This is a genomic window from Streptomyces flavidovirens DSM 40150 (genome assembly GCF_000429085.1).
Taxonomy (GTDB): Bacteria; Actinomycetota; Actinomycetes; order Streptomycetales; family Streptomycetaceae; genus Streptomyces; species Streptomyces flavidovirens.
Genome location: NZ_AUBE01000003.1, coordinates 343,151 through 399,972 on the forward strand (window position 1 = coordinate 343,151; position 56,822 = coordinate 399,972).

The 56,822-nt window shown below is 71.3% G+C and carries 54 protein-coding genes and 1 riboswitch (2 of these 55 running past the window's edge); of the genes, 34 read left to right on the top strand and 20 right to left on the bottom strand.

The window, feature by feature from the left end; all coding sequences use genetic code 11:
• A protein-coding gene (locus G412_RS0106780; RefSeq protein WP_028811412.1) for an AMP-dependent synthetase/ligase crosses the window boundary here: on the bottom strand, positions 1-569 show its 5' end (the start). The gene continues 1,228 nt to the left of window position 1, outside the view; the window shows 569 of its 1,797 coding nt (coding positions 1-569); it begins with the start codon at positions 567-569; its stop codon lies off the left edge, out of view.
• A 278-nt stretch (positions 570-847) separates the two neighbouring features.
• On the opposite strand from G412_RS0106780, the gene G412_RS0106785 reads away from it, so the two are divergent.
• The 6 genes from G412_RS0106785 (at position 848) to G412_RS0106810 (ending at position 5,874) form a co-directional block, all read left to right on the top strand.
• Positions 848-1,609: a metallophosphoesterase family protein gene (locus tag G412_RS0106785; protein WP_078606830.1), complete on the top strand. Its 762-nt coding sequence runs from the start codon at positions 848-850 to the stop codon at positions 1,607-1,609.
• Positions 1,610-1,770: 161 nt separating this feature from the next.
• Positions 1,771-2,229, top strand: coding sequence for an SRPBCC family protein (locus tag G412_RS0106790; RefSeq protein ID WP_028811414.1), 459 nt, complete (start codon positions 1,771-1,773; stop codon positions 2,227-2,229).
• A gap of 8 nt (positions 2,230-2,237) precedes the next feature.
• The gene (locus G412_RS0106795) at positions 2,238-3,467 is read left to right on the top strand and encodes an ArsA family ATPase (protein ID WP_028811415.1); all 1,230 of its coding nucleotides are present in this window, start codon (positions 2,238-2,240) and stop codon (positions 3,465-3,467) included.
• 82 nt (positions 3,468-3,549) lie between these two features.
• Entirely contained in the window at positions 3,550-4,059 is a 510-nt protein-coding gene (locus G412_RS0106800) for a DUF5304 domain-containing protein (RefSeq protein WP_028811416.1), read from the top strand.
• Between the two features lie 56 nt (positions 4,060-4,115).
• The gene (locus G412_RS0106805) at positions 4,116-5,057 is read left to right on the top strand and encodes an ROK family glucokinase (RefSeq protein ID WP_028811417.1); all 942 of its coding nucleotides are present in this window, start codon (positions 4,116-4,118) and stop codon (positions 5,055-5,057) included.
• Between the two features lie 64 nt (positions 5,058-5,121).
• Complete coding sequence (locus tag G412_RS0106810) at positions 5,122-5,874, top strand: endonuclease/exonuclease/phosphatase family protein (RefSeq protein ID WP_028811418.1); 753 nt, start codon at positions 5,122-5,124, stop codon at positions 5,872-5,874.
• A gap of 63 nt (positions 5,875-5,937) precedes the next feature.
• Here G412_RS0106810 and G412_RS0106815 read toward each other — a convergent pair whose 3' ends face one another.
• On the bottom strand, positions 5,938-6,651 hold the full coding sequence (locus G412_RS0106815; protein ID WP_028811419.1) for a hypothetical protein: 714 nt from the start codon (positions 6,649-6,651) through the stop codon (positions 5,938-5,940).
• The gene (locus G412_RS0106820; protein ID WP_028811420.1) at positions 6,644-7,423 is read right to left on the bottom strand and encodes an alpha/beta hydrolase; all 780 of its coding nucleotides are present in this window, start codon (positions 7,421-7,423) and stop codon (positions 6,644-6,646) included. The genes G412_RS0106815 and G412_RS0106820 overlap by 8 nt, the downstream gene beginning before the upstream one ends.
• A gap of 176 nt (positions 7,424-7,599) precedes the next feature.
• Here G412_RS0106820 and G412_RS0106825 point away from each other — a divergent pair, with 176 nt between their 5' ends.
• From G412_RS0106825 to G412_RS0106840, 4 genes are all read left to right on the top strand, one after another.
• Positions 7,600-8,331 (top strand): lysophospholipid acyltransferase family protein, encoded by a 732-nt coding sequence (locus G412_RS0106825; RefSeq protein ID WP_028811421.1) that lies wholly within the window; start codon positions 7,600-7,602, stop codon positions 8,329-8,331.
• 25 nt (positions 8,332-8,356) lie between these two features.
• Entirely contained in the window at positions 8,357-9,592 is a 1,236-nt protein-coding gene (macS, locus tag G412_RS0106830) for a MacS family sensor histidine kinase (RefSeq protein WP_028811422.1), read from the top strand.
• Positions 9,589-10,269 (top strand): response regulator, encoded by a 681-nt coding sequence (locus tag G412_RS0106835; RefSeq protein WP_028811423.1) that lies wholly within the window; start codon positions 9,589-9,591, stop codon positions 10,267-10,269. Before macS ends, G412_RS0106835 begins: the two co-directional genes overlap by 4 nt.
• Positions 10,270-10,368: 99 nt before the next feature.
• Positions 10,369-11,397 (top strand): 6-phosphofructokinase, encoded by a 1,029-nt coding sequence (locus tag G412_RS0106840; RefSeq protein WP_028811424.1) that lies wholly within the window; start codon positions 10,369-10,371, stop codon positions 11,395-11,397.
• Positions 11,398-11,634: 237 nt separating this feature from the next.
• Here G412_RS0106840 and G412_RS0106845 read toward each other — a convergent pair whose 3' ends face one another.
• Entirely contained in the window at positions 11,635-13,509 is a 1,875-nt protein-coding gene (locus G412_RS0106845) for an anthranilate synthase family protein (RefSeq protein WP_028811425.1), read from the bottom strand.
• A 132-nt stretch (positions 13,510-13,641) separates the two neighbouring features.
• Positions 13,642-13,698 carry a trp operon leader peptide gene (locus G412_RS41695; protein ID WP_355716996.1) on the bottom strand — a complete coding sequence of 19 codons (57 nt, stop codon included), beginning with the start codon at positions 13,696-13,698 and terminating at the stop codon, positions 13,642-13,644.
• A 220-nt stretch (positions 13,699-13,918) separates the two neighbouring features.
• Between G412_RS41695 and G412_RS0106850 the strand changes: the two genes are divergently transcribed.
• Both G412_RS0106850 and G412_RS33545 read left to right on the top strand, forming a co-directional pair.
• Positions 13,919-15,271, top strand: coding sequence for a class II 3-deoxy-7-phosphoheptulonate synthase (locus G412_RS0106850; protein ID WP_078606831.1), 1,353 nt, complete (start codon positions 13,919-13,921; stop codon positions 15,269-15,271).
• Between the two features lie 155 nt (positions 15,272-15,426).
• Positions 15,427-15,702 (top strand): (2Fe-2S)-binding protein, encoded by a 276-nt coding sequence (locus tag G412_RS33545; RefSeq protein ID WP_051338178.1) that lies wholly within the window; start codon positions 15,427-15,429, stop codon positions 15,700-15,702.
• 67 nt (positions 15,703-15,769) lie between these two features.
• Here the strand turns inward: G412_RS33545 and bfr are convergent, their stop codons facing one another.
• Positions 15,770-16,249, bottom strand: a complete 480-nt coding sequence (gene bfr / locus G412_RS0106860; RefSeq protein ID WP_028811427.1) for a bacterioferritin — start codon at positions 16,247-16,249, stop codon at positions 15,770-15,772.
• Positions 16,250-16,404: 155 nt separating this feature from the next.
• On the opposite strand from bfr, the gene G412_RS0106865 reads away from it, so the two are divergent.
• On the top strand, positions 16,405-17,037 hold the full coding sequence (locus tag G412_RS0106865) for a sulfite oxidase-like oxidoreductase (RefSeq protein WP_028811428.1): 633 nt from the start codon (positions 16,405-16,407) through the stop codon (positions 17,035-17,037).
• Positions 17,038-17,078: 41 nt separating this feature from the next.
• On the opposite strand, the gene G412_RS0106870 is transcribed toward G412_RS0106865, so the two are convergent.
• From G412_RS0106870 to thiO, 6 genes are all read right to left on the bottom strand, one after another.
• Positions 17,079-17,624, bottom strand: coding sequence for a DUF4396 domain-containing protein (locus tag G412_RS0106870; RefSeq protein ID WP_028811429.1), 546 nt, complete (start codon positions 17,622-17,624; stop codon positions 17,079-17,081).
• A gap of 80 nt (positions 17,625-17,704) precedes the next feature.
• The gene (locus G412_RS0106875) at positions 17,705-18,580 is read right to left on the bottom strand and encodes a deoxyribonuclease IV (RefSeq protein WP_028811430.1); all 876 of its coding nucleotides are present in this window, start codon (positions 18,578-18,580) and stop codon (positions 17,705-17,707) included.
• A 75-nt stretch (positions 18,581-18,655) separates the two neighbouring features.
• Positions 18,656-20,602, bottom strand: coding sequence for a Stk1 family PASTA domain-containing Ser/Thr kinase (gene pknB / locus G412_RS0106880; RefSeq protein WP_028811431.1), 1,947 nt, complete (start codon positions 20,600-20,602; stop codon positions 18,656-18,658).
• A 435-nt stretch (positions 20,603-21,037) separates the two neighbouring features.
• The gene (locus tag G412_RS0106885) at positions 21,038-21,832 is read right to left on the bottom strand and encodes a thiazole synthase (protein ID WP_028811432.1); all 795 of its coding nucleotides are present in this window, start codon (positions 21,830-21,832) and stop codon (positions 21,038-21,040) included.
• A 3-nt stretch (positions 21,833-21,835) separates the two neighbouring features.
• Positions 21,836-22,036, bottom strand: coding sequence for a sulfur carrier protein ThiS (gene thiS, locus G412_RS0106890; protein WP_028811433.1), 201 nt, complete (start codon positions 22,034-22,036; stop codon positions 21,836-21,838).
• Positions 22,033-23,277, bottom strand: coding sequence for a glycine oxidase ThiO (gene thiO, locus G412_RS33550; RefSeq protein WP_051338179.1), 1,245 nt, complete (start codon positions 23,275-23,277; stop codon positions 22,033-22,035). Before thiO ends, thiS begins: the two co-directional genes overlap by 4 nt.
• Positions 23,274-23,387, bottom strand: a riboswitch (TPP riboswitch). It overlaps the preceding gene by 4 nt.
• A 94-nt stretch (positions 23,388-23,481) precedes the next feature.
• Here thiO and G412_RS0106900 point away from each other — a divergent pair.
• From G412_RS0106900 to G412_RS0106925, 6 genes are all read left to right on the top strand, one after another.
• The gene (locus G412_RS0106900) at positions 23,482-23,832 is read left to right on the top strand and encodes an avidin-fold protein (protein WP_028811434.1); all 351 of its coding nucleotides are present in this window, start codon (positions 23,482-23,484) and stop codon (positions 23,830-23,832) included.
• Positions 23,833-23,899: 67 nt separating this feature from the next.
• Entirely contained in the window at positions 23,900-25,117 is a 1,218-nt protein-coding gene (locus tag G412_RS0106905) for an NAD(P)/FAD-dependent oxidoreductase (RefSeq protein WP_028811435.1), read from the top strand.
• A gap of 68 nt (positions 25,118-25,185) precedes the next feature.
• Positions 25,186-25,551 carry an Rv2175c family DNA-binding protein gene (locus G412_RS0106910; RefSeq protein ID WP_028811436.1) on the top strand — a complete coding sequence of 122 codons (366 nt, stop codon included), beginning with the start codon at positions 25,186-25,188 and terminating at the stop codon, positions 25,549-25,551.
• A gap of 77 nt (positions 25,552-25,628) precedes the next feature.
• A complete protein-coding gene (thiE, locus tag G412_RS0106915) occupies positions 25,629-26,321 on the top strand; it encodes a thiamine phosphate synthase (RefSeq protein WP_037647992.1) in 693 nt (230 codons plus the stop codon).
• 110 nt (positions 26,322-26,431) lie between these two features.
• Positions 26,432-27,349, top strand: coding sequence for a methylenetetrahydrofolate reductase [NAD(P)H] (metF, locus tag G412_RS0106920; RefSeq protein WP_028811438.1), 918 nt, complete (start codon positions 26,432-26,434; stop codon positions 27,347-27,349).
• Positions 27,350-27,400: 51 nt separating this feature from the next.
• Positions 27,401-28,258, top strand: a complete 858-nt coding sequence (locus G412_RS0106925; RefSeq protein ID WP_028811439.1) for a hypothetical protein — start codon at positions 27,401-27,403, stop codon at positions 28,256-28,258.
• 61 nt (positions 28,259-28,319) lie between these two features.
• On the opposite strand, the gene G412_RS0106930 is transcribed toward G412_RS0106925, so the two are convergent.
• From G412_RS0106930 to G412_RS0106945, 4 genes are all read right to left on the bottom strand, one after another.
• Entirely contained in the window at positions 28,320-29,828 is a 1,509-nt protein-coding gene (locus G412_RS0106930) for a phytoene desaturase family protein (RefSeq protein ID WP_037647904.1), read from the bottom strand.
• 384 nt (positions 29,829-30,212) lie between these two features.
• Entirely contained in the window at positions 30,213-30,824 is a 612-nt protein-coding gene (locus G412_RS0106935; protein WP_028811441.1) for a TetR/AcrR family transcriptional regulator, read from the bottom strand.
• Between the two features lie 11 nt (positions 30,825-30,835).
• Complete coding sequence (locus G412_RS0106940; RefSeq protein ID WP_028811442.1) at positions 30,836-33,004, bottom strand: YhgE/Pip family protein; 2,169 nt, start codon at positions 33,002-33,004, stop codon at positions 30,836-30,838.
• Positions 32,976-33,773 (bottom strand): ATP-binding cassette domain-containing protein, encoded by a 798-nt coding sequence (locus G412_RS0106945; RefSeq protein ID WP_028811443.1) that lies wholly within the window; start codon positions 33,771-33,773, stop codon positions 32,976-32,978. The genes G412_RS0106940 and G412_RS0106945 overlap by 29 nt, the downstream gene beginning before the upstream one ends.
• Before the next feature lie 104 nt (positions 33,774-33,877).
• Here G412_RS0106945 and G412_RS0106950 point away from each other — a divergent pair, with 104 nt between their 5' ends.
• From G412_RS0106950 to G412_RS0106960, 3 genes are all read left to right on the top strand, one after another.
• Positions 33,878-34,402, top strand: coding sequence for an SAV_6107 family HEPN domain-containing protein (locus G412_RS0106950; protein ID WP_028811444.1), 525 nt, complete (start codon positions 33,878-33,880; stop codon positions 34,400-34,402).
• Positions 34,403-34,505: 103 nt separating this feature from the next.
• Positions 34,506-35,276: a class I SAM-dependent methyltransferase gene (locus tag G412_RS0106955; RefSeq protein WP_028811445.1), complete on the top strand. Its 771-nt coding sequence runs from the start codon at positions 34,506-34,508 to the stop codon at positions 35,274-35,276.
• A gap of 284 nt (positions 35,277-35,560) precedes the next feature.
• A complete protein-coding gene (locus tag G412_RS0106960; protein WP_028811446.1) occupies positions 35,561-35,968 on the top strand; it encodes a DUF3040 domain-containing protein in 408 nt (135 codons plus the stop codon).
• A gap of 138 nt (positions 35,969-36,106) precedes the next feature.
• Here the strand turns inward: G412_RS0106960 and G412_RS0106965 are convergent, their stop codons facing one another.
• From G412_RS0106965 to G412_RS0106980, 4 genes are all read right to left on the bottom strand, one after another.
• Entirely contained in the window at positions 36,107-38,650 is a 2,544-nt protein-coding gene (locus tag G412_RS0106965; protein WP_028811447.1) for a transglutaminase TgpA family protein, read from the bottom strand.
• Positions 38,647-40,080: a DUF58 domain-containing protein gene (locus G412_RS0106970; RefSeq protein WP_028811448.1), complete on the bottom strand. Its 1,434-nt coding sequence runs from the start codon at positions 40,078-40,080 to the stop codon at positions 38,647-38,649. The genes G412_RS0106965 and G412_RS0106970 overlap by 4 nt, the downstream gene beginning before the upstream one ends.
• On the bottom strand, positions 40,080-41,114 hold the full coding sequence (locus G412_RS0106975) for an AAA family ATPase (RefSeq protein WP_028811449.1): 1,035 nt from the start codon (positions 41,112-41,114) through the stop codon (positions 40,080-40,082). The genes G412_RS0106970 and G412_RS0106975 overlap by 1 nt, the downstream gene beginning before the upstream one ends.
• A gap of 210 nt (positions 41,115-41,324) precedes the next feature.
• The gene (locus tag G412_RS0106980) at positions 41,325-41,888 is read right to left on the bottom strand and encodes a beta-class carbonic anhydrase (RefSeq protein WP_028811450.1); all 564 of its coding nucleotides are present in this window, start codon (positions 41,886-41,888) and stop codon (positions 41,325-41,327) included.
• Positions 41,889-42,282: 394 nt separating this feature from the next.
• On the opposite strand from G412_RS0106980, the gene rsmH reads away from it, so the two are divergent.
• The 12 genes from rsmH to pgeF form a co-directional block, all read left to right on the top strand.
• Entirely contained in the window at positions 42,283-43,239 is a 957-nt protein-coding gene (gene rsmH, locus G412_RS0106985; RefSeq protein ID WP_028811451.1) for a 16S rRNA (cytosine(1402)-N(4))-methyltransferase RsmH, read from the top strand.
• On the top strand, positions 43,236-43,805 hold the full coding sequence (gene ftsL, locus G412_RS33555; RefSeq protein WP_037647907.1) for a cell division protein FtsL: 570 nt from the start codon (positions 43,236-43,238) through the stop codon (positions 43,803-43,805). Before rsmH ends, ftsL begins: the two co-directional genes overlap by 4 nt.
• A gap of 101 nt (positions 43,806-43,906) precedes the next feature.
• The gene (locus G412_RS0106995; protein ID WP_028811452.1) at positions 43,907-45,880 is read left to right on the top strand and encodes a peptidoglycan D,D-transpeptidase FtsI family protein; all 1,974 of its coding nucleotides are present in this window, start codon (positions 43,907-43,909) and stop codon (positions 45,878-45,880) included.
• Between the two features lie 13 nt (positions 45,881-45,893).
• Positions 45,894-47,594 carry a UDP-N-acetylmuramoyl-L-alanyl-D-glutamate--2,6-diaminopimelate ligase gene (locus G412_RS0107000; protein WP_037647908.1) on the top strand — a complete coding sequence of 567 codons (1,701 nt, stop codon included), beginning with the start codon at positions 45,894-45,896 and terminating at the stop codon, positions 47,592-47,594.
• Complete coding sequence (locus tag G412_RS0107005) at positions 47,591-49,006, top strand: UDP-N-acetylmuramoyl-tripeptide--D-alanyl-D-alanine ligase (RefSeq protein ID WP_028811454.1); 1,416 nt, start codon at positions 47,591-47,593, stop codon at positions 49,004-49,006. The genes G412_RS0107000 and G412_RS0107005 overlap by 4 nt, the downstream gene beginning before the upstream one ends.
• On the top strand, positions 49,003-50,073 hold the full coding sequence (gene mraY, locus G412_RS0107010; RefSeq protein WP_028811455.1) for a phospho-N-acetylmuramoyl-pentapeptide-transferase: 1,071 nt from the start codon (positions 49,003-49,005) through the stop codon (positions 50,071-50,073). Before G412_RS0107005 ends, mraY begins: the two co-directional genes overlap by 4 nt.
• Positions 50,070-51,488, top strand: coding sequence for a UDP-N-acetylmuramoyl-L-alanine--D-glutamate ligase (murD, locus tag G412_RS0107015; protein ID WP_028811456.1), 1,419 nt, complete (start codon positions 50,070-50,072; stop codon positions 51,486-51,488). Before mraY ends, murD begins: the two co-directional genes overlap by 4 nt.
• A 57-nt stretch (positions 51,489-51,545) precedes the next feature.
• Positions 51,546-52,931, top strand: coding sequence for a putative lipid II flippase FtsW (gene ftsW, locus G412_RS0107020; protein WP_244282869.1), 1,386 nt, complete (start codon positions 51,546-51,548; stop codon positions 52,929-52,931).
• A gap of 6 nt (positions 52,932-52,937) precedes the next feature.
• Positions 52,938-54,032, top strand: a complete 1,095-nt coding sequence (gene murG / locus G412_RS0107025; protein WP_028811458.1) for an undecaprenyldiphospho-muramoylpentapeptide beta-N-acetylglucosaminyltransferase — start codon at positions 52,938-52,940, stop codon at positions 54,030-54,032.
• Positions 54,033-54,069: 37 nt separating this feature from the next.
• Complete coding sequence (locus G412_RS0107030) at positions 54,070-54,885, top strand: cell division protein FtsQ/DivIB (RefSeq protein ID WP_028811459.1); 816 nt, start codon at positions 54,070-54,072, stop codon at positions 54,883-54,885.
• A gap of 272 nt (positions 54,886-55,157) precedes the next feature.
• Complete coding sequence (ftsZ, locus tag G412_RS0107035) at positions 55,158-56,381, top strand: cell division protein FtsZ (protein WP_028811460.1); 1,224 nt, start codon at positions 55,158-55,160, stop codon at positions 56,379-56,381.
• A gap of 23 nt (positions 56,382-56,404) precedes the next feature.
• Positions 56,405-56,822, top strand: the 5' portion of a protein-coding gene (pgeF, locus tag G412_RS0107040) for a peptidoglycan editing factor PgeF (RefSeq protein ID WP_051338191.1). Its footprint extends 332 nt past the window's final position; only the first 418 of its 750 coding nucleotides appear in the window; the start codon lies at positions 56,405-56,407; its stop codon lies beyond the right edge, outside the window.

Consider the following 56,822-nt stretch of genomic DNA (forward strand, 5'->3'; position numbering starts at 1 on the left):
GTCGTACCCGAGGTGTAGACGATCGTGGCCGGGTCGTCCGCCTTGGCGCTCGTGCTGCGCTCGTCGACCGTCTCTTCGGTGACCTCGGCGCCCGAGCCGCACAGCTGCTCCACGGCGCCCTGGTCGATCTGCCACACGTGCCGCAGGGCGGGCAGCCGGTCGCGTACGGACTCGACGGCGGCGGCGTGCGCGTCGCTCTCGACGATCACGGCGACCGCGCCGGAGTCGCCCAGGATCCACTGCGTCTGCTCGGCGGAGCTGGTCTCGTACACCGGCACGGTCACCGCGCCCGCGCTCCAGATCGCGAAGTCCATCTGCACCCACTCGTAACGGGTACGGGACATCAGGGCGACCCGGTCGCCCGGCTGCACGCCGGCGGCGATCAGGCCCTTGGCGGCGGCGCGGACCTCGGCGAGGAACTCGGTGGCGGTGACATCCGTCCAGGCACCCGCGACCTTGCGGCTCATGACCGCCACATCTGGGTGCTGCGTGGCGTTGCGGCGGATGAGATCTGTCAGGTTGCCGTCCGAGGGGACCTCGTACAGGGCCGGAAGGCTGAACTCGCGCAAGACTGCTGCTCCTCATCGGGCGCCGGCGCCACGTCGGTGTGCGCGTCGGTTGCGGTCCAAGACCGGGCAGGTGCTCAGTGGGGTGAGCACGGTTGGACTGCCCGGACGTTACCCACCAGTAGTCGGTTCCCGATAGGGGGTTCCGGCCAGATGTTCGCTGCGTCACACGCGGTGGCGGTGCTTCGCGCAGACTAGTGCAACTACGCCGAGACCGGGAAGTAACCGCAGGTCCGGCCCCCTCTACCCAGGCGGGACCGCGGCGTCCTAGGGTGATCGGCATGCGAGTGCATGTGGTCAGCGACGTACACGGGAACGCCAGGGATCTGGCCAGGGCGGGGGACGGCGCCGACGCGCTCGTGTGCCTCGGTGACCTGGTGCTCTTCCTCGACTACGCCGATCACTCGCGGGGCATCTTCCCCGAACTCTTCGGCACCGAGAACGCCGACCTCATCGTCGAGCTGCGCACCGCCCGCCGCTTCGAGGAGGCCAGGGAACTCGGCCGCAGGCTGTGGGCGGGCGTCGACCGCGCGGCCGCCACCGAAGCGGCGGTCCGCAAGCAGTACGCCGAGCTCTTCGCGGCGTTCCCCACCCCCACGTACGCCACGTACGGCAACGTCGACATGCCGCCGCTGTGGTCCGAGTACGCCCTGCCCGGCACCACCGTCCTCGACGGCGAGCGCGTCGAGATCGGCGGCCGCGTCTTCGGCTTCGTCGGCGGCGGGCTCAGGACACCGATGCGTACGCCCTACGAGATCGACGACGAGGAGTACGCCGCCAAGGTCGAGGCGCTGGGCGAGGTCGACGTGCTGTGCTCGCACATCCCGCCCGAGGTCCCCGAGCTCGTGTACGACACCGTCGCCCGCCGGTTCGAGCGCGGCAGCCGGGCCCTGCTGGACGCGATCCGCAAGACCCGCCCCCGATACGCCCTCTTCGGCCACGTCCACCAGCCGCAGGCCCAGCGCATGCGCGTCGGCGCCACGGAATGCGTGAACGTCGGCCACTTCGCCTCCACCGGCCGCCCCTGGGCCCTGGAGTGGTGAGCCCGGAGCGGTGAATTGCGGCCCGGCCGGTCGCGGTAGCCTTCACGCGGACATGCCCCCTGAGGCGAGGCGGTGCATGACCTTGAGTACATGCCCTGAGGCGGTACCCGACCCCTGAGTACGTGCCCCCTGACCGGAACCGCACTGGAGGAGCCACAGCGATGGCGGAACACACCAGCTCGAGCATCACGATCGAGGCGGCACCGGCCGACGTGATGGGCGTGATCGCCGACTTCGCCCGCTACCCCGAGTGGACCGGCGAGGTGAAGGAGGCCGAGGTCCTGGCCACCGACGCCCAGGGCCGCGCCGAGCAGGTACGACTGCTCCTGGACGCCGGCGCGATCAAGGACGACCACACGCTCGCGTACACCTGGACCGGCGACAACGAGGTGAGCTGGACCCTGGTCAAGTCGCAGATGCTGCGCGCCCTCGACGGCTCGTACAGCCTCGCCCCGGTGGGCGGCGGCGACCGTACCGAGGTCACCTACCGGCTGACCGTCGACGTCAAGATCCCGATGCTCGGCATGATCAAGCGCAAGGCCGAGAAGGTCATCATCGACCGCGCTCTGGCCGGTCTGAAGAAGCGCGTCGAGAGCAACCCGAGCCAGCCGAAGGGCTGATGCCGCGCATGCGTACGGTCCTCGTCACCGGCCCCGGCGGCGCGGGCCGCACCACCGTCGCCGCCGCGACCGCCCTGGCGGCCGCGCGGGGCGGGGAGCGCGTCCTGGTCCTGTCCACCGACCCGGCGGACACCCTCGGCGCGGCCCTGGGCACAGCCACGCCCCGCCCGCCCGGCTCCGCACCGGCCGAGGCCGCGCCCGGCCTGTGGGCCGCCAGGGTCGACTCCGGCGCCCACTTCCGCGCCGAACTCCTCTCCCTCCAGGAGCGCGCGGCCTCCGTACTCGACCTGCTCGGCGCGAACCGGCTGGCCGCCGAGGAACTGACCGAACTGCCGGGCAGCGAACAGTTCGCACTGCTCAGGGCGCTCCGGGCGTGCGGCGAGCCGCGGGGCACGGCTCAGGCGTACGACCTCGTCGTCGTCGACCTGCCGCCGCTGCACACGGCCCTCGCCGCCCTCGCCCTCCCCGGACAACTGCGCCGCTACCTGCGCCGGCTGCTGCCGCCCGAGCGCCAGGCGGCCCGCGCGCTGCGCCCCATGCTCGCCCAGCTCGCCGGCGTCCCGATGCCCGCGCAGTGGCTGTACGAGACGGCCGCCCGCTGGGACGGGGAACTGGCCGCCGTCGAGGCCCTGCTCGCGGACCCGGACACGACCGTACGGCTGGTCGCGGAGCCCGGACCCGCCGGAGCCGACGCCCTGCGCACCGCCCGTACCGGACTGGCCCTCTTCGGCCTCCGCGTCGAGACGGTGACGGCGAACCGGACACTGCCGCAGGACTCCCCGGACACCTGGCTCGCGACGCTCGCCGCCCAGCAGCAGAAGTGCCTGGCCGAGTGGGGCGAGTGGTACGGCGCCGGGCGGCCGGCGGCGCCGGTGCGCGAGGTGCGCCACCTCGGCGGCGATCCGCGCGGCCTCGACGACCTCGACGCACTGGCGGCGGGCGGGGCCCTGGCCGTGGAACCGGGGCACGAGAGCCCGGACGAGCCCTGGCCCGTGGAGGACCGGCTCGCCGACGACGGTGTCCTCGTCTGGCACGTGCCGCTGCCCGGGGACGTGAAGGAAGAACTCGGCCTGGTCCGCCGCGGCGACGAACTCGTCCTCGACGCGGGCCCGTTCCGCCGGATCCTGACCCTGCCCTCGGCCCTGCGCCGCTGCGACGTCTCGGGCGCCGGCCTGACCGGCGGCGTGCTGAAGATCCGGTTCACGCCGGACCCCCGGCTGTGGCCGGGGACGAAGTGAACCGGCTGCGGCCGTTCGGGTAACGTCGGTGGTACGAGGCGTACGCACCGTACGAACCGCCGCTCTCCCGCAGGAGTCCGCCATGAGCGATGCCACCCAGCGTCCCTCGCCCGAGCCCGCCGAGGCCCCCGACGCCGACGCGTGGGCGAAGGCATGCGCCGAGGACCTCGCTGCCGAGAAGGCCCGCCGTCGCACCGAGAACGACGGGGCGCAGCCGGGGTCGGCCGCCGAGGAACTGCGCAAGCTTGTCGACGCCGTCGCCGACAAGCTCGCCTCGCTCCAGTCGGCGCTGCCCGGCATGGCCGGGCAGGGCACGGTCAGCGAGCTCATCAACCAGGCGAAGTCCGCGGTCGAGCCCGTCATCGAGCGCAACCCGGAGGTCTTCGACCACCTGGCCGCGGCGGGCAACGAGCTGCTCGCCGCCTACCGCTCGGCGGTCCAGGGCCAGGAGGGCCGCTGGACCCGTGGGCCCGCGCAGCCGGCCGGCCGTAAGAACGACGGAGACGTCGGAGACGTCGGAAACCACGACGGAGACAGCGGTGACGACGGCCCCGAGGGCCCGTCGTCGGGCAAGCGCATCGACCTGGACTGAGCCGCTCCTCGGGTACGGTTGCCCTTAGCGGGGCTCGACCGAAAACTGAGGGACACATGGGACTCACCATCGGCGTCGACATCGGCGGCACGAAGATCGCGGCAGGCGTGGTCGACGAAGAGGGCACCATTCTCGATACCCACAAGGTGCCCACGCCGCCGACCGCCGAAGGCATCGTGGACGCGATCTGTGCGGCCGTCTCAGAGGCGGGCAGGGGGCACCAGATCGAGGCGGTCGGCATCGGCGCCGCCGGTTACGTCGACGACAAGCGCGCCACCGTCCTGTTCGCGCCCAACATCCACTGGCGGCACGAGCCGCTGAAGGACAAGGTCGAGCAGCGCGTCGGGCTGCCGGTCGTCGTGGAGAACGACGCGAACGCCGCGGCCTGGGGCGAGTACAAGTTCGGTGCGGGCAAGGGCCACGAAGACGTCATCTGCATCACCCTCGGCACCGGCCTCGGCGGCGGCATCATCATCGGCAACAAGCTGCGCCGCGGACGCTTCGGCGTGGCCGCCGAGTTCGGCCACATCCGGGTCGTCCCCGACGGCCTGCTGTGCGGCTGCGGAAGCCAGGGCTGCTGGGAGCAGTACGCGTCCGGGCGGGCCCTCGTCAGGTACGCCAAGCAGCGCGCCAACGCAACGCCCGAGAACGCCCAGATCCTCCTCGCCCTGGGCGACGGTACGGTCGACGGCATCGAGGGCAAGCACGTCAGCGCCGCCGCCCGCCAGGGCTGCCCGGTGGCCGTCGACTCCTTCCGCGAGCTGGCCCGCTGGGCCGGCGCAGGCCTGGCCGACCTGGCGTCGCTCTTCGACCCGTCGGCGTTCATCGTCGGCGGCGGCGTATCGGACGAGGGCGAGCTGGTCCTCGACCCGATCCGCAAGTCGTTCCGGCGCTGGCTGATCGGCGGCCAGTGGCGTCCGCACGCGCAGGTGCTCGCGGCGCAGCTGGGCGGCAAGGCCGGCCTGGTCGGCGCGGCGGACCTGGCCCGCCAGGGCTGACGCCGTCGCCTGTGCCCGCCGTGCCCTCTTGGGGTGCGGCGGGCATTTCCGTATCTTGATCCGCATGGCGACGAGTACGACGAGCACGCTGCCCGAGTCCCGTACCGAGCCTGACGGTTCGGCCGTGATCCGTGTCCTCAGCTACAACATCCGCTCGATGCGTGACGACCGCGAGGCGCTGGCCCGGGTCGTCACCGCCTGCGAGCCCGACCTCGTCCTGGTGCAGGAGGCGCCGCGGTTCTTCCGCTGGCGAAAGCGCGCGGCGTGGCTCGCCGCCCACAGCGGCCTGGTGACGCTCGGCGGCGGGGCGACCGCTTCGGGCCCGCTGCTGCTGTGTTCGCTGCGGGTGCGGGTGGAGCGTACGGAGGACGTGCTGCTGCCGCGCACGCCGGGGCTGCACCGGCGGGGGTTCGCGACGGCGGTGGTGCGGATCGGGGGCGCGAGGCTCGGCGTACTGAGCTGCCACCTCAGCCTGCAGCGGGAAGAGCGGTACGCGCAGGGCGGGATGCTCCTGGACCGCCTGAAGGAGATGGACGTACCGCACGCGGTGGCGGGCGGCGACCTCAACGAACGGCCGGACGGCCGGACTTTCCGCCGGCTTGCGGGGGAGCTCCAGGACTGCTGGGCGGTGAAGCCGTGGGGCGGCGAGTACACGTCGACCCCGGACGACCCCCATCAGCGTATCGACGCGGTCTTCGCGACGCCGGGGGTCGAAGTCCTGGGCTGCGGCGTCCCGTTGGGCCTCCCGGAGGCCGACCTCAAGGCCGCCACGGATCACCTTCCGGTGCTGGCGGCCCTGCGCGTACCGGCGTCGTAGGGGCGGGGGCGGGGACAGGGGCGGGGGCTCATCTTTCCCCGCCCCTATGCCACCGGATAGCTTCTAGACCACCGCGCCGCGGCCCGGATCGTCGTCGTCCTCGTCGTCGCCGTGTGTCATCCGCGCCACCAGCGTGGCGAACCCGCCCAGGAAGCCGCCTACGCCCAGCGTCGTCAGCCACCACGTCATGTCCCACTGGAGCAGCACCGCGACGAGCAGCAGCACCGGGCCGCCGATGACCGCGAGCCAGGCGAACCTGGCCGTGGTGTCGGCGGGCGGCAGCGGCGGCGGCTCGGGCGGCACGAAGTGGCCCTCGTCGCTCTCGTCGAGGTCGTCGTCGCCCGGCTCCGCGAGCGAGTAGTTGCGCGGGCCGTCGACGCCGGGGGCGAAGACGACGGAGCTGCCGAGCGGTCTGTCCCGGTCCGCAGGGCCCGCGTCCGGGTCCGGGCCCGTCTCGGGGTGCGTGTCCGGTTCCGTCGCGTCCTGCTCGGCCGCCGCCCCGGCGTCCTTCCCCGGCGACTTCTTCGGCCGGTCGCCGCCGGCGCTGTTGACATCCCCCTCCGGCAGGAGGAGGTCCTCGATCGGCTTGAAGGGCTTCGCGCCCGGCGGGTCCGGCGGCTCCTCGCCGTACGCCGCGACGATCGCGGCGAACGCCGCTTCCTCGTCGACGGACTTCCCGGCGGACTCGCCGGAGGCGGCAGCCTCGGACGCACCCGCCGTCCCGTCCGGCTCCCGCTCCTCCTCGCGGCCCGCAGGCTCCGCGTCGTGCTCAGCCACCGGTCGTACTCCCCTTCTTCCCGACACTCGGAGCGAGGCGGCCGATGAACGCGTAACTCTCGTCGAAGATCCGCTCCGCGTCATGGTCCAACGTCGCGACGTGGTAGCTCTGTTCCAGCAGGATCTCGGTGACGTCGGTCGACGACACCCGGCCCAGGATGCGGGCCGAGTCCGCCGCCGGAACCACATGGTCCTGCGGGCTGTGCAGCAGCAGCATCGGCTGCGTCACCTGGGGCAGCTCCGCGTCGACGAGCCGGAAGAAGTTCCGCACGGAGTGCGCCGCGTGCAGTGGGACACGGTCGTAACCGACCTCCTCGGCGCCCGCCTTCGCGATGTCACTGCGCAGACCCTTTGTCGTACGTACGAGATGGCGGGCGACCGGCAGCGCGTACGCCGACAGGCCGTGCACCTTGTTCGCCGGATTGACCAGGGCGATCCCGCTGACCGCGTCCCCGTGCTTCGCGGCCAGGCGCAGCGTCAGCGCCCCGCCCATCGAGAGCCCGAACACGAAGACCTGGGCGCACTGCTCGCGAAGTACGCGCAGCTCGCGGTCCACCTCCGCGTACCAGTCCTGCCAGCCCGTGAGCTGCATGTCCTCCCAGCGCGTGCCGTGGCCGGGCAGCAGCGGGAGGGAGACGGTCAGCCCGCGCTCGGCCAGATGGTCCGCCCAGGGACGCAGCGACTGCGGGGAACCGGTGAAGCCGTGACAGAGGAGGACGCCGACCTCTCCGCCCTCGTGGCGGAACGGCTCGGCTCCAGGAAGGACCGGCACCGGGGTCTCCTGTTCATGAGTGCGATGAGGGTGTCGCGAGATGCCCTTCACCGTACGCGACCGGACCGACACCGACCAGGTCCGTCGGGCCGCCTTGTCGGTAGGGAGCGCGGGCCGGGCACGGGTTATGGTCAGTTCGACAGACAAGGGAAGGCACTCGGTTGATCTACGGCGCAATGAAGTTCTCCATCGGAGGGTCACTGAAGGTCGCCTTCAGGCCCTGGGTGGAGGGCCTGGAGAACATTCCCGCCGAGGGCCCCGCGATCCTCGCGAGCAATCACCTGTCGTTCTCGGACTCCTTCTTCCTCCCCGCGGTCCTCGACCGCAAGGTCACCTTCATCGCCAAGGCGGAGTACTTCACCTCGCCCGGTGTGAAGGGGAAGCTCACCGCCGCGTTCTTCAAGGGCGTCGGCCAGCTCCCCGTGGACCGCTCGGGCGCGCGTGGCGCGGGCGAGGCGGCGATCAAGGCCGGTATCGACGTCATCAAGGGCGGTGGCCTCTTCGGCATCTACCCCGAGGGCACCCGCTCGCCGGACGGCCGTCTGTACCGCGGCAAGCCGGGCGGTCTCGCGCGCGTGGCGCTGGCCACCGGCGCGCCCGTGATCCCGGTCGCGATGATCGACACCGAGAAGATCCAGCCGCCCGGCAAGGTCGTACCCAAGCTGATGCGCCCGGGGATCAAGATCGGCAAGCCGCTGGACTTCAGCCGCTATCACGGCATGGACAGCGACCGGTTCATCCTCCGGTCGGTGACCGACGAGGTCATGTACGAGATCATGAAGCTTTCCGGCCAGGAGTACGTCGACATCTACGCGACGGCGGCGAAGCGGCAGATCGCCGATGCGGAGAAGGCCGCCAAGGCGGAGAAGGCCGCCAAGGCCGAAAAGGCGGAACGGGCCGGCGCGTAACGGCGTCCGTCCAGGGGTGGGGATGATGGTGGCCAGGACGCAGCGCGAACGTGTCGTGCGCATGTCGGTCGAGCAGCCGCTGTGGCATGCGCTCACCGCCTACCGCGTCCTGACGATGCTCTACGCGGTGCTCCTGTTCGTGTTCACGCGGCAGAAGTTCGAGCGCCCGTGGGTGGCCGTCGCGTTCCTCGTGGTGATGTCCGTCTGGACGCTGGTCACGCTCCCCAAGGTGGCCAACGCGGCCAGTTGCACCAAGCGATTCCTCGTCGCCGACCTCACCATCGCCCTCACCGGCATCATGCTCACCCCGCTCGCCGACTTCCAGGCGCAGCAGATCGACGGCCCCACCCTCCCGTCGATATGGACCGCGGGTTCCGTCCTCGCGTTCGCCATCAAGGGCGGCTGGCGCTGGGCGGCCTTCGCCTCCTCCTTCGTCGCCGCCGCCAACATCGTCGAGCGCGGCCACCCCAGCCGGGACACAGTCCACAACATCCTGCTGGTGTGGGTCGCCTCCATCGCGATCGGTTACGTCGTCGAGGTCGCCCGCGCCTCCGAGCGCACCCTCGCCCGCGCCCTGGAGATCGAGGCCGCCACGCGTGAGCGCGAGCGCCTCGCCCGCGACATCCACGACAGCGTGCTCCAGGTGCTCGCCATGGTGCAGCGGCGCGGCACCTCGCTCGGCGGCGAGGCGGCCGAACTGGGCCGGATGGCCGGGGAACAGGAAGTCGCCCTGCGCACCCTGGTGTCCAGCGGCCTCGTACCGGCGACGCGGGCCTCCGAGGATGCCGCGCAGGGCGCGGTGGTCCGTACGGTCGAGGCGGACGACGACGAGTACGACGGTGCGTACGGCGCGCGGCCCTGCGATCTGCGCTCCCTCCTCGCCCCGCACGCCGGGTCGAAGGTCAGCTTCGCCGAGCCCGGCGCCCCGGTACTGCTCGAACCGGCGGCAGCCATGGAGCTCGCGGCGGCTGTCAGTGCCGCACTGGACAATGTGCGCAGGCATGCCGGGGAAGACGCCCAGGCGTGGATTCTGGTCGAGGACTGGCCGGAAGAAGTGATCGTGACGGTACGGGACGACGGCCCCGGCATTCCGGAGGGCAGGCTCGCGCAGGCCGAGGGGGAAGGGCGCCTCGGCGTCGCCCTGTCGATCCGCGGGCGGCTGCGGCACATCGGCGGCACCGCCGAGCTGATCTCCGTTCCGGGCCAGGGCACTGAAGTCGAATTGAAAGTTCCACGGGGGAAGGCGGGACAGGCGCGATGAGCGACGAACAACAGCAGACGATCAGGGTGATGGTCGTCGACGATCACCCGATGTGGCGGGACGCGGTCGCCCGCGACCTCGCCGCGGCGGGCTTCGACGTGGTGGCCACGGCAGGCGACGGGCCGCAGGCGGTGCGCCGCGCGCAGGCCGTCTCGCCCCAGGTCCTCGTCCTCGACCTCAACCTCCCCGGCATGCCCGGAGTCCAGGTCTGCAAGGAACTCGTCGGCGCCGACCCGGCGCTGCGCGTCCTCGTGCTGTCCGCGAGCGGTGAGCACGCCGACGTACTGGAAGCGGTGAAGTCCGGCGCGACCGGCTATCTGCTGAAGTCCGCGGGGCCTGAAGAGCTCATCGACGCGGTACGGCGCACGGCCGCGGGGGACCCGGTCTTCACACCGGGTCTCGCGGGCCTGGTCCTCGGTGAGTACCGCCGGCTGGCCTCCGCCCCGTTGCCCGCCGCCTCCTCCAACGAACCGAAGGCGCCGCAGCTCACCGAGCGCGAGACCGAGGTTCTGCGGCTGGTCGCGAAGGGGCTGTCGTACAAGCAGATCGCGGAGCGCCTGGTGATCTCGCACCGCACCGTCCAGAACCACGTGCAGAACACACTGGGCAAGCTCCAGCTGCACAACCGCGTGGAGCTCGTCCGGTACGCGATCGAACGCGGCCTCGACGACGCCTAGTACGACGCGGAATTGCCCGACGCCCCATGTCGCTGTGACCTGAGTCACCACTAGCGTGGCGCCACACGGCACTGCTGAATGTGGCGAAGGGACAACTCAATGCGGGTCGGAGTACTGACCGGGGGAGGCGACTGCCCCGGGCTCAACGCGGTCATCCGCGCCGTCGTCCGCAAGGGCGTGCAGGAATACGGCTACGACTTCACCGGATTCAGGGACGGGTGGCGCGGGCCGCTCGAAGGCGACACCGTACGGCTCGACATCCCCGCCGTACGCGGCATCCTGCCCCGCGGCGGCACCATCCTCGGCTCCTCGCGCACCAACCCGCTCCAGAGCGAGAACGGCATCCACCGGGTCAAGGAGAACCTCGCCAAGTGCGAGGTCGACGCGCTCATCGTGATAGGCGGTGAGGACACGCTGGGCGTCGCCACCCGCCTGTCCGACGAGTACGGCGTCAAATGTGTCGGCGTACCCAAGACCATCGACAACGACCTGTCCGCCACCGACTACACCTTCGGTTTCAACACCGCCGTCGGCATCGCGACCGAGGCGATCGACCGCCTCCACACGACCGCCGAATCACACATGCGCGTGCTCGTCGTCGAGGTCATGGGGCGGCACGCGGGGTGGATCGCCCTGCACTCGGGCCTGGCCGGCGGTGCGAACGTCATCCTCATCCCGGAGCAGCGCTTCGACATCGAGCGCGTCTGCGGCTGGATCACCTCCCGCTTCAAGGCGTCGTACGCGCCGATCGTCGTCGTCGCCGAGGGTGCGATGCCCAAGGACGGCGAGATGGTCCTCAAGGACGGCACGCTCGACTCGTTCGGGCATGTGCGGCTGTCGGGCGTCGGCGAGTGGCTCGCCAAGGAGATCGAGAAGCGGACGGGGAAGGAAGCGCGCACCACCGTCCTCGGGCATGTGCAGCGCGGCGGTACGCCGAGCGCCTTCGACCGGTGGCTCGCGACGCGGTTCGGGCTGCACGCGATCGAGGCGGTACGGGACGGCGACTTCGGCAAGATGGTCGCGCTCCAGGGAACGCACATCGTGCGGGTGCCGATGGGGGAGGCTACGGCGCGGCTGAAGACGGTGGATCCGGAGCTGTACACGGAGGTCGGCGTCTTCTTCGGCTGAGCGGTCCGGGGGCGCCGGGTGAGCGGGTCCGGGGGGCCGGCCTTGCCGGGCACTCGGCCCCGCCCGTCACCATCCATCCCCTTCCCGGCCGTGACCTTCGCGGCTCCGCCGTGTGGGGGCAAGCCCCAGCCCCGCCCGGCACCATCCAGCCCCTCCGGCGTTTGAGGAGCGGGGTCCGGGGCAGCGCCCCGGTTCGGGAAGGGGCGGGGTGGGGAACAAGCCCCGCAGGGCACACCCCTACCCGCGGCCGAGCAGCGCCGGCATCAGCAGCTCCGTGATCACAGCCGTGCCCCGCAGCGTCAGCACCGACTCCGGATGGAACTGCACCCCCGCGAACCCCGGCCCGCGCAGAGCATGCACCTCGCCCGTGACCGGATCGCGGCTGACCTCGACGCCGTGCGCCGCCAGCTCCGCCGCCTGCTCCCCGTCGCAGCGAGCGACAAAGCTGTTGTAGAAGCCGACGGTCTCGGGCCGCCCGAAGAGATCGATCCGGGTCTGCGCCCCCTGATACGGCACCCGCTTACGCACGATCTGCAGCCCCAGCTCGGCCGCCAGCAGCTCATGCCCCAGGCAGACCCCCAGCAGTCCGTGCCGGTGCTCGCGCACCAGCTCCGCCGTGAGTCCCCGCAGGAACCGCATCTTCGCGTCACCCGCGTCGGAGGGGTCGCCGGGCCCGGGGCCGAGCACCACAGGGCCCTCGTGCGCGAGCGCGGCCTCCCGCAGGCCCGGCTCGTCGTACCGCCGTACGGTCACGTCGAGTCCCGACGAGCGCAGCAGGTGCGCGAGCATCGCCGTGAACGTGTCCTCCGCGTCGATCACCAGCGCGTGCCCGGCCAGGGACGACGAGCGTTCCTGCATCCGCAGCCAGAAGGGGGCGAGGGACGCCCGCCGCGAGTCCAGCGCCTCCCGTACGCGCGGATCGTCCGCCAGCTTCGGCCGTACGCCCTCGTGCTCGGGCCTGCCGGGACGCACACCCAGCGCCGCCAGCACCCCCGCCGCCTTGGCGTGCGTCTCGGCGACCTCGCTGTACGGGTCCGAGTCGCGCACCAGCGTCGCGCCCACCGGCACCCGCAGCCGGCCGTCCGGCGCGATGTCGGCGGTACGGATGAGGATGGGCGAGTCCAGGGTCTGGGCCCCGCCCGCGTCACGGCCGATGAGGGCCAGGGCGCCCGCGTAGTAGCCGCGGCCACCGGGCTCGTACCGCTCGATGACGCGGCACGCGTTCTGCACCGGCGATCCGGTGACGGTCGCCGCGAACATCGTCTCCTTCAGTACCTCGCGCACGTCGAGGGAGGAGCGGCCCCGCAATTCGTACTCGGTGTGGGCGAGATGGGACATCTCCTTGAGCCGCGGGCCGACGACGACCCCACCCCGGTCACCGACGGTGCACATCATCTTGAGCTCTTCGTCGACGACCATCGAGAGCTCGGCGGTCTCCTTGCCGTCGTCGAGGAAGTCCAGCAGACCCTCGGCGCTCGGCCCGTCCGAGGGGTAGCGGTACGTACCGCTGATGGGGTTCATCACGACGGTCCCGCCGCTCATCCGGACGTGCACTTCGGGGCTCGCGCCGACCAGCGTGCGTTCCCCGGTGTGCACGACGAACGTCCAGTACGCGCCCCGCTCACCGGCGAGCAGCCGCCGGAAGAGCGCCAGTGCGTCCGCTCGCGAGAATCCGGGGATTTCGCCCCCGAAGGTGCGGCGGATGACGAAGTTCGCCCCCTCGCCGCGCCCGATCTCGTCCGCGATGACCCGCCGCACGATCCCGGCGTACTCCTCGTCCTCGACGTCGAAGGCCCCACCCCTCACGCGGACGGCGTGCGCGGGAAGCTGCGCGAGGACGTCGTCCAGCGGCAGCGCGTACGTTTCGTCCGCGACCAGCACACTCAGGGGCGTCCCGTCGTCGCGTACGTCGAACCCGCGCTCCCTGATCTGCCGGAACGGCACCAGCGCGAGCACGGGCAGGTCGTCGGCGCCGGCCGGGATGTCGGCCAGGCGCGCGGCCTCGTGCACGTCTCCGATGAGCAGCTCGACGGTGTCGTGGTCGTGGCCGGGGGTCCGCCTGCGCAGGAGTGCGAAGGGGCGGGTGTCGTCGAGGAGGGTGCTGATGAGCATCTGTGGTGTTCCTTCCGGGGGACCATGTGATCCGAATGGATCCGGGTGGATCCGGTGGAGAGGAACAGCCCCTGGGAAACACCAAAGGCCGCCCCTCGGGCGGCCTTCGCGATTCGGTGTTGCGCGCGATTGTCAGTGGGCCGCCGGATGAGCGGTCCACCACCAGGTCTGAGTCGTCTGCGCGAACATGCTCCGCACCCTAGCGGACCGGATCGCCGGCGTCACGCATGTCGCAGCGCCGGGTCAGCGCCGGGTCAGCGCCGGGTCAGCGCCGGATCAGCACCGGATCAGCGCCGGGCCGTTCGGGATCCCCGCTGTCTCCCCTGTGTCCTCCGCGCCCGCTGTATCCTCCGTCTCATCTGGTGGGCCAGGCCATGGCCCGGCGAGCTGACCCCGTAGTGTTGTCAAGGTGACCGTGAACGCTAAGACCACCCCTGACGGTGGCAACACCTGGCGAGACCTTCCCGCGGCGCAGCAGCCTGAGTACCCCGATGCCGAGGCTCTGCGCGATGTGATCGCGGACCTCGAGTCGTATCCGCCGCTCGTCTTCGCGGGCGAGTGCGACCAGCTGCGCGCCCGACTGGGAGCCGTCGCCAAGGGCGAGGCGTTCCTGTTGCAGGGCGGCGACTGCGCCGAGGCCTTCGACGCTGTATCCGCCGACCACATCCGAAACAAGCTCAAGACCCTTCTGCAGATGGGCGCGGTCCTGACGTACGCCGCCTCCGTGCCCGTCGTGAAGGTGGGCCGGATCGCCGGCCAGTACTCCAAGCCCCGCTCCAAGTCGACCGAGACCCGCGACGGCATCACCCTGCCGACCTACCGCGGCGACTCCGTCAACGGCTTCGAGTTCACCGAGAAGGCCCGTATCCCGGACCCCGAGCGGCTGAAGCGGATGTACCACGCGTCCGCCTCGACGCTGAACCTGGTACGCGCCTTCACCACCGGTGGTTACGCGGACCTGCGCCAGGTGCACGCCTGGAACCAGGACTTCGTGAAGTCGTCGCCCTCCGGGCAGCGTTACGAGCAGCTCGCCCGTGAGATCGACAACGCGCTGAACTTCATGAAGGCAGCGGGGACCGACCCGGCGGAGTTCCGCACGGTCGAGTTCTACGCCTCGCACGAGGCGCTGCTCATGGACTACGAAAGTGCCCTGACCAGGGTCGATTCGCGTACGGGCCACCTGTACGACGTATCGGGCCACATGCTGTGGATCGGTGAGCGCACCCGCCAGCTCGACGGCGCGCACATCGAGTTCGCCTCAAAGATCCGCAACCCGATCGGCGTGAAGCTCGGCCCGACGACCACGGTCGACGAGGCGCTGAGCTACGTCGACAAGCTCGACCCGGACCGCGAGCCCGGCCGGCTGACCTTCGTCGTCCGCATGGGCGCCGACAAGGTCCGTGACAAGCTCCCCGAGCTGGTCGAGAAGGTCACGGCATCCGGTGCGGCCGTGGCGTGGGTGACCGACCCGATGCACGGCAACACCTACGAGGCCGCCTCCGGCCACAAGACGCGTCGCTTCGACGACGTACTTGACGAGGTCAAGGGCTTCTTCGAGGTGCACAAGGGCCTCGGCACGCACCCGGGCGGCATCCACGTCGAGCTGACCGGCGACGACGTCACGGAGTGCGTGGGCGGCGGCGACGAGATCTTCGTCGACGACCTGCACCAGCGCTACGAGACGGCCTGCGACCCGCGTCTCAACCGCAGCCAGTCCCTGGACCTGGCGTTCCTGGTCGCCGAGATGTACCGCGATCAGTAGGCGGTAGAAGCACCGAACGGCTGTGGGGCGCGGATCGAATGTGATCCGCGCCCCACAGCCGTATCCGGGGCTTTTGTTGTGCGGGGGACGGCGGGTAAGGTTAGGTTCACCTTATCGATTGGTCGTCCCCCCGCCCGTGTCAGGAGGTGTGCCGCGTGTTCGTCTGTTCCTGCTTCGGCGTAACGGATCAGCAGATCAAGGAGCACGCTGCCGCCGGTGTCTGCACACCGCGCCAGATAGCGTCGGTCAGCAAGGCGGGAACGGACTGCGGCTCCTGCGTACGCACGATCCAGGGGCTGCTCGGCCGTGGCGCGTGCCCGCGCCGCGCACTGATCGAGAAGGGCGAGACTGCCCTCGCCGAGACGGCCCTGGCCGAGACCGCCCTCGTCGAGACCGGCCTCGTCGAGACGTCCCTCTCCGAAGCGGCCTGACGACACGCGGGGGAGGCCCCCGAGGCCTGCTCCCGATCAGCTCCTGGTCAGGCCCTGTCAGGCCTGGTCAGCTCTCCGGCTGCTCGATCAGCTGGGCGATGTAGAGCGACTCACCGAGCTTGTTGACCAGCTCCAGCTGGGTGTCGAGATAGTCGATGTGGTGCTCTTCGTCCTTGAGGATGTCCTCGAAGATGTTCGCCGACGTGATGTCGCCCTTGGCGCGCATCACCTCAATGCCGCGCTTGAGGCGGTCGATCGCCTCGACCTCGATCTGCCGGTCCGCCTGGAACATCTCGGTGACGGTCTGGCCGACCCGCACATGGAAGAGCCGCTGGTAATTCGGCAGGCCGTCCAGGAAGAGAATCCGGTCGGTGAGTGTCTCCGCGTGCCTCATCTCGTCGAACGACTCGGCACGGGTGTACTTCGCGAGCTTCGTCCAGCCGAAGTTGTCCTGCATCTTGGCGTGCAGGAAGTACTGGTTGATGGCGGTCAGCTCGGCGGTCAGCTGCTCGTTGAGGAATTCGATGACCTCGGGGTCGCCCTGCATCGCAGAGGCTCCTTCCAGGCGTTGTACTGGGCAGGTTTCGCGCATCCTTGCATCGCGGGTGAGGGGCGTCCAGTAAGTGCAGGCTTATCAGGAGTTGCCCCGAATAGGGTCAGACCTGGTCATGACCACCCTTCGCCGTCTGTCACCATGGAGTCATGGGTCAGCCGGAAAGCCGGGAACATCACGAATCAGCGCAGCCCGAGCTTCCGCCGGGGCAGCGGTTGCAGCGTGGCTGGCCCGTCACCCACTACGGTCCTGTACCCAAATTCAAGCCGGATCGCTGGGAGTTCCGCATATTCGGTGCGACGGCGGACGGCGACAAGCACTGCTGGAACCACGAGCAGTTCTCGGCGCTCCCGTTCTCCACGGTCGAGGCCGATCTGCACTGCGTCACGAAATTCAGCATGCTTGGGGCCGAATGGGGTGGCGTACTCGCTCGTACACTCGTCGAACTCGCGCCCCCCGCGCCGGGCGTCACCCATGTCATGGTCTGGGCCGAGTACGGCTTCAGCGCGAATCTGCGGCTCGCGGACTTCACTTCCGAGCGGACCATCTTCGCCACCCACAAGGGCGGTGAGCTCCTCACCGCCGAGCACGGTTTCCCGCTGCGCCTGGTCGTACCGCATCTGTACGCCTGGAAGGGGCCCAAGTGGGTCCGGGGTGTCGAGTACATGACGGCGGATCGCCGCGGCTTCTGGGAGGAGCGCGGCTACCACAACGTCGGCGACCCCTGGCGTGAGCAGCGGTACTCGTACCAGGAGGAGCCGGGGGACGGCCCCGAGCTGTAGAGCGGCCGGAGCCGTCCGTCCCGCCCCCGCCGCCCCGCGTCTCAGTGGTGGTACTGGTGGACCACCGCGTGGCCCTTGCCGCGGCCGATCATCCACTTGTTGACGGGTGTGGTGATGAGGAAGGCGGCGAAGAGCGCGAAGGCCAGCACGCCCCAGAACATCGCGTCCGCGAGGTGCGCGTCCATCGCGCCCGGCCACAGGGCGAGTACGCCGTTGTCGATCAGCTCCATCACGGTGATGGAGAGGGTGTCGGCGGCGAGGGCGACCCGGAAGGCGGTCCTGAAGCCGACGCCGGCCTTGAGGACGCCGCGCAGGGTGAAGGCGTAACCGAAGAAGAAGGCCAGGACGATCGCCAGGATCATCGTCTGCACATTGCCCCAGCCGAGCGCGGTGCCGATGACCATGCCGAGCACCTCGCCGATGGCACAGCCGGTGAGGCAGTGGAGGGTTGCCTGGGCGGCCATGGACCAGCTGACCTTGCCGGGGCCGGTGTGGCCGGTGTGAGCGCCATGGGCGTCGTGCCCTTCGTGCCCGTCGTGCCCCTCATGTCCGTGGTGCATGTCGTGCGCATGTGCGTCGTGCTGCATGGTGCGCCCCCAGTGCCGGTTAGCGGTTCCTGTCGACAAACAGAACCCTATACCCCCGTAGGGTATTCCGCGCACGGTCCTCAGAATTCACGCAGCTCCTTCAGCCGCGCCACATCGGCCGCATGGCCCTCTTTGCCACCGGGCGTCTCGATCGTCAGCGGTACGCCCTCGGTCGCCGGATGCGAGAACAGCTCCCGGAACGGTTCCTCACCGATGTGGCCGGAGCCGATGTTCTCGTGGCGGTCCTTGTGGGCGCCGACGCCTTCCTTGGAGTCGTTGGCGTGGATCAGCTTGAGCCGGCCCTCGCCGACCGTGTCCACCAGCAGATCCAGCGTCTGCTTCATCCCGCCGGGCCCCGCGAGGTCGTGCCCCGCCGCGTAGATGTGGCACGTGTCGAGGCAGACGCCGAGCTTGGGGTGCGCGTCGAGCGCCTCGAAGTACGGGCCGAAGTCCCAGGTGCGCGAGCACAGCGACGCGCCCTGTCCCGCCGTCGATTCGAGCAGCAGGAACGGGTCGTCGTCGTGCGTCAGCTCGTCGAGGAGCGGCAGCAGGTAGGTGCGTACCTGCGCGAGTGCCTCGGAGCGCGGCCGGCCGCCGGTCGCGGAGCCGGTGTGCACCACCACGCCCAGCGCGCCGATCTCGCGGCCTCGGCGCAGTGAGTGCCGCAGCGACACCACGGACCGCTCGACGGTCGCCTCGGTGTGCGAGCCGAAGTTGATCAGGTACGGGGCATGGACGTACGCCGGTATCCGTTCGGCGGCGCAGGCCGCGCGGAACAGTTCGTCCTGCGCCGGATTTCCGGTGGGTGTCGCCCAGCCGCGCGGGTTGGCGACGAAGACCTGCACGGCCTCGGCGCCCATTTCACGGGCGTACGCGAGACCGTTCGTAGCGAGGCCACCGGCCACGGGCACATGGCCGCCGACGGGGTTTCGGGAGGGGAAAGGTGCGTTGCTCATCGCCGTCAAGGATGCCAGGGCAACAGGAGGCTCCCGCCTCCCGCCTTCTGGCCTCCCACCTTCCCGTCTGCTCGCCTACAGGCCGCCCTTGGTCCTGATGGTGATCGTGCTGCCCTCCGGGGCCTCGTCGCCCTCCTTGACCGACTGGCTCGCGATCTCGTCGCTGAAGGAGAGGAAGGGACGGTCCACCTCGACCTCGAAGCCCGCCGCCTTGAGCGTGCTCTTCGCGGCGTCGACCTTCTCACCGACGACGTCGGGCACGGGGATCATGCGCGGCCCCTTGGAGACGGTGAGCGTGATGGTGTCGCCCTTGGCGAGCCGCGCGCCCTCGGCCGCGGACTGCCTGGCGACGGTCCCGGCCTCCTCCTGAGAGGTGACCCGCCCGGACGCGACCTTCACGGTGAACCCGGCGTCCTCCAGCTCCGACGTGGCGTCCTCCACGCTCTCGCCGGTCACGTCGGGCACCTCCACGGGGGAGCCCTTGCTGACGACCATGGCGACAGCGGAGTCCGGGTGCCGCTCGGTGCCGGCGCGCGGGTCCGTACTCACGACGGAGCCCTGTGGTACGTCCTCGCTGAACGCCCTGGTGACGATGCCGGGCGCCAGACCTGCCTTCTTGAGCTCACCCCTGGCCTCGGCGAGCGGCAGCCCCTCCACGTCGGGGACCTTCACCGTCTCCGGTCCGCGCGAGACGACCAGCGTGACGGAGCCGTTGTCGCGGATGCGGGCGCGGGAGGCCGGGTCGCTGTTCATGACGGTGCCGCGTTCGTACGTCTCGCTGTACTGGCGCCGCACCTCCTTCACGTCGAGACCGGCGGCGGACAACCGCTTGGCGGCCTCCTTCTCCGACTGGCCGAGGAGGGAGGGGACGCGGGTGAACTGCCCGGAGTTGATGTACCAGACACCGGCGCCGGTTCCGAGGACCAGCAGGACGGCGGCGACGATCGCGAGCAGGCCGCGTCTCGGCGCGAAAGCGCGCCTTGGGGGTGTGGGCCGTGGCGGGGGCATCTGGAGGAGGCTGGTGCGGTTGAGGGGCTCAGCGGTGTCGCTGCCGCTGCCGTTCCCATCGCCGTTCCCCTGCCCCCCGATGGCCCTCGGGATGACGCTCGTACGGTCCTCGGCGCCGTTGTGCGTCACCTCCGCGCGGGCCTGCGGAGGTGACGCGTCGAGCTGCTCGTCGCTGAGCGCGGCGCGCGCCTGCCTGGTCTGCGCGAGGAGGGCCACGGCGTCGTACGGACGGATCTCCGGGTTGCGTGCGGTGGCGCCCGCGACCAGCTCGTCCAGCTCGACGGAGAGTCCCGGCACGGCGGCGGACGGGGCGGGCACGTCCTCGTTCAGGTGCTGGTAGAGCACCTGGGCGGCGGTGCCGCCGGTGTGCGGCTTGGCCCCGGTCAGCATCTCGTACAGCACGACACCGCAGGCGTAGACGTCCGCGCGGGTGTCGGCGGTGCCGTGCTCAATCTGTTCGGGCGCGAGATACGAGACGGTGCCGAGGACGGAACCGGTGGTGCTGGTGATGGTGTCGACGGCCCGTACGAGACCGAAGTCGGCGACCTTGACGCGCCCGTCGTCCCCGATCAGGACGTTCTCGGGCTTCATGTCCCGGTGCACGAACCCGGCGCGGTGTGCCGCGCCGAGCGCGGCGAGCACGGGCTCCAGGATGTCCAGGGCGGCACGGGGCTGGAGGGCGCCGCGCTCACGCAGTACGTCGCGCAGGGTGCAGCCGGCGACGTACTCCATCGCGAGGTAGACGTACGAACCGTCCGTCCCCTGGTCGAAGACGCCGACCACATTCGGGTGCGCGAGCCGGGCCACCGACTTGGCCTCCCGGATGAACCGGTCCACGAAGGAGGCGTCATCGGCGAGGGCGGGGTGCATCACCTTGAGGGCGAGCACGCGGTCGAGGCGGGTGTCGACGGCCCGGTAGACCGTGGCCATGCCACCGACGGCGATGCGCGCATCGACGCGGTAGCGGCCGTCGAGCACGTGCCCGACGAGCGGGTCCTGAAGGGTCGTATCCACGGGGGCGAGTCTACGAGCCGGCGCTGACATGTCCTGCGGGGGCGGGTGCCGGGGGCGGCATTGCAGCGGAGCTGTGACGCGGGGCGGCGCGTGTACGGGGGAGCGCACGGGGGGCGCCTGCGGCGGGCTTTCCCCGACCCGCCCCTTCCCGCCGCGACATTGTGCGGCTCCGCCGAGTGAGGGGCGCTGCCCCAGCCCCCGGTCCTCAAACGCCGGATGGGCTGAGTGCGCCAGGGGTGCTGCCGGGGCTCCGCCCCAGACCCCGCCCCTCCGGGCGTCGGGGACGCCGTCGGGCTGAGGATCGCCGCTGCGCCGCATACCCAGCCCGTCCGGCGTTTGAGGACACGCCCGCAGGGCGTCCGGGGTCCGGGGGCCTGCCCCCGGTTCGGGAAGGGGCGGGGTGGGGAAAGGCCCCGCGCAGCGGTCGGCCGCGGGTCAGAACGCCGGGCGTTCCGGGTCCAGCGCCGCGCGCCCCGCCGCAGGCGACGACGCCTCGGCGAAGTGCCGCCGAGGGATCCGCCCCGCCCGGTACGCCAGCCGCCCCGCCTCCACCCCGTGCCGCATCGCCTCAGCCATCAGCACCGGTTCCTGCGCCCGCGTCACCGCCGACGCCAGCATCACCGCCGCGCACCCCAGCTCCATCGCCAGCGTCGCGTCCGACGCCGTGCCCGCACCCGCGTCCAGAACGACCGGCACGCGCGCGTGCTCGACGATCAGCTGGAAGTTGTGCGGGTTACGGATGCCAAGACCGGACCCGATCGGAGACCCCAGCGGCATGATCGCCGCGCACCCCACATCCTCCAGCTTCCGCGCGAGCACCGGATCGTCGTTCGTGTACGGCAGCACAGTGAAGCCGTCGTCCACCAGCGTCTCCGCCGCGTCCAGCAGCTCGATCGGATCGGGCAGCAGCGTCCGCTCGTCCGCGACGACCTCCAGCTTCACCCAGTCCGTACCCAGCGCCTCCCGCGCGAGGCGCGCGGTCAGCACTGCCTCGCCCGCCGTGAAGCACCCCGCGGTGTTCGGCAGCACCCGGATGCCGAGCCTCTCCAGAACGGAGAGCACCGATCCCTGGACGCTCGGATCCAGCCGCCGCATCGCGACCGTCGTCAGTTCGGTCCCGGACGCGACCAGTGAACGTTCCAGCACGTCCAGGCTCGGCGCACCGCCCGTTCCCATGATCAGACGCGACGAGAACGTAGCGTCGCCGATGGTCAGAAGGTCGTCGGCCATGGCTCAGCCTCCCTGGACTGCGGTGAGGACTTCGATGCGGTCGCCGTCGCCGAGCGCGGTGGAATCCCACTGCCCGCGCGGTACGACGGTTTCGTTGAGGGCGGCGGCGACTCCCGAAGGGGCCCGCGTGAGGGTCGCGACGAGTGCGCCCAGCGTCGTACCGGGGACGACCTCGCGGGTCTCGCCGTTCACGGAGATGGTCATACGGGCTGCTCCTGCGGTACGGAGACGGGAGAGGTGGGGGAGGTGTGGGAAGCGGGGGAGATGGAGGAAGCGGGAGAGGTGGGGGAAGCGGGAGGCGACGGAGGGGCCGGCGCGAAACGCAGCGGGCTGAACGGACGCGCCTCTTCCGGCAGCTCCCCACCGGCCAGCACGTCAGCCATCGCATCGCCCGTGACCGGCGTGAGCAGCACCCCGTTGCGGTAGTGCCCAGTGGCCAGATGAAGCCCCGGCAGCGCGGTCAGCCCGAGCAGCGGCGCGTTGTCGGGGGAGCCGGGGCGCAGCCCCGCGCGGGTCTCCGTCAGCGGCAGCTCGGTGATGCCGGGTACCAGCTCGTGCGCGTCGCGCAGCAGCTCGTACACGCCGCCGGCCGTGACCGTCGTGTCCCAGCCGAGCTCCTCGCTGGTCGCGCCGACGACCAGCTCACCGTTCTCGCGCGGCACCAGATACACGTGGCTGCCCCGCACCACCGCACGCACCGTCCGGCTCAGGAACGGCGCGTACGCGGGCGGCACGGCCAGCCGCAGCACCTGGCCCTTCACCGGCCGTACCGGCGGCAGCACCTCTTCCGGTACGCCGCCGAGCCTGCCACTGAGACTCCCGGCCGCCAGCACCACCTGGCCTGCCGCGAGCTCCGTCCCGTCCGCCAGTACGGCCCCGCAGGCCCGTCCCCGTACCACTGAGAGCCGCTCGGCCCAGCCGCGGTGCCAGACCACCCCAGCCCGCTCGCAGGCCGTCAGCAGGGCAGCGGCCAGCCGCCTCGGGTCGACCTGGTGGTCCCCGTCCACGCGCAGGCCCCCGCGCACGCCCGGCGCGAGCATCGGCTCCAGGCGGCGGCATTCGCGCCCCGTGAGCCACTCCGACTCCAGGCCGGAGCGGCGCTGGAGGGCGTGGAGTTCGCGCAGGTGTGCGCGGTCGTCCGTGTCGAGCGCGACGGCGAGTGTGCCGCAGGCGCGGTAGCCGGTGTCCTGCCCGCTCGCCGCTTCCAGCTCGGCGACGAACGCCGGGTACCGCTCGGCGGACGCGAGATTGAGGCCGAGCAGCGTCTGCTCGCCGTAGTGCAGCTCGGTGACGGCGGCGAGCATTCCGGCCGCGACCCGCGCTGCCCCGCCGCCCGGCTCCGGATCGGCGACAGCGACGCGCAGCCCCCGCTGCGCGGCCCGCCAGGCCGTGACCAGGCCGATGATTCCGCCCCCGACAACGAGGACGTCTGATGTACGCGACATGGGCGTCCAGCCCCTCCCTTCGCCGGCATGACCCGGATCAGGTTCGTACGGTCGGAGGCCGCCCAGCCTCCCTCTCAGCCCGGTACGCCCGGACTCCCGCGAGTTGTATGTCCTGCCGGCAGCCCGGTGATCTTTCCCCGGACGCCAGCAGTACGGTGGCCACCCTAACGCCCGGCCCCAACGCGCTGTAAGGGAGCAATCGCTGTGGCCCGCTCGCTCGACGGACTCGTCCTCTCCCCGGTCGCCGACCAGGCACCCGGTCAGGTGGGGACCCGTACCCGGTTCACCTATCACGAGGACGACGGCCGGATCTGGGCCGAGTACGCGGGCGGCGACGTCGTACGCGGCCACCTCGTCGGCACGCGCGAGGGCGACGCGCTCGACTTCCGTTACGTCCAGCTCAAGCACGACGGCACCACCTCGTCGGGCCACTGCACGTCCACCGTCGTCGGCCTCCCCGACGGGCGCGTGCGACTGGAGGAGACGTGGGCGTGGGAGTCCCAGGAAGGCAGTGGGACGAGCGTCGTCGAGGAGCTGCCGGCGGCGTCCCTGTGACGGTGTGTCAGAGATCTCCCCTTCGTGGCCTTGAGAGCGGCGGGACGTGCCGTCCTACAGTGACCGGGTGAGTGACCAGAGGCAGGCAGAGCGGCGCGTCGTCATCGTCGGCGCGGGAATGGCCGGCGTGCAGACCGCCGTGGCCCTGCGCGAGCAGGGCTGGACCGGCTCCGTCACGCTGATCGGCGCCGAGCCGCATCAGCCGTACGACAGGCCGCCCCTGTCCAAGGCGGTGCTGCTCGGCACGGCCGAGGGGTCGGCCTTCGACGTCGATTTCGAGGCGCTCGGCATCGAACTCCACCTGGGGCGCGAAGTAACGGGCGTGCGCCCCGGGGCGCACGAAATCGACACCCCCTCGGGCCCTGTTCCGTACGACGTGCTGGTCGTCGCCACCGGAGCGCTGCCCATCACGCTGCCCGGCAGCGAGGACGTTCAGGGAGTCCATCTCCTGCGCACCCTCGACGACGCGGCCCGGCTGCGGCCGGTGCTCGACCGGAAGCACGACATCGTGGTCGTCGGGGCCGGCTGGATCGGGGCGGAGTTCGCCACGGCCGCCCGCGAGGCGGGGTGCGCGGTGACCGTCGTCGAGGCGGCGGACCGGCCACTCGCGGGCACCATGCCCGCCGAAGTCGCCGCCCCCATGGCCGCCTGGTACGCCGAAAGCGGCGCCGAACTGCTCACCGGCGCGCGCGTCGCGCGGATCGAGCCCGGCACCGTCGTCCTCGCCGACGGACGGCGGCTCGCGGCCGGCGCGGTGGTCGTCGGCATCGGCGCCAGGCCCGCGACGGCCTGGCTCGCCGGCTCCGGCATCGCCCTCGGCCCCGACGGCTCCGTCACCGCCGACTCCCGCCTGCGCACCTCCCAGCCCGACGTGTACGCCGTCGGGGACTGCGCCTCCTTCCCCTCCGCCCGCTACGGCGAACGCCTGCTCGTCCACCACTGGGACAACGCGCTCCAGGGGCCGCGCGCGGTCGCGGCGAACATCATCGGCGAGACACCGCAGGACTACGACCCGGTCCCGTACTTCTGGTCCGAGCAGTTCGGCCGCTTCGTGCAGTACGCGGGCCACCACACCGGCGCGGCCACGACGGTGTGGCGCGGGGACCCGGTCGGCGCCGCCTGGTCGGTGTGCTGGCTGAGCAGCGAGGGGAGGCTCGTCGCGCTGCTCACCGTGGCCAGGCCGCGCGACCTCGCGCAGGGCCGCAGGCTCATCGCGTCGGGTGCCCGGCTGGACCCCGAACGGGCCGCCGATCCGTCCGTACCGCTCAAGTCGGCCACCCTTTAGGCGGTCACCGGGACCCGGACGGCAGGCCCCGACTACCGGCTGTCAGTCCAAGATGGCACGCTTGTCCCGTGACCGAGATTGACGCAAAGATCGATGCTCTCGTCCCCGCCTGGCTCAACCTCCCCGACATCGCGGAAAAGCTCGATGTCGAGGTGACGCGCGTCCGGCAGCTGGTCAAGGAAGGCCAGCTGATCGCCGTACGCCGCGGAGAGAACAGGGTGCTTCAGGTGCCTGCCGCCTTCATCGACGGCGACAAGGTGGTCAAGGGTCTCGCAGGGACCCTGACGCTCCTGAGGGACGACGGCTTCTCCGACGAAGAGATGCTCGAGTGGCTCTTCACTCCCGACCCGACCCTGCCGGGGACCCCCGCGCAGGCGTTGAGTGAGAATCGCGGCACGGAGGTGAAGCGGCGCGCCCAGGCGCTGGCCGTCTGACCTCTGCCGACACAACCGCACGCGGTGTGCGGGCCGTCACCGGCCCGTACACCGCCCACCAACGGGGGGACACCGCCATGCCCACGTCCGCGTCCACGTCCACGCACGCGTCCACGGACGGCGCCGCCGCGCGCGAGCGGCTCGCCGACGCCCGGCTGTACCTGTGCACGGACGCGCGCAAGCGACAGGGCGACCTCCCCGAGTTCCTGGACGCCGTCCTGTCCTCCGGCGTGGACATCGTGCAGCTGCGCGACAAGGGCATGGAGGCCGGCGAGGAGCTGGAGCACCTCCGGGTCTTCGACGACGCCTGCCGCAGGCACGGCAAGCTGCTCGCCGTGAACGACCGCGCCGACGTGGCCCACGCCATCGGTGCGGGCGTGCTGCACCTGGGACAGGGCGACCTGCCCGTCCCGGCCGCACGGGTGATCCTCGGCGCCGGCATCCTCGTCGGCCGCTCCACGCACGGCGAGTCCGAGGTCGACGCCGCCGTGGCCGAGCCCGGCGTGGACTACTTCTGCACGGGGCCCTGCTGGCCCACCCCCACCAAGCCCGGCCGGTACGCCCCGGGCCTCGGCCTCGTCCGGTACGCCGCCGGGCTGCGCCAGGACCGGCCGTGGTTCGCGATCGGCGGCATCGACGCGGGCAATCTCGACGAGGTGCTGGACGCGGGCGCCCGCAGGGTCGTGGTCGTCCGCGCGATCACCGAGGCCGACGACCCGGCCGCCGCCGCGGCGGCGCTGGCGAAGCGGGTCAGGGCGTACGCCGGATAAGCGTCAACGACCGTCCATGGATTGTCCGATGGGTGGACAATAACCCGGCAATATGGACAAATAACCCGCTTCTGTGGGGGTCCTCGCTGAGCCCTGGTTAATCTGCGGTTATGGCCCTTGGCACCGCTTCGACCAGGACGGATCACGCACTCACCGTGCGTGATCTGCTCGCGACCGGCAAAACCTCGTACTCGTTCGAGTTCTTCGCGCCCAGGACCGAAAAGGGTGAGCGGAACCTCTGGAACGCGCTGCGCCGGGTCGAGGCAGTGGCCCCCAGCTTCGTCTCCGTGACGTACGGGGCAGGTGGATCCACCCGGGCCGGCACGGTCGGGGCCACCGAGCAGATCGCCTCCGACTCCACGCTCACCCCCGTCGCGCACCTCACGGCCGTGGACCACTCCGTCGCCGAACTGCGCAACATGATCGGCCAGTACGCGGACGCCGGGATCCGGAACATCCTCGCAGTGCGCGGAGACCCGCCCGGCGACCCGATGGGCGAGTGGGTGGAGCACCCGGAGGGTGTGCGGTACGCCGCAGACCTGGTCCGGCTCATCAAGGAGTCCGGCGATTTCTGCGTGGGCGTCGCGGCCTTCCCCGAGATGCACCCGCGCTCGACCGACTGGGACACCGACATCGGGCACTTCGTGGACAAGTGCCGCGCCGGGGCCGACTACGCGATCACCCAGATGTTCTTCGAGCCGGAGAACTACCTGCGGCTGCGCGACCGGGTCGCGGCCGCCGGCTGTGAGACGCCGATCATTCCCGAAGTGATGCCGGTGACGGGTGTCAAGCAGCTCGCCAGGCTGCCCCAGCTCAGCAACGCGCACTTCCCGCCCGCCGTTAAAGAGCGGATCCTCGCCGTCAAGGACGATCCGGCGGCTGTACGCTCCATTGGCATCGAGTTCGCCACGGAGTTCTGCGCGAGGCTGCTCTCCGAGGGAGTACCCGGATTGCACTTCATTACGCTCAACAACTCCACGGCGACGCTTGAGATCTACGAGAATCTCGGACTGCACGAGCAGTCCTGACCGGCCGTACCCGCCACCCTTCGCGGCGGCGGCCGTAGGAGAGGGGCGGGCATGGGCTGGGCGGTCCTCTACATCGCGTTCGGAGTTGTCGCACTGTGGCTGCTCGGTGAAGTGCTGTTGCAGTACAAGGCGCGGCTGAGGTGGCGGCTGCTGGCCTTCGCCGGCTTCATGGGTGTGGTCCTCGGTGTGCTCATGCCGTCCGTGATCGTGATCGCGGGCGGCGCTGTCGCCTTCGCGGTCGGCCAGACGTACGTCACGCTGTCGTTCCGCCGCGGCTTCTCGACCGGCTGGGCGATCGGCGGCAAGCCGGGCGAGAGCCGCCGCCGCAAGCGCGGTGCGCGGCCCGTCGGGCAGGAGCCCACGCTGGAGGTGTCGGACCTCGAGTACGAGCCGGTGGCCCCACCGGAGCCGGTGTTCGCGGCGACGCAGCCGCTGCCGGACGAGACCGGGCAGTACGGCGTGTACGACGTGGCGGCGTACGCGGCCGGTCAGCAGCAGCCCCAGAGTGACGCGTTCGGCGCCGGCTACGACACGTACGACACCTATTCCGGCTACGACCAGCAGCCGAACCAGGAGACGTACACCGGCCAGTACGACTACTCGCCCGGCCAGCAGCAGTACGCCGCCTACTCGGACCCGTACATCGGCACCCAGCAGTACGGCACCCAGCAATACGGCACGCAGGAGTACGGGACGCAGGAGTACGGCGGCCAGCCGTACGGCACGCAGGAGTACGGCGGTCAGGACTACGGAGCCCAGCAGTACGGCAACGAGACACCGCCCGGCGGTGTGTGGGTGCCGCAGCAGCGCGACGGCGAGCAGCAGCCCTTCGGAACCGAGCAGCAGCCCCAGGAGCCGTACCAGAACGGCTACGACACCACCGGCTACAACGAGCAGTACCGCTACTGAACCTGACCTGACGGTCCCGTAGCCCTCCAGTCCCAGCCCTGCCCTGGCCCTGCAGCGCCCCCTACTGCGAGCCCCGGAAGCCCTCTCCCTCGACTACGAGCCCCGCGACGAGAGCGCCCGACATCCCGGCGTGCGCCAGGCCGCCGCCCGGATGCGCCCAGCCTCCGGCCAGCAGGAGGCCGGGCAGCCGCGTGCTGTTGCCCGGGTGCAGCAGACGGCCTCCGGCCCCCGCCAGCGAGGGAGCCGGCACGGAACCCCCCGGTGCGCCGGTCGCCTCCGCCGTGTCGGCCGGGGTGCGGACCTCGCGCCACAGCAGGCGCTCCCGCAGGTCCGGCACGGCCGCGAGGGCGGCCCCGACCACCTTGTCGGCGTACCGCGCGACCAGCGCTTCGTCCGTCCAGTCGACGGGCCCCTGCGGGGCGACGGCCGTCGTGAGCGTGACGGCCTCGTGCGCGTCGTCCGGGCGGGTCAGCGGGTCGTCGGGCCGCAGCACCGTGACGGTGGGGCGCTCGGCGTGCTCGCCGGCGAAAGCCGCCGACGCCTCCGCGCCGGCGTCGGGGGAGTGGACCACCGTCCGGTGCGCGGTGCCGTCCTGGCGGCCGCCGCGCAGCGCGAGGAACACGGTGAGCCGGCTCGGGGGCACAGGTCCCGGAACGACGTCGCCCGAGGCCCACACCTCGCGCCCGGGTGTCATGCCGCCGAGCAGCCGGGGGTCGCCCCCGAAGACCACCGAGTCCGCTTCGGCGACCGTGCCGTCGGCCAGTTCCACGCCCGCCGCGCGGCCGTCCTTCTCCGTGACCGCGACGACCTCGGCGCCGAAGGCGAACTCGACCTTCCGGGCCAGGCACCGTTCGTACAGTGCCCGCGCCAGCTCCCGCATCCCGCCGCGCACGTACCAACTGCCGAAAGTCTGCTCCATGTACGGCAGGACGGCGGCGGCCGCGGGTGCGGTGCGCGGATCGAGTCCGTACGCCAGGGCGTAACTGTCCAGCAGGGCGGCCAGCCGGGGGTCCGCCAGCTCCCACGCGCCGATCTCCGCGACCGTGGCCGCCCGGCGGTCGCGGCGCAGCATCCTGCGCCGGGGCACCGAGGGGTACGGGTCACGGCCGAGCACCCGCCAGTCCGGGAGCAGCGGTTCTTCGAGCAGCGGCCGTCTGGTCCGGTCCCACGCGTCGCGGGCCCGGTTCAGGAATTCGCCCCAGCGCTCACCGGCCCCGGCGCCGAGTGCCGCGTCCAGCGCGGAAACGACTCCGGCGCGCGACGCGTTGGGCAGGGAGATATCCGTACCGTCGTCGAAGAGATGGCGGCTCGCCGGGTCCACCGGGGTGAGCCCGACGCACTGCTCAAAGGATTCCTTGCCGGTCTTGGCGAACAGGTCCCGGTACACGGCGGGCAGGTGCAGCAGGCCCGGCCCCGTGTCGAAGACGAAGCCGTCCCGCTCGAACCTGCCCAGCGCGCCGCCGTACGTCGCCGCGCGCTCGTACACCGCCACGCGGTGGCCCGCGACGGCCAGCCGGGCGGCGGACGCCATCGCGCCCATCCCGGAGCCGATCACCACAATCCGTGCCATGCCAGGGACTTTAGCGGCCGCCACTGACAGCCCGGCCGCGGCAGGGGAGTACGGGCGCGGACGCGCTCGTCACCAGTCCCGTCCGGTGCGGCTGGGGGCGCGCACACAGGCGTGAGTATCCGTACCTAGTACCGGAGATGAGTAGCTGCGCGGATGGGCTCTCACCTGCGCAGACGGCAGAGTGGGGACCACGGAAGGGGCGCGGCGCCCGCACCGCCGACACGGGGCGGCGGAGCGGCGCGGCTCCCCTGCCGCAGCGGGGGTGTTACGGGGGTCGGGGGACCCGCGGGGGCCCACGGGGGGAGCACAGAAAGACGCCGGTCCGGCGGGGCTCGGGGGGATCGAGCCTCGCCGGACCGGCGTTTTCGCTGTGCGCGCGTTTCCCTAGCGGCGGCCGCTCACCCGGCCGTGCAGCAGCAGAGACAGCGCGGAGTGCACGTCGTCGATCGTCCGCTCCCGCTGGAACGCCTGCCAGTCGAGCGCCGCCACCAGCACCATGCCGACCAGGGCCGCCGCCGTCAGCGGAATGTCGATCTCCTTGCTGAGCTCGCCGTTCTCGACGCCCTCGCGCAGCACCGTCTCGACGACGGCGACAGCCTCCTGCCGTACCACCAGGAGCGTCGACTGCCAGGCCCTGTTGGTGCGCCACAGTTCCGCGACGTAGAGCTGGGTGAAGGCCGGATAGCGGTCGATGAAACCGAGGCCGGCCCTGATCATCGCGTCGAGGGCCTCCACCTTGGTGCCTTCGCGCTCAGCCGTCTCGTCGGCCGCGGCCTGAAGGGACGCGGTGAGCAGTCCGACTCCGTGCCGCAGCAGCTCTTCGAAGAGCTCGGTCTTGCTCTTGAAGTTGTAGTAGACCGTGCCCTTCGCGACCCCGGCGCGCTCGGCGATCTCGTCCACCGTCGTCGAGGAGAAACCCTGCTCCGCGATGAGAGTGACGGCCGCCTCGTAGAGCTTCTGCCGGGTGACCTGGCGGCGCGTGCTGCTGCTGTCCATGGACATGATTCTCACAGGCTGAGCTCCGGGTGCAGACGGTCGAGCGTCCAGACCTGCTTGCGCCGGGCGGAGACGGCCGTCAGCGCCAGCGCCCCCACGGTGAAGGCCAGGAGTACCGCGCTGCCCGTCCACACCGGCTCCAGGCCGCCGCCGGTGATGAGCCGGCGCAGGCCCTCCACGACGTAACTCATCGGCAGGAAGGGGTGGATGGCGTTGAAGAAGCCCGGACTGGTCTGGACGGGGTACGTGCCGCCCGCCGAGGTCAGCTGGAGCATCAGCAGGGCGAGGACCAGGATGCGGCCCGCGGCGCCGAAGCGTGCGTTCAGCCACTGCACGATCGCCGAGAAGCAGGCCGTCACCAGCACCAGGAAACCGACCGTTCCCGCGGCGCGTTCCATCCGCAGGCCGAGGCCCCAGTGCAGTACGGACATGAGCGCGGCCACTTGCAGCACCCCGAGCGCCGCCACCGGCAGCCAGCCGGCGAGGGCGATCCGCCAGGCCGAGGCCCCGGCCGCGAGGGCGCGGCGGTTGAGCGGCTGGATGAGCATGTACGCCACCATCGCGCCGACCCACAGGGACAGCGGGATGAAGTACGGGGCGAAACCGGTGCCGTAGTTGGGCGCCTTGTGCATCGACTGGGAGGCGAGCTGGACCGGGTCGGCCATCACCTGGGTGCGCTCGTCGCGGTTCTCCTTGTCGTAGTCCGGGATCCGGCCGACGCCCTTGTGCAGGCCGCTGGCGAGTTCGCCGGAGCCGTCGGCGAGCTTGATCAGGCCGCCGTTCAGCTCTCCGGCGCCCGACTGCAGCCTGCCCAGGCCGTTGTCGAGGTCGGTGGCGCCGGTGTTGAGCCTGCCGATGCCGCTGTCGAGGCTGACGGCACCGGCCTTCGCGGAGCCCAGGCCGGTACTGATCCTGGCGGCTCCCCGCGCGACGTTCCCGGCGCCGCTGTTGAGCGCGTTGACCTGGCTGACGGCGGCGTCGAGGTCTTCGTCCAGGTGGGGAGCGCGCGCCGACAGCTTGCGCGCCTCCTCCTGGAGCTTGGCCAGGTCCCTGTCGAGCCGGTTAAGGTCACCGCGCTGGTCCTTGACGAGATTGTTGACGTCCGCGGCGATGAGAGCGGCGTCCGCAGCGGCCTTGTCGGCCTTCTTCAGCTGCGGGCAGGCGGGGTCGTCGAGCGGCTGGTTCACACAGCGCGCCTGGTAGACGCTGTGCAGCTCGTCGGCGGCGACGCGCGAACCCTCGGCGGCGACGGGCGCGGCCTTCACGAGCGTGCCGAGGTCGTCACGGACGATCCGGGTGCTGTCGGCGACGAGCTTCGCCGTGTCCCCGATCGTCTTGCCGTTGTCCTTGAGGTACGGGCTGACCGATCCGGCGAGGCCGTTGACCTTGTCGGCGAGCCGCTGTGTGCCGTCCGCGACCTTCTGCGCGCCGGTCTTCAGCTCACCCGACTTCGTGTGCAGCGTCTTCAGGCCGCCGGACAGTTCGCCGCTGCCCTTCTTCGCTTTCCTCAGCCCGTCGGCGAGTTCCTTCGAGCCGGTCTTGGCCTTGTTGAGGCCCCCCTTGAGGTCGCTGGAGCCCTTCTTCGCCTTTCCGATCCCGCCGTTGATGTCGTCGGCGCCCTTGGCCGCCTTCTGCGTGGAGTCATGGATGTCGGAGAAGGAGATGAAGATCTTGTCGAGGAACGAACGGGAGGCGTCCTTCGAAGCTGCCGTCCGCACCTCGGAGAAGACCGTTCGTGAGATCTGTCCGACGATGTAGTTGTTGGCGTCGTTCGTACGCACCTGGAGGGCGCTGGTCTCGGGAGCGTCTCCCGAGCTGGACGCGATCCGCTCGCTGAAGTCCTCCGGCATGGTCAGGGACAGGTAGTACGCGCCGTCCTCGACACCCCTGCGGGCCTCGTCGGCACTCACCTCGTGCCACTCGAAGACCTTGCTGTCGAGCAGCTTCCCGGTGATCTCGTCACCGGCGGCGATCTTCTTGCCGCCGGCGGTGGCGCCCTTGTCGTCGTTGACGAGTGCGACGGGTATCCGGTCGAGCCTGCTGTACGGGTCCCAGAAGGAGCACAGGTACAGCGCCCCGTACAGCAGCGGGAGCAGCAGCAGCGCCACGAGCGCGGCGCGCGGCAGCCTCCCCCTGCCGAACCGCTTCAGCTCAAGCGCGGCCAGCTTCGGCGATCGCATCGTCCGCCCCCTCTTCGGTGATCTCGGTGTCGGTGTCGCTGCCGGTCTCGGTGCCGGTGGTTCCGTCGGCTCCGGTAGTGATCCGCAGCGCGTCGTCCGGCGCTTCGCTGCACACCGCGACGACGGTTGTCCCCGCTCGCGCGACGCGGCGCAGCAGTTCCCAGGCGAGTACGCGTTCGGCGTCGGAGAGCTTGAGGTCCAGGTCGTCCACGGCGAGCAGCCGGGGGTTGCCCATGAGAGCCAGTCCGACGGACAGGCGAAGCGCCTCAAGCCGTTCCAGATCCCGTACGGACGTACGCGCCCCCTTGGGCAGCGTGTCCAGGTCCAGGCCGACGGCGTCGAGCGCGGTGTCGATCCTGGCCCGTGCTTCGGCCGCGCGCTCGGCACGGGGCCGAAGCAGCGCGCGCAGCGAGCCGTCGAAGCGGCGCTGCAGGAGCGCGCGCTCCCGCAGGTGCTCGGCGACCGTGAAGGCCGGGTCGAGCTCATTGACGCCGGTGACGGGTCCGAGTGCGCTCATGGCGCGTACGGCGGACATCTTCTTCGGCAGGCGCAGGCCGCCGACCTCCGCGTGGCCCTCGGTGGCGCGCATGCGGCCGGTGAGGGCGAGCAGGAGACAGGTCCGCCCGGAGCCGGACGGACCCTCGACCGCGATGAGCGTGCCGGGCTCCGCCGCGACGCTCACGCCGCGAAACGCCCACCCGCGCGGGCCCTTCAGTCCGAAACCTTCCGCGGTAACAGCGGCCCCGTGCGTACTGCTCGGGCTGTCCACGAGCCCTCCCCTTTTTAAACTGACCAGTCAGTGCAAAAGCTATCCCGAACCTGCGATCGAAGCAAAAGTCCAGGTCAGGGCGATTGTCAGTGGTGTCCTTCACGATGGACACATACGGCTACGGAGCCGTCACGCGACGAAGGAGGTTCGTCATGGCTCGTACGTCCTCAGACGTCCACCCGGTGCTGCGCAGGGCGGGTGCGCCGCCCGCAGCCCTCGACCTGCTCGCCCAGGCCCGCAGCGGCCTTGATGAGGCCGCGGACCTCGAAGTGCCGAACGAGCGGTACGCCACGGCCCACCTCGCCGCCCTGCGGACCGCCGCCGCCGTCCTCGCGGCCCGGGGCCGGCCGGAGACCACCGCGTCCCGCCGCCGGCGGATCCGCAGCGCCTGGGAGGTCCTCCCGGAGATCGCGCCGGAACTGACCGAGTGGAGCGCCCTGTTCGCCTCAGGCGCCCGCCGCCGGGCGCTCGCCGAGGCAGGCATACAGGGAGCGGCGAGCATCCGGGACGCCGACGACCTGCTGCGCGACGCCGCGATGTTCCTGCGCCTGGTCGAGCGGCTGCTCGTACTCGATCCGGTGCTGCCCCAGCCCCGGAACGCGCGTACGGACCGCACGGACGCGGGATGACAGGACCGGTTCGCGGAGGCAATAGGGTGGGAAGGGCGTTCATCGCCCGCACCGTTCACCGCCCCGCCGTCCGCGGCGGCACCGCGCCGAGGAGTCAACTGCCGTGTCGGACCCGATGCGCCCCCGCGCCTCCCTCCGTACCGCCGTGGTCTGGGAGGTCCTGAAGGACGCTCTAGACCGCAAGGTCAAGGCGGCAGGGAGCGACGCCCTGGACGTTCTCGACACCGGCGGTGGCACGGGCAACTTCGCGGTGCCCGTCGCCCGTCTCGGCCACCGCGTCACCGTCGTCGACCCCAGCCCCAACGCGCTGTTCGCGCTGGAGCGCCGGGCCGCCGAGGCAGGCGTCGCCGACCGTGTGCGCGGCGTGCAGGGCGACATCCACGGCCTCTTCGACGTGGTCGAGCGCGGCGGCTACGACGCGGTGCTGTGCCACGGCGTCCTCGAGTACGTCGACGACCCGGCCGAGGGGGTGCGCAACGCCGTTGACGCCCTGCGCCCCTCCGGCACCCTCAGCCTGCTCGCCGCGGGCCTCGGCGGCGCGGTCCTGGCCAGGGCCCTGGCCGGGCACTTCACCGAGGCCCGGCAGGCCCTCACCGACCCGGCGGGCCGCTGGGGCGAGGGTGACCCGGTGCCGCGGCGCTTCACCGCCGATCAGCTCACCGAGCTCGTCGGCAAGGCCGGCGTCGAGGTCGGTGCCGTGCACGGCGTACGGGTCTTCGCCGACCTCGTACCCGGCGCCCTGGTGGACACCGAGCCGGGCGCCCTGGACGCCCTGCTCAGGCTGGAGGCCGCGGCGGCCGAGCTGCCCGCCTTCCACTCCGTCGCGACCCAGCTGCACGTCCTGGGCGAGAAGCAGGAGCCCGGCGAGCGCTGAGGAACCCCGTCCCACGGGGCGCGAAATGCGGCTGATCAGCAACGCAGTGGCACATGGAGTCCGCCACAGGCCCCCCGATCGGCCGCCTTGCCCCGTATGATCGGAGCACACCGTGCGCATGGCGGATCGGCCAATGGGGAATGCACACCTCAGGCAACCGAGACGGCATGGCGGCCCGGATTGTGAATTGGCGTAGAGGGCGGGTTTCACGGGGGCGATTCCCTGCCTATTCTGAAAGGGCCGCAAACGGTCGCCCCCCGCGACCGACGAGTAGGAGGACTCCCGTGCCGCTCTCGGAGCACGAGCAGCGAATGCTCGAGCAGATGGAGCGAGCGCTGTACGCCGAAGATCCCAAGTTCGCGACAGCGCTTGAGGGAAGCGGGCTGCGTACGTACACCCGGCGACGGGTTTACCAGGCAGTCGCAGGCTTTCTGGTGGGTATCGCGCTCCTCATGGCCGGAATGGTCGCACAGCAGATCTGGGTCAGCGTGGTGGGCTTCCTTGTGATGCTCGGCTGCGCGGTGCTCGCGGTCACCGGCTGGCGCAAGGCCCCGAAGCCGGGTGAGCAACCAGCTCCCGGTACCGGTACCGGCGGTGCGGCTGCTCGCAGCCGGCCCCGGCAGCGACGGTCGGTCATGGACCGTATCGAGCAGCGGTGGCAGCGCCGCCGCGACGAGGGCCAAGGACGCTGACACCGGCCGCGTTCGCTGACCGGACACCGGCCTGACCGGACACTGGCCTGACCGGACACTGGCCGATCGCATCCAACACTTGCTTACGAGTGAGGGGTGACCGCTTCCACGCGGTCACCCCTCACTTCGTTTCGTCCGTCAGCCACGCTGCCGGGACGGGCGGCGTCGCAGGGAGCCCGCCCACCGCTCCACATTCCAGCGGCTCGCACCCCACCGGTTCGTCACGGCGGCCCAGCGCGCCGACAGGGCCCAGACCACCCGGACAGCCGAGCGCGGTGCTACGACCGCCCGCAGACGCGCGCCCCGCCCCGCCGCGGACCGCAGTCCCGCCCGTACCAGCCGCGCCTCGTCGGCCAGGCTGCCCGAGACGGCCGGCCGCGGGGCGTAGAGCACCTGCTCCACGGCGCCCGCCGCCCGGTGCACCGCCTCGGCCGGCGCCCCTTCGAGTCCGCCGAGGCGCACGACCCGCGCGGCGGCCTTGCGCGGCGTCTGCGACTCGTCCGGCGCGATGCCGTAGTCCCACGCCGAGTCGGTGATCTCACGCCAGCCGGCGAGCGTACGGGCAGCCAGGTCCGCAGGCGTACGGCCCCCCGGCTCCGGCCGGCCGGTGAACGTGAGGGCCGCCCCGTCGCCCGGCGCGCGACCCCCGGAACCCTGCTGGGCGGCGAGCGCGAGGGCGGCCTGCCCCGTGGGCCCGAAGCCTCCGGAGCCCAGCCGCCGCGCACGGACCCGGATCCGCCAGAGCAGCGGCAGGAGAAGCAGCAGCACCACGAGCATCACGCCCAGCGTCACCCACAGCACCGTACCGAGCGGGAACCCCGTGTCGGTCGGCCCGGCCCCGCCCTGTTGCGCGGCGGCGCCGCACTCACCCTGCCTCCGCATCTGCGGCGGGCAGCTGTCCGTGGCACTGGGCGCCGCCGACGGTGCGTCCGACGTGCTCGGCCGCGCCTGCGCGGGGTCGGACGCGCTGTCGGACGGTGTCTCGTCGCGGGTGTAGTCCGGCACCGAGCCACGGGTCGGCGTGGGCTCGAACCGCGTCCACCCCACGCCCTCGAAATACAGCTCGGGCCAGGCGTGCGCGTCGCGCAGACCGACCGACATGGTGCCGTCGGGCTGCGCGGCGCCGGGCGTGAAGCCCACCGCCACCCGCGCCGGGATCCCGAGCGTCCTCGCCATCGCGGCCATCGAGAACGAGAAGTGGACGCAGAAGCCCTCCTTGTCCCTGAGGAAGCGGGTGATCGCCGCCGTACCGCTGCCCGACTGCACCTGCGTGTCGTACGTGAACCCGCCGTCCGAGGCGAACCAGTCCTGGAGCGCGACCGCCCGTTCGTAGTCGTTCGAGGCGTCCTTGGTGATCCGGCGCGCGGTCGACCCGACCACCTCGGGCAGCGAACCGGGAACCTTGGTGTACTCGCGCAGCAGACGGGCCGGTGGCGTGGTGGCCGCGGCCAGTTGCTCGGCGGTCGGCTGCACTATCAGGCTGCCGGCCGTGTAGCGCACACCCTGGGTGGTCTGGCCCCGGTCGCCGACAAGGGTGCGGCCGGCCGGTTCGTAACGCCAGCGGCCGCCGATGTCCACCTGCGTCGCCGGGTAGGGGAGCGGCAGATAGCTCTGCGCGTACCAGCCGGCGGCCGAGACGCTGGAGTTGATCTCGGTCGTACGGACACCCGGGCCGAGCCCCTGCGGGCGCGGCAGCCGGTTCGGTACGTCCTCGATCCGGCGCTCGGACGACTTCCAGGCGGCGCCGTCGAACTGGTCCAGCGCGACGATCCGCAGATAGAGATCCTCCGTGCTGTCCGTGTTCGTGCGGTACCGCAGCACCTCGCGGTCCTCGGGCTGGTTGAGGCTGTTCTGGAGCGACACCAGCGGATTGACCGCGGAAATGGTGCCTCCGCCCGAGCCGCCGCCGCCCCCGGTGCGGGTGCCGCTCAGCAGTCCGCCGTCCAGGGCGGGCAGCGAGGCGGGGACGACGAGGGCGATGCCCAGCGCGAGTACGCCGATGCGCCGGCCCGTACGGACGGGGGCCAGCGCCGAGCCGCCCGCCGTCTCGAACCCGGCGGCCGCCGTACGCCCACCGGCGCGTGGCGCTCCGCCGAAGACGCGGCCCCACTGGGAGATCCGGTCCCGGCCCTCGGCCAGCAGAAGCAGCAGGTAGCCGGAGGCCGCCAGCAGGAACCACAGCCAGCTCGCGCCGCCGGGCGAAAGGCCCGCCGCCACCGAGTAGAGCGCGAGCAGCGGCAGCCCGGCCGGGGCCGCGCTGCGGAACGTCACCGCGATCGCGTCCACGGCCAGGCCGATCAGCAGCACACCGCCGACCAGCATCAGCCTGATGCCCTCGGTCGCCGGCGCCGGGATGGCGTACCGCCCGACCTCCTCGGCTCCCGTCGTCAGCAACCGCGCGAACTCCCCGAACGCCTCGGGCCCCGGCAGCACCCCGCCGAGCGCCGACTCCCTGGCGAACACCATGGTCAGCATCACCAGCGCCACCAGGGCCTGGACCGCCACGGTCAGCGTCCGGGCCAGCGGCACCCGCCGGGCGAGCGCTCCCACCCCCGCCTGGACCGTCACCAGCAGTGCGGCCGTCAGGAACCAGGACGTCTTGCTGACCAGTGGCAGCAGGGCACCCGCCGCCATCAGCGTGGCCGCCGTGGCGCACAGCGCCAGCCGTCCGCGACCGCTCATGACCAACCCCCAGTCGTGCCTGCCGCGCCACCCGCGGGCGAGGCCCCCGAGCCGGTGCGCTGCCGTTCGGCCATCCGCCACAGGTCGGCGAGCGGCATGCCCGGCGGCACGGTCAGCACCGTCCATCCCGCCTCGCGCAGCGGCCTGACCCGTTCCTCGGCCGCGGCCGGCACACGCGCCATGAGGCCCGCCGCGTCCACGGCCCTTCCCTGCCCGGGCGCCTTCCCCAGCGTCCAGGTCTCGCTGTCCAGTACGAAGGCGACGGCGGCCCCGCCGCGTTGCCGCATACGCGCCGCCACGGCCGCCTGATCCTCGTCGAGGTCGCCGAAGAAGGCGACGAGGAGCCCTTCGTTGCCGCCGCGCAGCACGTCGTACGACGCGGAGAGCCCCGCGCCGTCCGAGTGCCCGACGACGGCGAGCGTGTCCATCATCAGTCCGGCGGAGTCGGCCGTCTCCCGGGTGGCCCCGGCGAAGCCGCCCGAGCCCTCACCGGGCACCGAGTTCCCGGTGTCCGTCAACAGCCGTACCGAGAAGCCCCGTTCGAGCATGTGCACCAGCGCGGAGGCCGCTCCCGACACCGCCCACTCGAAGGGCGAGTCGGGACCCGCCCCCTGGTACGCGACCCGCCGGGTGTCGAGCAGCACCGTGCACCTGGCGCGCTGCGGCTGCTCCTCGCGGCGCACCATCAGCTCGCCGTAGCGCGCGGTGGAGCGCCAGTGCACGCGGCGCAGGTCGTCGCCGTGCCGGTAGCCGCGCGGGATCACGTCGTCCTCGCCGGCCAGCGCGAGCGAGCGGTTGCGCCCGTCGCCGTACCCCGACGCCTCGCCGGTCATCCGCACGGCGGGCAGTGCCTCGACGCGCGGGATCACGGTCAGCGTGTCGTACGCGCTGAAGGAGCGGGTCAGCTCGCACATGCCGAAGGGGTCCGTCAGCCGCAGCTGGAGCGGGCCGAGCGGGTAGCGCCCGCGCAGATCCGAGCGGACCCGGTACGACACCTCGCGCCGGCCGCCCGCCTCCACCCGGTCCAGGACGAACCGGGGCCGCGGCCCCAGGACGTACGGCACCCGGTCCTGGAGCATCAGCAGGCCGGTGGGCAGCCGCGAGACGTTGTCCATCCGCAGGTGTACGCGCGCTTCCGAGCCCGTCGGCACGCGCGACGGCGTCATCCGCCTGCTGCCGGCGACCCGGTAGCGCGTCCGGTACAGCACGGCCACGCAGACCAGCGGCAGCACGGCGAGCAGCAGCCCGACCCGCAGCAGGTCGCCCTGCCCCAGGACGTACGCGCAGACCGCGGCGGCCACGCCCGCCGCCAGGAACGACCGGCCGCGGGTGGTCAGCCCCGACAGCGCGGCCCGCAGACCGCCTTTGTCGTCGTCACTGTCCCCGCCACCATCACCCGCGGCGCCCGCGGCGGGCCCCCCGGCCGCCATCACAGTCGCCGTACGCCGGGCTGCTGAGCGCCGTACACCGGGGCAGCGGCGGGCGGAGCCGTCCTGCGCTCCGCCGTCGGTACGGGGGTGCGCTGGAGGATGTCCAGTACGACCTGCTCGGAGGTACGCCGGTTCAGCTGGGCCTGGGCCGTCGGCAGCAGCCGGTGCGCGAGCACCGCCACGGCGAGCGCCTGTACGTCGTCGGGCAGTGCGTAGTCGCGTCCGCTCAGCGCGGCGGACGCCTTGGCAGCGCGCAGCAGATGCAGCGTGGCACGCGGCGAGGCGCCGAGCCGCAGGTCGGGGTGGCCGCGGGTGGCGGAGACCAGTTCCACGGCGTACCGCCGTACCGCGTCGGCCACATGCACGGTGCGGACCGCGTCGATCAGTTTCAGGATCTCGTGGGCGTGCGCCACCGGCTGGAGGTCGTCGAGCGGCGACGCCGCGCCGTGCACGTCCAGCATCTGGAGCTCGGCCTCGGCGCTCGGGTAGCCGATGGAGACCCGCGCCATGAAGCGGTCGCGCTGTGCCTCGGGCAGCGGGTACGTGCCCTCCATCTCCACCGGGTTCTGCGTGGCGACCACCATGAAGGGCGACGGCAGCTCGTACGTCTGCCCGTCGATCGTGACCTGACGCTCCTCCATCGACTCCAGGAGCGCGGACTGGGTCTTCGGCGAGGCGCGGTTGATCTCGTCACCGATCACGATCTGGGCGAAGATCGCTCCCGGCTTGAATTCGAAGTCGCGTCTCTGCTGGTCGTAGATGCTCACGCCGGTGATGTCCGAAGGCAGCAGGTCGGGCGTGAACTGAATACGCCGGACCGAGCAGTCGATGGATCTGGCGAGCGCCTTGGCGAGCATCGTCTTGCCGACGCCCGGCACGTCTTCGATCAGCAGGTGTCCCTCGGCGAGGAGCACGGTCAGCGAAAGCCGTACGACCTCCGGCTTGCCCTCGATCACACCCTCCACCGACCTGCGGACACGCTCCGCTGTGGTGGTCAGATCTGTGAGGCTCGCTCGATCGTCATAGGTCGTCACCCCGGCCCTCCTAGCCCGTTCAACGGGCCGACGCCACGACGACGCAGCGGCCCACCCCGAAACACGGACATCACGCGCGGACGGTCCGGCGCGATGTCACACCCGCATTGTTGTTGCCGTTACCGCTTCGTGTCACTTGCCTGTGGATAACGGGGAGGGTTATGTCGGGGGTTGCCGCGTTTTCATCCGCTCGGTCACCGCTATTCGGTACTACTTCGCGGGGTCGATCTCCCGCAGCAGGCCGGTGGCCACATCGAAGACAAAGCCGCGCACATCGTCGGTGTGCAGCATGAACGGCGAGGTCCGCACGCGCTGCATCGACTGGCGAACGTCCTGGTCGACGTCCCGGAAGGCCTCCACGGCCCAGGCGGGACGCTGCCCGACCTCTTCCTCCAGTTCGTGCCTGAAGTCCTCGGTGAGGCTCTCCATACCGCAACCCGTGTGGTGGATGAGTATGACGCTGCGGGTACCGAGTGCGCGCTGGCTGATGGTCAGCGAGCGGATCACGTCGTCGGTGACCACGCCGCCGGCGTTGCGGATGGTGTGGCAGTCGCCGAGTTCCAGGCCGAGCGCGGCGTGCGGGTCCAGGCGCGCGTCCATACAGGCGACCACGGCGACCTTCAGCGCGGGCCGAGCGTCCATCCCCGCGTTCTGGAAGCGTGCGGCGTACTCCTGGTTCGCCTCCACGAGGCGGTCGGTGACCGAGTCTCCGGTGCGCGCCGCGACGGGCTTGGCTTCGGTGGACTCGGCGGGAAGGTGCGCGAAAGTCGACATGCGTCAGACGTTAATGGCCACGGGCGGTTCGAGCCCGCCGTGAGATGGGACAAAGAGCGTCAACAAGGGTTGTTGTGAGGTAAACCACAGGGATTCGCAGCATCCTCCGTACGGGTGAAAACGAGGTCGCGCGGCGCGCTGGCCCGTTGATTGACCGGAAGGACGAGTCGACTAAAGTGACGCGAAGTGGGTGGCGTGACGCGTCCCTTACTGCTTTACGGACACATCACGCACATTCCGAATCACTCCCGCGTGCGCGGCGTACGTACGGCCCGGCCTCCACCTGCTCGCCGGTCGGCCGACGCCACTTCCCCGGCGCCGGCAGGCCGTCCCCTTTCGAGCGGGTGGGGACCAGGCCGTACGTACACGACCGCGCCGGTACCTGAGAGGGCGCATGAGCCAGACCCGACACGTCCCGGTGATGCTCCAGCGATGCCTGGACCTGTTGGCCCCGGCCCTCCAGAAGCCGGGTTCCGTGGTCGTCGACTGCACCCTCGGTCTCGGCGGACACAGCGAGGCCCTGCTCACCGCCTTCCCCGAGGCGCGGCTCATCGCGCTCGACCGGGACAAGGAGGCGCTGCGGCTCTCCGGCGAGCGGCTCGCCCGGTTCGGCGACCGGGCGACCCTGGTGCACGCGGTCTACGACGAGCTGCCCGACGTACTGGAACGGCTCTCCGTCCCCCGGGTCCAGGGCATCCTCTTCGACCTCGGCGTCTCCTCCATGCAGCTCGACGAGCGCGAGCGCGGTTTCGCGTACGCCCACGACGCCCCCCTCGACATGCGCATGGACCAGACGACGGGCGTCAGCGCCGCCGAGGTCCTCAACACGTACCCGCCGGGCGAGCTGGTGCGGATCCTGCGCCAGTACGGCGAGGAGAAGCAGGCCAAGAGGATCGTCTCCGCGATCGTGCGCGAGCGCGAGAAGGAGCCCTTCAGCAACAGCGCCCGGCTCGTCGAGCTGATCCGCGACGCGCTGCCGCAGGCCGCCAAGCGCACCGGCGGCAACCCCGCCAAGCGCACCTTCCAGGCGCTGCGCATCGAGGTCAACGGTGAGCTTTCCGTGCTGGAGCGGGCGATCCCGGCAGCGGTGAAGTCGCTCGCCGTGGACGGCCGGATCGCGGTCCTCTCGTACCACTCGCTCGAAGACCGCCTGGTCAAGCAGGTCTTCGCAGCGGGGGCCGCCAATACCGCGCCGCCCGGTCTGCCGGTCGTACCCGAGCAGTACCAGCCGAAACTGAAACTCCTGACGCGCGGCGCGGAACTGCCGACCGAGGAAGAGATCGCGGAGAACCGCCGCGCCGCCCCGGCGCGGCTGCGCGGGGCGCAGCGCATCCGGGTGGACGTGCTGTGACCAAGCCGGCCAAGCAGCTCAAGGGGCGGGCCGCGCGGTTGTCGCGGCTGATGCCGTCGGGTCCCCACCAGGCGGCCAGGACCCCCTTCGTGCTGCTGGTCGTGCTGCTGCTCGGCGGCGGTCTCATCACGCTCCTGCTGCTGAACTCCGCGCTCAACGAGGGCTCGTTCAAGCTGAGCGAAATCAAGAAGCGGACCACCGAGCTGACCGACAAGGAACAGGCGCTCCAGCAGGACGTGGACGACCGGTCCGCCCCCGGAGCGCTGGAGCGCAGGGCCCGCGAACTCGGCATGGTGCCCGGTGGCAGCCCCGCGTTCCTCGACCCCGACGGTACGGTCCGCGGCGTGCCCTCCCGGGCGTCGGCCGAGGCACTCACCCGCCGTGCCCCGCTCGGCCTCCCGGCCCCCGGCCCGCCCCCGGCGACGGTGCCCCTGGTCCCGTCGGTGCAGGCCCCACCGGCCGCCGCACCGGTCCCACCGGCCCCGCCGGCCCCCGCACCGGCCCCGCCCGCTTCCGCTCCGGCTCCCGCCGGCCCTCCCGCCCCCGCTTCCGGCCCGGTCCCGTAACCGTCCGCAGCCCGCAGCCCGCAGCCCGCAGCCCCCAGCCAGCCCGCAGCCCGTCCGTAGTCCGTCCGCGAAGCCGACCACGACCCCCGGCAGGTGACGCAGTGCCCCCCCAGGAACCACCGCGCCGTCGCGTCCCCGGCCCTGGGCGCCCGCACAGCGGCGGCCGTCCGAAGCCCGCCGGGCGGCCCAACGCACGCCCCCCGGTGGCACGCCCGCGCCCCGCGCCCAGGGCCGGACGCTCCCTGGTACTCGGCAGCCCCAGGCCCCGGCTGCGCCTGGTCGGTGTCGGGCTCACCCTGGTCATGCTGGCCTTCGTCGTACGGCTGCTCCAGGTCCAGGCCGTCGACGCGAGCGCGTACACCGCCAAGGCCGAGAAGAACCGGTACTCCAGCTCCACGCTGGCCGCCGAGCGCGGCGAGATCACCGACCGCAGCGGCATCGCGCTGGCCACCAGCGTCGACGCGCACGACATCACGGCCGACCCGTCGATGTTCACCGCCGAGTTCACCAAGGCCCCCGACGCCCCCGAGCAGGCCGCGGCGCTCCTCGCGCCGATCCTCCGCAAGGACGCGGACGACCTGGCGAAGAAGCTGAGCACGCCCAAGAGCAGGTACGCCGTCCTGGCCCGCCGCCAGACGCCGCAGATCTGGAATCAGATCAAGGACCTCAAGAGCGTCTTCGCCGAGAAGGCCAGGGCGGACAAGGCCAAGGGCGGCAAGGGCGTCAACGTCCTCGCCGGCGTCTTCCAGGAGGCCAGCAGCAAGCGCGTCTACCCCAACGGTGATCTCGCCGCCGGGATACTCGGTTACGTCAACGCCGAAGGCAAGGGCGCGGGCGGCCTGGAGACCCAGCTGAACGAGGAGCTGGCGGGCAAGGACGGCGAGATCAAGTACGCCCAGTCCGGCGGCCGCAGAGTCCCCACCGTCGGCGCCCGCGAGGTCCCCGCCGTGCCCGGCTCGGACATCGAGCTGACCATCGACCGCGACATCCAGTGGGCCGCCCAGGACGCCATCACCGAGCAGGTGAGGAAGTCCGGGGCGGACCGCGGCTACGTGATAGTCCAGGACACCCGCACCGGCGAGGTCCTCGCCATGGCCAACGCTCCCGGTTTCGACCCCAACGACCTCTCCGAGGCCGACGCCGCCGCCATGGGCAACGCCGCCCTCCAGGACGCGTACGAACCCGGCTCCACCGCCAAGGTCATGTCCATGGCGGCGGTGCTGGAGGAGAACGCGGCCGCGCCGGGCACCCATGTCGTCGTACCGAACCGGCTGCACCGCGGCGACCGGCTGTTCAAGGACGACATCGACCACCCCACCTGGTACCTGACGCTCAACGGCGTACTCGCCAAGTCCAGCAACATCGGCACCATCCTGGCGACCGAGCAGCTCGGCAAGACCCGGAAGGAGGCCAATCAGGTCCTCCACTCCTACCTGCGCAAGTTCGGCCTCGGCCGCCCCAGCGGGCTCGGCTACCCCGGCGAGACCTCCGGCATCCTCGCGGCGCCCAAGGACTGGAGCACCTCGCAGCAGTACACGATCCCGTTCGGCCAGGGCCTGTCGCTCAACGCCATGCAGGCGGCCTCCGTCTACTCGACGATCGCCAACGGCGGCGTACGGATCCAGCCAACCCTCGTACGCGGCACCAAGGGGCCCGACGGCCGCTTCACCCCGGCCCCCGCGCCCAGGAAGAACCGGGTGGTGAGTGAGAAGACCGCCAAGACGCTGGCCACCATGCTGGAGTCGGTCGTCGACGACGAGGAGGGTACGGGCACCAAGGCCCGCATCCCCGGCTACCGCGTCGGCGGAAAGACCGGCACGTCCAACCGGGTGGATCCGGCCACCGGACGCTACAAGGGTTACACCGCGTCCTTCGCGGGTTTCGCGCCCGCCGACAAGCCGCGGGTCACCGTCTACTGCGCCATCCAGAACCCGACCAGAGGCAGCTACTTCGGCGGCCAGATCTGCGGCCCCATCTACAAGCAGGTGATGGAGTTCGCACTGAAGACCCTCCAGGTCCCACCGACCGGCAGCAAGCCCGCCCGGCTGCCGGTGTCCTTCACACCCGGCGAGTGACTCAGGACCATCAGTGACAACCATCACCCGGAACCACGGGAACCAAGAAGACCCCTCCCCGCACAAAGCCCCCTCGTTTCGCGAGGGGCCGGGTACGCCCGGTACGCTCACCGCCGTGCCACACGCTGATCAGTCCCAAACCACCCAGAAGGACGCCCCGGTGACGTACCCCGGAGCGCCCCGGCCGGTCCAGGTCCGCCCGACACCCCTCGGGGAGCTGGCCGAACGGCTGGGTATCGAGGCCCGAGCCGTCGAGAGCGCAGCCGAGGTCACCGGAATCACGCACGACTCCCGCGCGGTCAGGCCAGGCGATCTGTACGCCGCCCTGCCCGGCGCGCGCCTGCACGGCGCGGACTTCGCCACGCAGGCGGCGGGACTCGGCGCGGCCGCGATCCTCACCGACCCCACCGGCGCCGAGCGGGCCGCGGCCACGGGCCTGCCGGCCCTGGTCGTCGAGGACCCGCGCGGCCGGATGGGTGAGCTCGCCACCGAGATCTACGGCCACCCCGGCGACGCCCTGCTCCAGCTCGGCATCACCGGCACGTCCGGCAAGACCACCACGGCGTACCTCGTCGAGGGCGGTCTGCGGGCGGCCGGCCGGAAGACCGGTCTCATCGGTACGGTCGAGATGCGCATCGGCGACGAGCGCATCAAGTCCGAGCGCACCACCCCCGAGGCCACCGACCTCCAGGCCCTCTTCGCCGTCATGCGCGAACGCGGCGTCGAGGCGGTCGCCATGGAGGTCTCCAGCCACGCGCTGGTGCTCGGCCGGGTCGACGGCTGCGTCTTCGACGTCGCGGTCTTCAACAACCTGAGCCCCGAGCACATGGAATTCCACTCCGACATGGAGGACTACTTCCAGGCGAAGGCACGTCTCTTCAGCCCGGAGCGCAGCAAGGTCGGCGTCGTCAACTTCGACGACGACTACGGCCGCAGGCTCATCACCGAGTCGGGCGTCCCGGTCACCTCCTTCTCCGCCGAGGGCCACCCGGACGCCGACTGGCGCGCCGAGGGCGTCGAAGTCGGCCCGTTCAGCAGTACGTTCACGGTTGCCGGCCCCAGGGGCGAGCGCGTCGCCGCGACCGCCCCGCTGGCAGGGCCCTTCAACGTCGCCAACACGCTCGCCGCGATCGTCACCCTCGCCGTCGCGGGCGTCGACCCGCAGACCGCCGCCGACGGCATCGCCGCAGTCCCCGGCGTACCGGGCCGCCTGGAGCGCGTGGACGAGGGCCAGCCGTACCTCGCCGTCGTCGACTACGCCCACAAGACGGACGCTGTCGAATCGGTCCTGCGCGCCCTGCGCAAGGTCACCGAGGGCGAGCTGCACATCGTGCTCGGCTGCGGCGGCGACCGCGACAAGCAGAAGCGGCCCTCGATGGGCGCCGCGGCCGCCCGCCTCGCCGACACCGCCGTACTGACCTCCGACAACCCGCGCTCCGAGGACCCCCTCGCGATCCTCGCCGCGATGCTCGCGGGCGCCGCCGAGGTGCCCGCGCACGAGCGCGGCGACGTCCTGGTCGACGCCGACCGCGCCTCGGCCATCGCGGCGGCGGTCGCCCGCGCCAAGCCCGGTGACACCGTGCTCGTCGCGGGCAAGGGGCACGAGCAGGGACAGGACCTCGCCGGAGTGGTACGCCCCTTCGACGACCGCCAGGTCCTCCGGGCCGCCATCCGCAGCGCCGGACCGTTCCACGAGGGCGGGGTGACCCGGTGATCGCACTCTCCCTCGCCGAGATCGCCGGAATCACCGGCGGGCAGTCGCACGACATACCGGACAGCGGCCTGAAGGTCACCGGTCCCGTCGTCATCGACTCCCGCGAGGTGCGGCCCGGCAGCCTCTTCGCCGCCTTCGCGGGCGAGCGCGTCGACGGCCACGACTACGCCGAGCAGGCCGTCGCCTCGGGCGCGGCAGCCGTGCTGGCCACCCGGCCCGTCGGCGTACCCGCCATCGTCGTGGACAACGTCACCGAGGCGCTGGGCGCCCTGGCCCGCGCCGTCGTCGAACGGCTCGGCACGAAGGTCGTCGCCCTGACCGGCTCGGCCGGCAAGACGTCCACCAAGGACCTGATCGCCCAGCTCCTGGAGCGCAAGGCCCCCACGGTCTGGACGCCCGGCTCCCTCAACAACGAGATCGGCCTGCCCCTCACCGCCCTGCGCGCCACCGAGGAGACCGAGCACCTGGTCCTCGAAATGGGTGCGCGCGGCATCGGCCACATCCGGTACCTCACCGAGCTGACCCCGCCGCACATCGGCCTCGTACTGAACGTCGGCACCGCCCACATCGGCGAGTTCGGCGGCCGCGAGCAGATCGCCGAGGCCAAGGGCGAGATGGTCGAGGCGCTGCCGGCGGCGGACGCGGGCGGTGTGGCCGTGCTCAACGCCGACGACCAGCTCGTACGGGCCATGGCGTCCCGTACCAAGGCCCGCGTGCTGCTCTTCGGCGAGGCCGCGGATGCTGACGTACGGGCCGAAAATGTCCGGCTCACCGGGAACGGACAGCCGGCCTTCAGCCTTCACACACCCACCGGGTGCAGTGACGTGACCATGCGGCTGTACGGTGAGCACCACGTGTCGAACGCGCTCGCCGCGGCCGCCGTCGCCCATGAGCTGGGCATGTCCGTGGACGAGATCGCCACCGCGCTCTCCGAGGCGGGCACGCTGTCCCGCTGGCGCATGGAGGTCACCGAGCGTCCTGACGGCGTGACGGTCGTCAACGACGCCTACAACGCGAACCCCGAATCCATGCGAGCCGCCCTGCGTGCGCTCGCGGCCATGGGCACGGGGCGTCGTACGTGGGCGGTGCTCGGCCAGATGGCCGAGCTGGGTGACGATTCGCTCGCCGAGCACGACGCGGTCGGACGGCTCGCCGTCCGGCTCAACGTCAGCAAGCTCGTGGCAGTCGGGGGCAGAGAAGCGGCCTGGCTGCAGCTGGGCGCTTACAACGAGGGTTCGTGGGGTGAGGAGTCGGTGCACGTGTCCGACGCGCAAGCGGCGGTCGACCTGTTGCGCAGTGAACTGCGTCCGGGAGACGTCGTGCTGGTGAAGGCTTCCAGGTCGGTCGGTCTCGAGCGGGTCGCCCAGGCGCTCCTCGACCACCGCGCCGAGGGCGAGGTCACCGGCCGATGAGGCAGATCCTCTTCGCGGGAGTGATCGGGCTCTTTCTGACCCTGATCGGTACCCCGCTGCTCATCAAACTGCTGGCCCGCAAGGGGTACGGGCAGTTCATCCGGGACGACGGTCCGCGCGGCCACCACGGCAAGCGCGGCACCCCCACCATGGGCGGCATCGCCTTCATCCTGGCCACGCTCATCGCGTACGCCCTGGCGAAGGTGATCACCGGCGAGAAGCCGAGCGCCTCCGGTCTGCTGGTGCTGTTCCTCATGGCGGGCATGGGCCTGGTCGGCTTCCTCGACGACTACATCAAGATCGTCAAGCAGCGTTCGCTGGGCCTGCGGGCCAAGGCGAAGATGGCCGGACAGCTGATCGTCGGCATCGCTTTCGCCGTCCTGGCCCTGCAGTTCAAGGACGTACGCGGCAACGCCCCGGCGTCCACCAGGCTCTCCTTCGTCCAGGACTTCGGCTGGTCGATCGGGCCGGTGCTGTTCGTGGTCTGGGCGCTGTTCATGATCCTGGCGATGTCGAACGGTGTGAACCTCACCGACGGCCTCGACGGTCTCGCCACCGGCGCCTCCGTGATGGTCTTCGGCGCGTACACCTTCATCGGCCTGTGGCAGTTCCAGGAGTCCTGCGCCGACGCGCCGAGCCTGACCAACCCGGAAGCCTGTTTCGACGTACGAGATCCACTCGACCTGGCGGTCGTCGCCGCCGCCCTCATGGGCGCCTGCTTCGGCTTCCTGTGGTGGAACACCTCGCCCGCCAAGATCTTCATGGGTGACACCGGTTCGCTCGCCCTCGGCGGCGCGCTCGCGGGTCTGGCGATCTGCTCCCGCACCGAGTTCCTGATGGCGCTCCTCGGCGGCCTGTTCGTCCTCATCACGATGTCCGTCGTGATCCAGGTCGGCTCGTTCAAGATGACCGGCAAGCGCGTTTTCAAGATGGCGCCACTCCAGCATCACTTCGAACTCAAGGGCTGGTCCGAAGTCCTTGTGGTGGTCCGCTTCTGGATCATCCAGGGCATGTGCGTGATCATCGGCCTCGGGCTCTTCTACGCGGGCTGGGCGGCCGACAAGTGACAGCAGTGACCTGGACCGGCAAGCGGGTGACCGTCGCGGGTCTTGGCGTCTCCGGGATCCCCGCGGCACGTGTGCTGCGGGGGCTCGGGGCCCACGTCACCGTCGTCAACGACGGCGACGACGAGCGCTCGCGCGCCCAGGCCGCCGAACTCGAAGCCCTGGGCGTCACCGTCCGCCTGGGCGACGGCGCGTCCCTCCCCGAGGGCACCGAGCTGATCGTCACCGCGCCCGGCTGGAAGCCTGACAAGCCGCTCTTCCTGGCCGCCGCGAAGGCGGGCGTGGAGATCTGGGGCGACGTGGAGCTGGCCTGGCGCCTGCGGGGCCCCGACGCGGCTCCCTGGCTCGCGGTCACCGGCACCAACGGCAAGACCACGACCGTACGCATGCTGGCCTCCATCCTGGAGGCCGCCGGGCTGCGTACCGCCGCCGTGGGCAACATCGGCGTATCCCTGCTGGACGCCGTCCTCGGCGACGAGAAGTACGACGTACTGGCCGTCGAGCTCTCCAGCTACCAGCTGCACTGGGCGCCGTCGCTGCGCGCCCACTCCGCGGCCGTGCTGAACCTCGCCCCCGACCACCTCGACTGGCACGGCTCCATGCAGGCGTACGCCGCCGACAAGGGCCGGATCTACGAGGGCAACCAGGTCGCCTGCGTCTACAACGTCCAGGACCCCGCGACCGAGGCCCTGGTCCGCGAGGCCGACGTCCAGGAGGGCTGCCGCGCGATCGGCTTCACCCTCGGCCCGCCCGCGCCCTCCCAACTCGGTGTCGTGGACGGCATCCTGGTCGACCGGGCCTTCGTCGAGAACCGCCAGAAGAACGCCCAGGAGCTCGCGGACGTCTCCGACGTCAACCCGCCCGCCCCGCACAACATCGCCAACGCCCTCGCGGCAGCGGCCCTCGCCCGCGCGTACGGCGTCGAGCCGGCCGCTGTGTGCGACGGCCTGCGGGCCTTTCGCCCCGACGCCCACCGCATCGAGCACGTGGCGGACGTCGGGGGAGTGGATTACGTCGACGACTCCAAGGCGACCAACACCCACGCCGCCGAGGCCTCCCTGGCGGCGTACGACCCCATCGTGTGGGTCGCGGGCGGCCTCGCCAAGGGCGCCACCTTCGACGAGCTCGTCGAGAAGTCGGCAAAGCGACTGCGCGGCGCCGTCCTCATCGGCGCCGACCGCGCCCTGATCCGCGAAGCCCTCGCGCGACACGCGCCCGAAGTACCGGTGGTCGACCTCGACCGGACCGACACTGGGGCGATGTCGGCGGCGGTCCGGGAAGCGGCGCGGCTCGCGCGGCCCGGGGACACGGTCCTGCTGGCCCCGGCCTGCGCCTCCATGGACATGTTCACCAACTACAACAAGCGTGGCGAGGCATTCGCCGACGCCGTACGGGAGTTGGCTCCGGAGCGCGATTAGCGACCGGTCCCCGCGCCGGACCGGTCGGCGCAGCTCAGGAGTGGAGGGGACACCGAGATGTTGGCCGACGACATCGCCCCGCGCGGTCGCACCGTGCTGCGCGGGCGCACAGGGACGGCCGGGACGCGGACCGCCCGCCGTCCCGCCCCCGTGGTACGCCGCCGCGGCACGCTCCTGCCGAGACCGCCCGGCGACGGTCCGCGCCGCCTGTACGAGCGGGCGCGCCGCACCTGGGACCGGCCTCTCACGGCGTACTACCTCATCCTGGGCAGCGCCCTGCTGATCACCGTGCTCGGCCTGGTGATGGTCTACTCCGCCTCGATGATCAAGGCGCTGGAGCTGTCGCTGCCCGCCTCGTACTTCTTCCGCAAGCAGTTCGTCGCGGCGGTCATCGGAACGGCCCTGCTGTTCGCCGCCTCCCGGATGCCCGCCAAGCTGCACCGCGCGCTGTCCTACCCGCTGCTGGCCGTGACCGTCTTCCTGATGGTGCTCGTCCAGATCCCCGGAATAGGGGTGGCCATCGGCGGCAACCAGAACTGGATCTCGCTCGGCGGCCCCTTCATGCTCCAGCCCAGCGAGTTCGGCAAGCTGGCCCTCGTGCTGTGGGGGGCCGACCTGCTCGCCCGCAAGCAGGAGAGGCGACTGCTGACCCAGTGGAAGCACATGCTGGTGCCGCTCGTGCCCGTCGCCTTCCTGCTCCTCGGCCTGATCATGCTCGGCGGCGACATGGGTACGGCGATCCTCCTCACCGCGATCCTCTTCGGTCTGCTGTGGCTCGCGGGGGCGCCCACCCGGCTCTTCGCCGGTGTCCTCGGCTTCGCCGCGCTGGTCGGGTTCGTACTGATCAGCAACAACGCCAACCGGATGTCACGGCTGGCCTGCACCGGCGCGACCGATCTCGGCCCCAAGGGTGAATGCTGGCAGGCGGTGCACGGAATCTATGCTCTCGCCTCAGGCGGATGGTTCGGTTCCGGACTGGGGGCAAGTGTGGAGAAATGGGGGCAACTCCCCGAGCCTCACACGGACTTCATCTTCGCCATCACCGGTGAGGAACTGGGTCTGGCGGGGACGCTGTCCGTACTCGCCCTCTTCGCGGCTCTAGGCTATGCGGGTATCCGCGTGGCCGGACGCACGGAGGACCCCTTCGTGAGGTATGCCGCGGGAGGTGTGACCACCTGGATCACGGCCCAGGCCGTGGTCAACATCGGTGCGGTGCTCGGCCTGCTGCCGATCGCCGGTGTCCCGCTCCCGCTGTTCTCGTACGGGGGCTCCTCATTGCTGCCGACCATGTTCGCCGTAGGGTTGCTGATCGCCTTCGCGCGAGAGGATCCCGCTGCGAAGGCCGCCCTCGCCATGCGAAGGACCGTCCTGAGCAAAGGGGCCGGGGTGAGATGGAAGACAATGAGACGGCGCGTCAAGAAGCGTCCGTCCGGAGAGCGGTGAATTTCGGTGCATGTCGTACTCGCCGGTGGGGGGACCGCCGGCCACATCGAGCCCGCGCTTGCCCTCGCGGACGCACTGCGGAGGCAGGACCCTTCCGTGGGCATCACAGCCCTCGGCACGGAGCGCGGACTTGAGACCAGGCTCGTACCCGAGCGCGGCTACGAACTCGGGCTCATCCCCGCGGTCCCGCTGCCCCGTAAACCCACCCCGGAGCTGATCACCGTCCCCGGGCGGCTGCGCGGCACCATCAAGGCCGCCGAGCAGATCCTGGAGCGTACGAAGGCGGACTGCGTCGTCGGCTTCGGCGGCTACGTCGCCCTGCCCGGCTACCTCGCGGCCAAGCGCCTCGGCGTACCGATCATCGTCCACGAGGCCAACGCCAGGCCGGGCCTGGCCAACAAGATCGGCTCGCGCTACGCGCACGCCGTGGCGGTCTCCACCCCCGACAGCAAGCTGCGCGGCGCCCGCTACATCGGCATCCCGCTGCGCCGCACCATCGCCACCCTCGACCGGGCCCGGGTCCGCCCCGAGGCGCGTGCCGCCTTCGGCCTCGACCCGAACCTGCCGACGCTGCTGGTGTCCGGCGGCTCGCAGGGCGCGCGGCGCCTCAACGAGGTGATCCAGCAGGTCGCGCCGGCGCTCCAGCGCGCCGGCATCCAGATCCTGCACGCGGTCGGCCCCAAGAACGAACTGCCGCGCGTGGACAACATGCCCGGTATGCCGCCGTACATCCCGGTACCGTACGTGGACCGGATGGACCTCGCGTACGCCGCGGCCGACATGATGCTCTGCCGCGCGGGCGCGATGACCGTCGCCGAGCTCTCCGCCGTCGGGCTCCCCGCCGCCTACGTCCCGCTGCCCATCGGCAACGGCGAGCAGCGGCTCAACGCCCAGCCGGTGGTCAACGCCGGAGGCGGCCTGCTGGTCGACGACGCGCAGCTGACACCCGAGTGGGTGCAGAGCCAGGTGCTCCCGGTCCTCGCGGACCCGCACCGGCTGTTCGAGATGTCCCGCGCCGCCGCCGAGTTCGGCCGCCGGGACGCCGACGACCTGCTCGTCGGCATGGTGTACGAGGCGATCGCCGCACGCAGGGCCGGCTGAACGGCCCACCGACGCAGGTGCCAGGAGGCGACAGTCAGTGGCCGGACCGACGACCGCCCAGCGCGGTGAACGACAGGCGCAGGGGTCGTCGGCGGCCCGCCCGCCGCACGGCCGTCCCGGCCGGGCCGGAGCCGGCCGCCGGCTGCGGCTGCCGGGGCGCGGCGCCATGATCCTGGCGCTCGTCCTGGCGGTGCTGCTCACGGCGGGCGCGATCTGGGTGCTCTACGGCTCTTCCTGGCTGCGCGTGGAGCGGGTGAAGACCTCCGGCACGCGGGTTCTGACGTCCGATGAGGTACTGAACGCCGCGGCCGTCCCGGTCGGGGCGCCACTGATTTCAGTCGACACGGATGCCATTGAGGACCGGCTGCGCCGGAAATTGCCCCGAATTGACGCGGTGGAAGTTGTTCGCTCATGGCCGCACGACATCGGTCTGAACGTGACCGAGCGAAAGCCGGTACTGCTGATGAAAAAGGGCGCAAACTTCATCGAAGTGGACGACGAGAGTGTGCGGTTCGCCACGGTCGCCGAGGTGCCCGAGGGCGTGCCGCTGCTGGAACTGGCGTCCGGCGACTCACCGAGCCTGCGCCGCTTCGGCGCGGACCGGCTGCTGCGTGAGGCGGTACGGGTCACGGGCGACCTGCCCGAGTCCGTCGCCCCGCACGTGCGGACCGTCCAGGTCGGCTCGTACGACTCCATCACCCTGGGGCTCGAAGGGGACCGTACTGTCACCTGGGGGAGCGCGGAGCAGGGCGAGGCCAAGGCGCGTGCGCTCGAGGCGCTCATGAAAGCAGCTCCGGCGGCCGGACACTTCAATGTGAGTGCGCCCACCGCCCCCGCCGCGTCAGGGAGTTGACGGTCATACGTGCTGGCCAGCACCCTGGTTGGCCAGCGATATGGGTGATCACATAGGGTGAAAAGAAAAACGGGAGGTTCGGCGTGTTCGTTGAACGTGCGCCACTTGTCGACTTAGTGTCCTGTTCGGAGAGTCCAAAGAACAGACACACTGGTAACCCTAAACTTCACCGTTAGGGTTCGGGTCGGCGTTCGGACCGTCCCAATCGGCATCAGTCGTCGCGGCGCTGCAACCCCGCGGCGGCACGTAACTCGAGGCGAGAGGCCTTCGACGTGGCAGCACCGCAGAACTACCTCGCAGTCATCAAGGTCATCGGTGTCGGCGGCGGTGGTGTCAATGCCATCAACCGAATGATCGAGGTCGGTCTCAAGGGCGTCGAGTTCATCGCGATCAACACCGACGCGCAAGCCCTGTTGATGAGCGACGCCGACGTCAAGCTCGACGTCGGACGTGAACTGACCCGCGGCCTCGGCGCCGGGGCCAACCCGGCAGTCGGCCGCAAGGCGGCAGAGGACCACCGTGAGGAGATCGAGGAGGTCCTCAAGGGGGCCGACATGGTCTTCGTCACCGCCGGCGAAGGCGGTGGCACCGGAACCGGTGGCGCACCCGTCGTCGCCAACATCGCGCGCTCGCTCGGCGCCCTCACGATCGGCGTGGTCACCCGCCCGTTCACCTTCGAGGGCAGGCGCCGGGCGAACCAGGCGGAGGACGGCATCGCCGAACTCCGCGAAGAAGTCGACACGCTCATCGTCATCCCCAACGACCGGCTGCTGTCCATCTCGGACCGCCAGGTCAGCGTGCTGGACGCCTTCAAGTCGGCGGACCAGGTCCTGCTGAGCGGCGTCCAGGGCATCACCGACCTCATCACCACCCCCGGCCTCATCAACCTCGACTTCGCCGACGTCAAGTCGGTCATGTCCGAGGCCGGTTCGGCGCTCATGGGCATCGGTTCGGCGCGCGGCGACGACCGGGCGGTGGCGGCCGCCGAGATGGCGATCTCCTCGCCGCTCCTGGAGGCGTCCATCGACGGCGCCCGTGGCGTGCTGCTCTCCATCTCGGGTGGCTCGGACCTCGGTCTGTTCGAGATCAACGAAGCGGCGCAGCTCGTGAGCGAGGCCGCCCACCCCGAGGCCAACATCATCTTCGGTGCGGTCATCGACGACGCGCTGGGCGACGAGGTACGGGTCACCGTCATCGCCGCGGGCTTCGACGGCGGACAGCCGCCGGCCCGCCGCGAGAACGTGCTCGGCGCCAGCTCGGGTGCGGCCGCCAAGCGCGAGGAGCCCGCGCCGTCCCGGCCCGCGGAGACCTCGCGGCCCGTCGGCGGCATCGGTACGGTTCCGCCGCGCGAGCGCGAGGAGCCCGCCCCGGTCCAGGCCGAGCCCGCGCCGGTGGCCGAGCTGCCGAACACGCCGGTCTCGCCGCCGCACGTACCGCCGGCCCGTCCGTACGACAGCCAGGCCGAAGAGCTGGATGTCCCGGACTTCTTGAAGTGACAGTGCGGCACGACGCGATACACGTGGACGGCGCGCACTTCGCCTTCACCGACAGGTGGGGCGGGGTGAGCGCCGTTCCGTACGAAGAGCTCAACCTCGGCGGCGCGGTCGGCGACGACCCCGCCGCCGTGCGCGGGAACCGGGAACTGGCCGCCAGGTCACTCGGCCTCGACCCGGACCTGGTCGTCTGGATGAACCAGGTGCACGGGCGGGACGTCGCCGTGGTCGAAGGACCGTGGGGCGACGCCGAAGTTCCTTCCGTGGACGCGGTCGTGACCACCCGGCGCGGGCTCGCCCTCGCCGTACTCACCGCGGACTGCACACCCGTTCTGCTGGCCGACCCCGTCGCCGGTGTCGCGGCCGCCGCGCACGCCGGGCGCCCCGGCATGGTCGCGGGGGTCGTTCCCGCCGCAGTCGAGGCGATGATCACACTGGGCGCCG

Bases quoted from the DNA above. Each gene is read 5' to 3' on its own strand.
- ftsW (WP_244282869.1), top strand. From the start codon at position 51,546: ATGTTGGCCGACGACATCGCCCCGCGCGGTCGCACCGTGCTGCGCGGG.
- G412_RS0106980 (WP_028811450.1), bottom strand. From the start codon at position 41,888: ATGTCGACTTTCGCGCACCTTCCCGCCGAGTCCACCGAAGCCAAGCCC.
- G412_RS0106805 (WP_028811417.1), top strand. From the start codon at position 4,116: ATGGGACTCACCATCGGCGTCGACATCGGCGGCACGAAGATCGCGGCA.
- G412_RS0106845 (WP_028811425.1), bottom strand. From the start codon at position 13,509: ATGCTCATCAGCACCCTCCTCGACGACACCCGCCCCTTCGCACTCCTG.
- metF (WP_028811438.1), top strand. From the start codon at position 26,432: ATGGCCCTTGGCACCGCTTCGACCAGGACGGATCACGCACTCACCGTG.
- rsmH (WP_028811451.1), top strand. From the start codon at position 42,283: ATGAGCCAGACCCGACACGTCCCGGTGATGCTCCAGCGATGCCTGGAC.
- thiO (WP_051338179.1), bottom strand. From the start codon at position 23,277: ATGTCGCGTACATCAGACGTCCTCGTTGTCGGGGGCGGAATCATCGGC.
- G412_RS0106925 (WP_028811439.1), top strand. From the start codon at position 27,401: ATGGGCTGGGCGGTCCTCTACATCGCGTTCGGAGTTGTCGCACTGTGG.
- thiS (WP_028811433.1), bottom strand. From the start codon at position 22,036: ATGACCATCTCCGTGAACGGCGAGACCCGCGAGGTCGTCCCCGGTACG.
- bfr (WP_028811427.1), bottom strand. From the start codon at position 16,249: ATGCAGGGCGACCCCGAGGTCATCGAATTCCTCAACGAGCAGCTGACC.
- G412_RS0106800 (WP_028811416.1), top strand. From the start codon at position 3,550: ATGAGCGATGCCACCCAGCGTCCCTCGCCCGAGCCCGCCGAGGCCCCC.
- G412_RS0106825 (WP_028811421.1), top strand. From the start codon at position 7,600: ATGAAGTTCTCCATCGGAGGGTCACTGAAGGTCGCCTTCAGGCCCTGG.
- G412_RS0106810 (WP_028811418.1), top strand. From the start codon at position 5,122: ATGGCGACGAGTACGACGAGCACGCTGCCCGAGTCCCGTACCGAGCCT.
- thiE (WP_037647992.1), top strand. From the start codon at position 25,629: ATGCCCACGTCCGCGTCCACGTCCACGCACGCGTCCACGGACGGCGCC.
- G412_RS0106930 (WP_037647904.1), bottom strand. From the start codon at position 29,828: ATGGCACGGATTGTGGTGATCGGCTCCGGGATGGGCGCGATGGCGTCC.
- G412_RS0106875 (WP_028811430.1), bottom strand. From the start codon at position 18,580: ATGAGCAACGCACCTTTCCCCTCCCGAAACCCCGTCGGCGGCCATGTG.
- G412_RS0106835 (WP_028811423.1), top strand. From the start codon at position 9,589: ATGAGCGACGAACAACAGCAGACGATCAGGGTGATGGTCGTCGACGAT.
- G412_RS0106935 (WP_028811441.1), bottom strand. From the start codon at position 30,824: ATGGACAGCAGCAGCACGCGCCGCCAGGTCACCCGGCAGAAGCTCTAC.
- G412_RS0106940 (WP_028811442.1), bottom strand. From the start codon at position 33,004: ATGCGATCGCCGAAGCTGGCCGCGCTTGAGCTGAAGCGGTTCGGCAGG.
- G412_RS0106785 (WP_078606830.1), top strand. From the start codon at position 848: ATGCGAGTGCATGTGGTCAGCGACGTACACGGGAACGCCAGGGATCTG.
- G412_RS0106840 (WP_028811424.1), top strand. From the start codon at position 10,369: ATGCGGGTCGGAGTACTGACCGGGGGAGGCGACTGCCCCGGGCTCAAC.
- G412_RS0106950 (WP_028811444.1), top strand. From the start codon at position 33,878: ATGGACACATACGGCTACGGAGCCGTCACGCGACGAAGGAGGTTCGTC.
- G412_RS0106870 (WP_028811429.1), bottom strand. From the start codon at position 17,624: ATGCAGCACGACGCACATGCGCACGACATGCACCACGGACATGAGGGG.
- G412_RS0106970 (WP_028811448.1), bottom strand. From the start codon at position 40,080: ATGGCGGCCGGGGGGCCCGCCGCGGGCGCCGCGGGTGATGGTGGCGGG.
- G412_RS0106865 (WP_028811428.1), top strand. From the start codon at position 16,405: ATGGGTCAGCCGGAAAGCCGGGAACATCACGAATCAGCGCAGCCCGAG.
- G412_RS0106790 (WP_028811414.1), top strand. From the start codon at position 1,771: ATGGCGGAACACACCAGCTCGAGCATCACGATCGAGGCGGCACCGGCC.
- G412_RS0106795 (WP_028811415.1), top strand. From the start codon at position 2,238: ATGCGTACGGTCCTCGTCACCGGCCCCGGCGGCGCGGGCCGCACCACC.
- mraY (WP_028811455.1), top strand. From the start codon at position 49,003: ATGAGGCAGATCCTCTTCGCGGGAGTGATCGGGCTCTTTCTGACCCTG.
- macS (WP_028811422.1), top strand. From the start codon at position 8,357: ATGGTGGCCAGGACGCAGCGCGAACGTGTCGTGCGCATGTCGGTCGAG.
- G412_RS0106965 (WP_028811447.1), bottom strand. From the start codon at position 38,650: ATGAGCGGTCGCGGACGGCTGGCGCTGTGCGCCACGGCGGCCACGCTG.
- G412_RS0106885 (WP_028811432.1), bottom strand. From the start codon at position 21,832: ATGGCCGACGACCTTCTGACCATCGGCGACGCTACGTTCTCGTCGCGT.